A 57,671-nucleotide genomic window follows, 5' to 3' on the forward strand; every position below is an offset into this window, starting at 1 on the left:
AAACAGCCCAGTCAATAACGGAGTTAGCCAGCGCCTCACGAGCTACAATCTCAACAGGAATAAACTGTTTTTCCAGCTCTTTTTTCAGGTTTGCTGACCAGTTGCTGTTGGTCGCAAAGACATAGCGGCACTTGCACCAGCATGTATTTGATGCTGAAAGGAAGGAGTCCAGTTCCGCTTTTGGCACCACCGCATCTTTAGCATAGAATTTACACTGGATGGCGCTGTAGGTTACCTGACCGTGCTCGCCTGGAGCAGCATCGGTTGCCACAAGGTCAATACCTATATCATTGGCTTCATAATCGAACTCTGGATGAGCCTTGGTCCACTGAGCCCAGGTATGAACCTCGGTGAATAAATCCTTATAGGTTGGTTCATTGCGCAGGTAATCAAGAATCAGCTTCTCAAATCTTGTGCCTTTATCGCGCGGATCGGTAGATATTTTGTCTATCCATTCAAGCAGATCGTAGAAAGCCTGGATGTTATCCGGCTCCTGAGCCTCTTCTTTGTCCCTGGTCTCATTTATGCTCATCTACAGTTCCTCACTGGTATGTTTGCGGGCTTTTTACTGATTTATTTCAGCCAATTGAACAGGCAGTAAATTCGCTCTGAAAATGCCTGCTGTTCGGTCAGCTCATTCCTGATAACAGCAAGGCCCGTCATGTTGCCATGACGGGCCTGTGCTGGGTGCGCGGGCTTTGCCCGGCTTCGTGTTTGTGGCTGCGGCGCGGGCGCTGCAGCCGGGCCACGGCCTGTGGCCGTGGCCATGGTATTACTTGTCGCCGATGACGTAGGCCGGGCCGGTCAGGCGTACAAACTGAACTTCCTGGTAGCCGTCCTCGTTTTCCTTAGGCAGGTAATCGGTGAACTTGAGGTTGCTCTTGACCCAGCCGCGCTTGACCTCATCACGGTCGGCAGGATTGAGGCCGCAGTCATGATAGATGAAAACGTCATGAATATCATTGGCGCCCTTGAGCAGTACCGGGCCTTCCTCACCTGGCATAAAGACATACCAGCCCTCGGTAACCCACTTGGTCTTGTCTATACGGGCGTTAAAAGCAACGGAGCAGTCCTCCTGAGTGCCGTTCTTGATGTCAATACGGACATCAGCCATAGCCTGACCGGCCATCAGTAAAGTTGAGGAGAGTAATACAGCTGCAACAGTTTTCTTCAGTAAGTACATTGCTAAAACCTGCATATGAAAAGCATTCGACGAACATGTCCGCGCCGTCCTGCAGGGATAAAATCCAACCATCCTCAGGAGCGGCTCTGCCCGTGGAAACGGCCCCTGTCAGGCCCCGTTTCCTGCTGGAAATCTGATTCATCAGAAGCACTGAGCTGACGGGCTGTAAGGCAGCACACTCAGCCGGCCATGAAATTACGGACTGCAGGATGATCCTGCGACCTTATGTGGCCCGGGCTTCCGGTATAAGCGCATTTGACAGGCAATTAAGTGACATAAGGGCATATTTACCGCCCTGAGCATTACGAGCCTGCGGACTTTGCTGATTGTAGCATTACCCGGCCCAATTAACTCAACTTTTCTTGTCAAAGCACCTTATGGTGCCGCTGCAGTGCAGCATGGACCAGGGCCTCTGCGCCTGGCCAGGGTATGGCCGCCAGGCACGGGCCTGACGGCCGTGGCCGGCGTGGCCAGCTGTGGCAGGGCGGGGCAGGTCAGACCTTTTTGAGGTCAAGGCACTGCTGGTACATCTCATTGATGAGATCGGTGGTGATGTAGACGATGGCGCTGTCGCCCTCGCCCTCAAGCTCCAGCACAGGCTCGTCATAGACCTCAAAGGCATATTCGTTGAGGGCTTCGATGCAGTAGTTGCCCGAGAGCAGGCCGTGGCTTACACATATGCCGTTGAACTCGGAGAAGACCATGGCATCAGTGCCCTGAATGGCAATGGCTTCAATGACCTCTCTGGTTTTGGCATTGAGCATGGAGTTAATTGGGTGGGTTGATTCTGATACCACCTGGCCCTGCTCGCTGGTATGGGCCGCTGCGGCGCTGCGCTCACGGTCCTGAGCTTCGGCCACAGCGCCCTTCTGACCTGCTAAGTGCAGCTGCTGGTTCTGCTCAATGGCCTGGGCGCCCTGCAGGGCACCACTGACATAATTGCTGTTGTCAGGGCTCAGTCCGGCGGCAGCGGCGGCGCCCACAGCAGAGGCTGCTGCCGATGCGGCGGCAGAGGCTGCGGCCGGGGCGGTGCTGTCATAGCCGCCATAACGGGCGCTGTCAAACTGCTCCTGCTGCCTTGCCATTTCCTCATCACGAAGCTGGGTAATAACAGCCTGCACCTGCTCACTTTCGGCAAGCTTGGCTTTGACCTTCTCCATATCCAGAGTCAGAGGCTTTTGGCTCTGAGGAATGAAAACACTGCTGCGCCAGCTGTGGCTGCCCGGAGGATCCATATATGGCCTGCCGTCAGCACGACGCCTTTCTTCAGCAAGACGGCGGGTACGGGCCATATTGTCACGCATCCTCTTATTGCGGGCACTGTCGTACTCGCCATTTTCAAGCGCACGGGCAAAGGCTGCCAGATCACCCTTTGGAGCCGGGTCGTGTCTTGCAGATGCTGAAGATAAGATAACCGGCTCAAGGAACTGCAGGCGGCGCAGGATGGTGGTGTACTGAGCGCAGGCCAGGTCAACAACAAAGCCCTTGTCTATTTCAAAGCCAAAGGCCAGAGCCAGCATCTGACGCAGACGGGTAGTACCTCTGTTACCCAGCAGGGCTACAGGCAGGGAGTAGCTGGAATCAAAGACATCTTTGACCTTAAGCGGCCCCTCAAGACGGATAATACGGGCACAGCTGTCCAGATACTCACAGGCAAATGATACACAGTCGTTATAGCGCTGCAGATGGTGGCAGCTTACCACCTCATGGGCCAGCAGTGATACCAGACCCTGCTCATCAGAGACAGGCAGCAATGAGTTCATCAGCTCCAGTACCACGTAGGCGCAGTACAGGGAGAAAAGGAAGTCATCGTAGGCTGACTTCATGCTGGCATCCTGGTACAGCTGCGGAATACTGAGAATACGGATATGGCTGATGGAGCGGCGCAGCACATTAAATGAGGTGCCGGTGGTATTGGTCAGATAGTAAGGCACCACCTGCACACCTATTGAGGAGCTCAGCAGTGAGCTGACCTCAGGCATATGGCCAATGCTGATGCCCTTAGGGAAGCCTATGTGGTAGGCATCATTTACCTGCAGAGCAAAGCGGCGCAGAGCCTCAAGACGCTCAGGCCAGTCACGGTTTACCGCACAGTCAACAATAAAGCGGTTGTAGGCAATGCCCGGAATAAAGTATTCCCTGATGTAGTTGCTGGCAATGCGCTGTGGAATCAGACCAAGCTCACGGCTGATATCAACCTTGCCCTGAATGCGGTAGAAACGGCTGTGATCAGAGCACAGCACCTTTCTGAGCACAGGAACCACGTATTTGTCATAAAGATTGCCGGTGAACTCGTCGGCAAAGAGCGATCCTTTGCCAAAGACATAATCCCACTCAGGTGAAAGCAGATGATTGAGCTTTTCCTGATTGTCATCATTCTCAACCTCTCCTGTGTAGGCACCGGCAAGATCTACGGCACGACGGGTGGCACAGTACTCAAGGAAAAGGAAATTAAGCCTGGAAATGACACGGGCTGAAGAGCGGCGCAGCTCATCACTGTCCTTGCGGCCGGCACGACCACCATTGATGAGTAGCCCAAGGCGCTCAAGCAGATGCTCAAGCTCATACATGAGATCAGAAACTGCAATGCCCTCGGCGCTCAGACCGTCAGAGACATTGCGGGTAATCTGATCACTCATGGACTGCAGCACAGAGTGATTTGGTCTTATTACGTCCTCAAGCTCGGCAATGACCTCAGGCTGAGCCTTGCGCATGGCTGCGGCATCGCCAAAACGTATCCTGCCCCTGCCGCTGTCAACAGCCTGGTCAGCATGCAGCGCACGGGCCCTGTTCTTACGCGAGCTGGCTGCACCAGTGGTGCCGGCCTTGCTGCGGCCCCTGCCAGCTGATGCCTTTGCAGCCGCTGCACCAGCAGCGCCAGCTGCACCAGATGCAGCAGCTGCATCATCATGAACTTCTGAGCTGATACCGGTCCCGGAAAACAGAGCCAGAGGCTCCTCGGAAACATGGGTGTAATCGTCGCTTAAACCAAAACGGCGGGCATAATCCTGGTAAATGTCCTCGCGCTCAGCTTCCTCGTCAGCAAACTTCTGTTCGTCCTTCTTGCGTCTGATACGGCGGGTAGCTGAATACACAGGCACGGCGTCATCAAGGTCCATGCTCTCAACGCCCTTGCGCAGATCCGAGGCCCTCTTCTGTGCGGCATCCTCGTCGTCCTGGGCGGCATCAGCATAGGCTGCGGAGGCTGCGGCAGCCCCGGCAGCGGCAGGCGCAGCTGCGCCTGATGGCGCTGCAGCGGCAGCTCTGGCGGCGGTGCTGGTGCCGGTGCCGGCGCCCGGGTCGGAATATTTCTGGCCCAGGGCCTGAGCTACGGCAACGCCCAGATCCTGGAACTCGTCCTTGAAGATGTTGGAGCGGTAGTGGCGAATCTGGTTGCTTTCCATGCTGGTAGGCGAACGGGCGCCCTGCCACAGTATGCTCAGAGCCTCACGGAATGCGGCCAGCAGGTTACTGCCAATGCGCAAAAGCTCGCCTGGCTGCATCTGCTCAAGGTGATCAGTAAGGGCATCAATGGCATCGGTAAAGGCCTGAGTGCGACTGTCGCCCTGGGCACGCTTCATGACGTTGCAGGCAGTAATGCGGGCAACCTCAATGAACTCGGCAGGTGAGAACAGCTCATGGAAATAGAAGGCTGGCAGAGCATTGCCCAGCTGCTGCATGGCCTTGGTGATCATGAGGTCGCCACGGGAGTTGAGGGCTTTGACAGTGCGCAGATAAATATTGAGATTCTGGTCGCTCAGAACCAGACGGGCATCTTCATTGCCCGGACGGTGCGCCTCATGATAAAGAGCCGTGGCAATGGTACGGATCAGCACTACCTTGAAAAACGGTCTGTTCTTGATCGTATTGCGCATCAGGACCTTGAGGGCATAATCAGCACTGAGATCACAACGGTTGTCGGTGAACATGAGCAGGTTGAGTGCCAGCAGGGTATAGAACTCCTCAGGAATATCCACCAGACGTGATCCGTACTTGTTGATAATGCGTGAGAGGTAGATATTGATGGCATAAGGCTCATGACGGAACAGAGCGCAGTAAAAGAGCTCATTGTTGAAATGAGTTACCGGGTTTTGCAGATGGCGGTCAAAGTAGTAGAGGCTGTGATAGAAAAGGAAAGGCACAGGATTGCAGTTGTTAATGAGGAAATCATTAAGCACGGCAATCTCAAAAAAGCGCTCTACAGTCTGCTCGTCGCTCACGCCATTACTGTCAAGAATGGACGGAGCAGCTGAAGGAGCAAAGAAACGGCGCAGAATAAACTCAAAGCCCAGCACCTTGTTCAGGCGGGGCATCTGCTTGAGCGGGCTGTAAATGAACTGCTCGAGGTTGGAACCGTAGTCACTGTTGATGGACGGACGAACCCGGACCGGATCATTGGCTACCTGATCGGCATTTTCAGCCCATACCAGATAGTTGTGCACCATCAGATTGACGTAATCTGAGGTGTAAGGAACCACGTGGAAGGCCTCATCAGAAAGCACATTGGCAATAGGTACGGCACTTGGGTTGCGACGGGCCTTTTTAGGCGAGCGGCTGTCATCCTTGAACAGGGAAGGATCAACCTCAGCTGAGGTCGAGCGGCTGCGTCCAGGCTCATTGTTTCCGGCACTTACAGGACAGCTGACAGTCACAAGACTTTCATGGCTCTTGCCCTCACGCACCGAGGCGGCGGCAGCTTCGGCATTGCGTGCAACTGCCGGACTGCTTCTGCCGGCAGCGGCGGCTGCAGCATGAGCCTGCTCGGCATTAATGCAGGCACGGCGGGCCAGGGCATCAGGAGTTGCAAATGAGACAGTGTTAATCAGCTCATGAGTACTGGCATGACTTTCCCTGTACATGGCCTGGCGTAAGGCATTGTCGGCCGTCCTGGCCCAGGCAATGCGATCCTGATCACTTGGCCCATTGCTGACAAAACTCTCCTGAGAATATGGGCTGCCATCAACAAGGCCCGAGGCAGCTGCGCCCGCACCGGCGGCTGCGTCTGCACCGGCGGTGCTGACGCCAGCTGCGCTCTGTGCTCCGTCTGTACCAGCTGCGCCGTCTGCGCCCTCGACGCGGGTAAAGCCACCGGTGAGCTTAAAGGCAGTGATAGCGCTGTTTTTCATCTGCAGCGCAGTGGCGGCATCGTCCTGACGGCCATCGCAGACGTAGAGCACCAGACGGGTTGAGGCAAAATCAGGAATGGTCAGACGGGCCTGATGGTCTACCATCAGACGCGACTGCAGATCCTGCATCATGGAGGAGATATTGCTGTCATCACTGACATCAACAGAGGCCAGGCGACGGATAAAATCCTGGTTGTAGCCCGGGCGTGCCTGCAGCAGGATCTCACGGTTAAAAGAGGTGTTGTTAAGCTCAAAATCCCTGTCGCTTTCCTGAGAGGACCAGGTAATAAAGTCTTTGTACATGCCTTTGACACGGGCACGGCGCTGATTGAAGCTCAAAGAGCCCAGAGGACGCTGACTGACAGGGATATAGCTGCTTGGCTGTACCGAAGGAGCCGGGGCTGAGGTAGGAGTGGATCCGTAGGTAGCCGGGGTATAGACGGCATAGCGCTCACGCAGCAGACGGGCATAAGGGAAGTCCTCAGGTATGGATATTTCCACCTTGGAGGCACCGACAATGCGTGAGACCAGATTGATGATTTCGACTATCTGCTCTTCAGTCCACTCAGCTGGCTTAGGTGCAATGTACTTGGGATTGCTGAAATCGTAGAAGAAAGAGCCAAATTCGCAGACGAAAGAGAACAGCGATTTGATATAGCGCTCAGCATCACGCGGCAGCATCATCTCCATAATGGCCGAGTTGAGCACCATGCGCTGATTTGCATCCAGCGGGGCAGACTGAGCAGCACCCAGAAACTCAAAGACATGCAGCATGATATTGTAATTGGCCAGCTTGGTGCGGGCACGCATGATGATGTCCTTCTCATTGTTGGTCAGAGAAGTCTTTTTGAGATTGGCAATACGCTGCAGATCGTAAATATCCTGATCAAGATTGAGATCAGGACGGGGAGTAAGGTAAATGCTCTGATATATACTCAGATTACGCGGTACGGCCAGGGGCACCATGCTGATGCCGGCACGCAGCATAATGCTTACCACGCGGTACAGATACTCGGTGGAAACTATCATGCTCTTTTCATCATAGTCCCCAGGCATCAGGATAATCTTGAGGGCCGCACAGAGATCCTTGAACTTTACCGTGTAGATACCCTTGTTACGGGTAATGCCGGCAATGCGGTCAAGAGCACGGGCAAAATCGCCAGGCAGGGGCTCCTTGCGGTTAATGCGCTGAACAATGGTGTCCAGCTCATATTCTCTGTTATCGCCTTTTAGAGTACTCATGAAAACCTCATTCTGACCACTTGCAGTCTGCCCTGCTTCATAAATGCGCCCACCGGCACACCAGTAGAGCCTGCGCCCCAGCCACTGCCCCTACAGTGGCGCAGCTACGGGCCGTGCCCGTGTCACAGCGCCCTGTAAAGGGAGCATCTGGATACTGAACATTAGATTCTACCGAATGGACCTGATTAATATGAGTGCCATTACGAATTAAACTCAAAAAAGTGCACACTGTGCACAAAGTTGCAATACAGAACTCACAGTCAGACCTGAAGCTGTGCTATGATTAACGGTTCCGCCTGCCATGCCAGCAAACCATTGCCCCGTCAGCGGGCACCGCACCCCACCGCTGCTGCAGCGTTGGTGCAACGCCGCATCAGCCCGCGCCGCCCACCTGCCTCCACCACGGCACCTGTCTCCCGTCCCGCCCACGCGGCCGTTAATCGCCCCTGCCAGCCAGAAATCGCCCCGGCTCCCGTCCAGTCCACACGTCCGCCTGTCTCTTCCTGCCCGCCAGAACCACTCCCGGCATACAGCCTTACCCATCATCACAGCCCAGCTTAGAGCACTCCTTACCCTCAAGAAAGTTCTCAGGCCGCCTTAGCTGCTCACAGTTCAGCTGCGGAACAAGCCCAGGCAGCTGTTCGCACTGCGCCAGCTCCTTAAAACCTGCTGCCTGCAGGGCGGCTCTCAGATTAATTCTGGAGAGCAGCCATACTGTCCAGGTTGTTTGCTGTCCAGAAAGGCATAGCTGAGCAATTCAGTGCGCGCCGTACAGCTGCTCTCAAGCGCTCGAGGTGAAAGTTGAGACAGGGCAAGGTAAGCGGCTGCTGCTGCTCAACCCACGCCGTATCGCCACCATGACATTTCCGGGTTACCAGCACCTTGCGCGTAAAGCTGTCACTCACAGCCCAATTGAAGTGACATGATTTGACCAGAGGTCAGGCCATACTGTCATCATCAGCTACAGGCGTGCCTGCCTTATCAGTAGAACATCCCAGGCCACCACAAGCTCCATAACAGCAGCACGGTCATGCCTGACGCCCTGCCACCACACCAGCTGACACTGCTGCTCATCCCCATGCTCTCAGAGCCACAAATACCAGAGGACAAGCCGCCCCGTTCACATTCCCAGTACCAGCGCCGGCGCCGGCATCGGCGTACCCCACACGGCGAAACCCTCAACAGCACCACCATAATCACCATCATAGTCAGCCTCAAACCCGGCCCAGGCGGCCGGCTGAAACTCCACATGATGAGCCTGCCACGTCACGCCCCGCTCTTTGCAGTATGCTAACCATACCGTTTTGTACAGCAATTACTTGCTTAAGATAGTTATCCTCAAAGTCCCTTGCTTAACAGGCAAGGCAGGCTGCGGACCTGTGACCTTAGGCATCTGCAGCGCCGTGACCTGCGCTGCTCTCAATCCCCCAGCCGGAACAGTGCACATAAGGCGCAGCATCGCTGTTATATCCGAGCTCAGCGTCTGCGCCGCTCTGCCGGTAACTGCCCTGATGACTTCTTTCTGGTGCAGCTGCTTCAGGACCTGGCTGTGTGCTGCCGGCCCGCCCAATCAGCTGAATACAGGCCGGGTCAGGGGCTGAGCACACACTACGGCTGTTAAAAAGCATCATGACCACATGTCGGCCCCTACGGCCTCGCGTGACAGCTGCTCCAGTTCTTTTGCGTGCATTAGTAGTTTTACAAAGCATGTACAGCACAGCACCCTGCACGTATCAGCACCATGCTCGTATCAACAAACTGCCCATATCACCCCACCGCCCGTATCAGCAAAGTGAGTGGCAGGCTGCACACTGATGCTCTGACAGATATCAAAAATTGATTGACCCGTCATGGCATCAATACCACACAGGCCCATTGAGCTGGAGGGTTAAGTCAAATTAAATATCAGACAGGAGCCTAAGCTGCTTTGCGCATACGTAACGGCGTAAGACAGCAGAACTGGTACTGTCTTGACTGCTCATAGCGTTAAGCTCACTTCGGTCATAAGTCTGGACAGCCGGGCCCGTCATGCTGCCAGAAAAACAAATGCAGGTCTGTACGCCCTTTCCAGAATGGCTGTTGCCTTAAAACTGGAATTAACATACAGACCTGCAGTATTAGATGCGGCGGTCATCTGGCTCCATGGAAAGCTGCGAGCTCATGAGCACATGCTCATTGCGCAGGGCCCGTGCATGGCTCAGAGGCCGGGAGCTGTAAGTGGCCATGGACATGGCCTGAGACATAGCATGTCACCGGGCAGCAGCCCGGGCAAGGTCAGGGCTGGTATGCCCCGGGTGCAGGCCCGCTGGCAGTCAGAGATTGTCGTCAAAGTCGATGGCCGGGAAGAGCTCTTTTGGCTCGATAAAGGTTACGGTGGAGTAGACGTGGCAGCCATTCATAATGGTTACCAGGCGGTCGCCCACTTCGATGTCCTCAGGTTTGACGCTGTGGGCGCCGTCTTTGGTGGTAATGGACAGGCCACGCTCGAGCTGATACAGAGGGTTGAGGGCCTGCAGGCGGCTTATCAGACCGGCCAGCTGCTCGCGACTGGCGTTGAGCTCAACACTGACCTTTTCATCATAGAAAGAGCTCAGAGCGCGCTCAAAAGCATCAAGTTTGTCTTCGCGCTCATAGACTATGTCCTCTATAGAGGACAGTTTCTCAACGGCACGGTTAATACGCTCAGCAGCATTGGCGGTAAGACGGCTGGCAAAATATGACGGCAGATCAGAGGTAAACTGCGGGCCCAGCTCCAGCTGATACTCAGCCTGAACAAGGCGACGCTCGAGCAGCTCGGTGCGCCCCTGCAGAGCGCGCTGCATTTCTGGAATCCAGCGGGCATTGAGATCAATCTGATGGCGCTCAATGCGCTGCTCCATGCCTCTGATGAAGGTCTCCATAATCTGCTCACAACGCACAATACGGCTCATGAGGCGCTCCATAAGAGCTCCCATCAGGCGGTCCATGTCAGGCAGCAGACGATTTACCAGAGCATTGTTGCAGGCATTAATGCGCTCCTGAGGGTTACGGGCATCAATAATTCTGATGAAATGAGCAATCTGTTCATTGCGGCGCAGCACGTACTGAGGCACGGACTCAAGGGCCATCAGGGCTGAGTTGAGCCTGGTGTTATAGCGCTCCAGTCTTTCCTGAACACCGTGCTTTTCAAGCTCCATGCTCAGAAAGTCAATGCGCTCACGGTAGCGGCTAAAGGTATTGCCCAGATGGAGCTTCATCTCTCCTGCCAACATTCTGAGCATGGTGCGCCTGCTCTCAATACGTTCACTGAGATTGTTGCCATTAAGCAGGTGCAGGGAACGGGAGAAGGACGCCGTGCGATCATCAATCATGCGCAGGATGATATTGTCCATGCTCTCCATGGTTGAGTTTATCCACCTGCGGATATCCTCATAGAGTACAGGAGTAACTGTTTCAGCAGCTGCAGTTGGGGTACTTACGCGCAGGTCGGCAGAGCGATCACACAGAGGACGGTCTTCATCATGACCTACAGCTGAAATAATGGGCACTGGTGACAGTGCCACCATGCGCACTACTCTTTCATCAGAAAAGCACAGCAGATCCTCAAAAGAACCGCCACCACGGCCAATAATGATGACATCAATACCAAGACGGCGGGCATTGGTATAGGCCGTATGCAGTGCCATGAGTATGGACTCAGGAGCATCTGGTCCCTGTACCTTGGTATCAAAGAAGATAAGCTCCACCATAGGATTACGGCGCATGACATTGGTGGCGATGTCGTCCTTGACGCGGCCGTCTACCGAGGTGACCACGGCAACACGGGCCATGATTCGTGGCAGTGGGCGCTGATTGGCATAAACACCCTCACGCTCAAGACGCTGGTCCAGCTGGCGCAGCTGCTCCATTATCTGGCCGCGACCGGCAAGGGCCATTTCATCCACGATAATCTTCAGGGCACCGTTTTTTGGATAGACAGAGTTTTCACCAAAAATCAGTACCTGCTGACCAATGACCGGCTCAAAATTCAGGCGTGCCTTGCGATTGGCATACATCAGGCAGTCAACACATGCATTCTCATCCTTAATGGAGAAATACATATGATTGCGTACGCTCAGCTGTGAAATTTCACCCTTTACCAGAACAGATCCCAGACGCTTGAAGAAGTCATTGGTCCGGGACACGTAATCGCTGACAGTAAAGGCGCGACTTTCGATTTCCTGAATATTGTTCATCAATATTACGCGAGCAGCCTCTCAGCCAGACAGGCACAGCTGAAGAGAAATCGCGTCCTCCTGCAAATGTAAGTGGTGAAAACAAAACAACAGCCCCGCCCCAGGTCGGCAGTCCCCATAGCGGCAGTCCTCACAGGGCAGCCACCATGGCAGCAGTACCGGGTAGCGGCAATCCCTATGTGGAGGCAGCTGCCTGATGGCCGGCCCCAGCCAGCGGCAGGCTGACAATAATCAAGCGACATCTCTGCACCGGACAGCTGCCAGCACCGATGTCACTGAGATAATAACCTGAACAGATCAGATAATGCCATGCCTGACCGTTTATTGGAACACGGTGCGCAACATAATCGCAGCCCCGTCCTGCCCTCCCTGCATTATTGCAAGGCCAGGCCAGGTAAGCTGGACCAGGTAAGCCGGGCAGGGTCAGCCCCTGACAGGCGCAGCTCAAAAGCCATCCTGCAGTAGCAGTGCCTGCTCCCTGCAACGAGCCACAGCAGTCCCATTCATGCAATGACCTGGCACTTCCTGGCCATACCCCACAGTGGTGAGCACGACTGGCGAACATACCCTGGGCTTCACAGGGCGCTCTGGCGACAGTTTCCACGCGGGCAGGTTTTTGTTAAATTGCTGTTGACAGCTGATTTAATTTCTATATAATGAGCGTCACTTGAGTTGAGCACTCAACCCAAGATGCCTGATGGCGCGTTAGCAAAGCGGTTATGCAGCGGATTGCAAATTCGTCTAGTCCAGTTCGACTCTGGAACGCGCCTCCACTAAGAACCCTCGAGGTTCTTTTTTTTCGCCTGTACATTTTACTCCCACCTCAAACAGGCAACGCACCACCTCCCGGCACTTGCTACCCGGAACTTGCTACCTGGAACTTGCTGCCCCGCGCCTTTTATCAGGCTCCATTTCCCAAAGCGTCAGACTTTATTCCCTGCAAAATAAGCCAGTCCCGGCGACCACCTTTTCTCAAGCTTCTCAGCTCATCACAATTGCTTTCATTTTCGGCACTTACCCTACCCTGCCCCGCCCTGCATTCCACTTATTCCGGGCCCGGACCATACCCAGACATGATCCCTGGAAATATGCTCCATTATTCCCGGATCTGCCTGAGGGCACTTCCTTAGCGCTGTTCTGACCATACCCTGCCATCCTCTGGTCAGTCTCTGTACGGACCATGAATACAGCTTTGTCTTTGACCTGGCAGTTCCCAGTACGCGCCATATTTCCGGCAAGGGGTAGTAACTTTGAGACCTGCCATGGGACGCTCTACAATAAGCTGCCCACTGATGCCAGAACCAGGAAGATCTGATCTCATGACCAATGGCCTGAACTGGCACTTCTCACCAACAGCATTCATGGCATTAAAGGGCTAATACAGGGGCAAAAGAGCTCTCAAACGGCCCAGCTGCGGGAATTGTGAGCAAAAAGGTGTTGACACTCACAGATATATCCTTATAATGAGCGTCACTTCAGATGCACTGAGCATCACTGAGGCGCGTTAGCAAAGCGGTTATGCAGCGGATTGCAAATTCGTCTAGTCCAGTTCGACTCTGGAACGCGCCTCCACTTAAGAACCCTCGAGGTTCTTTTTTTTCGCCTGAAATCTGGCAAACAGGCCCAGCCAAGACCTCACCTCCTTTCTTTATGGCAGATATGCCACCTCGCCTCAGCTCACTAATGAGCACCAGACCAGTCATCAAACCAGTCACCAGCCAACAGGCTCATGCCTGTACCACTCTACTTCCCGTCAAAGTCACCAGCTGTCTACCTGTTCATTCATTTCTCTTTCCTGACTGATGGCGTAAAGGCAGGTCGATGTCGGTAACTGCATGTTCAGCCCCTGGTCTTCAGTAAGCACTGCAAGAGCCTTTGCTGCTCCCTGTCACGATGTCTGAGCCCATGCACAGGCACCAGTTCCATGCAGCTGCTACCAGCAAGGACATACCAGGCAATGGCGCTGTTCCTGTGCGCCACTGCACGGTACTGGCAGATAGCTGCCCGATGGTTTGCCTAACTGAATACTCATTGCATAACCCGCTACTCTGTCCCGAACGGGAGGGGCATTCAAGACTGTTAGTGAAGTCAACCGGACTGTCAGAGTGAGGTCAGGTCAAGTCGGCTCAGCTCAGCTCAGCTCAAATCAGCACATTAAATGTGATCTGTCACAAAAAAAATCCACGTGTACGGACGAGAATAGGTTGTACATGTGTCTATGGTATACTTGAATAACTATGATAAGCGTGATAGTGAGGCTTCAAGTATGTCTAAGAAAAACGATGATTGCAAAATAGTTTTAGTTGCTCAGCTTTGGCAGGGTGGCAAGATGGTTTCATCTGAAAAAGTTTCTTCCTTTCCTGCATATTCTGCTGAGCCAGAGTCTATGGACGATATATTGTACGCCCTCGACATGACAGAAACCATTGTAGCTGATGCCCGTGTACCCATGGCCAAATACACGTTCAACAAGCTTACCGCCGGTACGATGAGTTCCAAGTCTTTATATAGGCATCCATTGTTCCGAACTACAACCCAAAATTGACGCTCAGATCTGTACGTTTTAAAAATGCCGTTCTAAGTGAGCTCACCAACGCATCATTCAGGCATGTTCATGAGAACCTTATAAACTACGGTCGTTGCGTTTTAGGTGTTTCTACCCTGAAGGACCTGGCTGAAAGAACAGCTCAAGTAATTCATGAGTCTTATACCCATCAAAGAGACGAGATTCTCTCAGGTAATGGCTTTTGCCCAACAACTGGACTTCCGCTTGATTCTGACGAATGGACAGAGCGTTGCAGTCAAGCTCCGGCAGCCATGGACAAAAGAGATCTTGCCGGGAAAATCAAAGAGTTTAACGATTTAAATGGTCGTGCGGATGACCCTGGCAGTCTTATCCGCACAATTCGATTTGCTGAAACCATTGAGTCTTCAAAGGACTCAATTGTTCAGATTGATGCTGACGAAGTAATGACCAAAAAGCAGACTTTTGAGCGTGACAGAAGCAATGTTGTCAAGCCTTCCATATCCGCCAGGGGAAAGGTCATAGCCTCGCAGCGTAAGGTTAAGTCCCGTCACAACAAGAAGAGTCACTTCGACAGCATTGCTGTTTCCTCTTACAACAATGAGCAAAAGAACGTAAATACTACAGTTATTCGTGTCAAATGGGATGAAAACCTCCATGTGATAAAGGGTGAATCAGTTTCTGAGGCATTCAAGAGTCTGATTGCTCTCCTTCTGGAAAATGGTCTTATGACTACCAGAAGACTGGTTTTCTTTATTGATGGAGCATCGTCTCTAAAAAAGACTATTCCCTTATTTTCTCAATTTTATGTAACCTAAATTTTCCGTATGCTAAATAATTACCAAAATATATGGTTTTTGTTCTTGATATAAGGAGCTATAGGTTAATAACATACCAAAATCAGGTGATCGTCATAGGTTACATTGTAACCTATGGCCTTATTAGTGATTTGGTAGAAATTAAGCTTTTACCAACTAGTTTTCGCATGTTTTTGCCGATATTTGGTAATATTTTAACCTTTCCTTTTGTATTAGATCTTCTTAGGTTACATTTTTGGGAAAATAAGGTATTCAGACAATGTTCTCGTATGCCAGCTACCACATTGTTCTTGACTGGTATCACATAACTGTTTCCATTATGCAAATGCTCAGCATGGCTTTATCAGGCAAAATTGATCAGAAGCGAGGCTATCGCAGTGAGCTCACCAGACCTCTGTGGCACGGAGACGTTAGTGGAGCATTAAGCATTCTAAACTCTTTTGTAAAGAAAAATCTGGTACGCAACTCTACTGCTTTTGACAGGGTTAGCAAATATCTGCTCAAAAAGCAGGATGAGATCTCCTGTTATGCTCTGAGAAAGCACATGGGCCTGCCTAACAGCAGTAGCCAGGGGGAGAAGTTCAATGACATACTCGTTGCTTCAAGGCAGAAACATAATGGCATGAGCTGGTCTGTCGTAGGCAGTAACGATCTGTAAAGAATCACGGCTGCCAAGGTAAACAACAAGCTGTTGATGTTCCTTCAATCACCTGAAAAGGTGACCTGGTTCAATGTATCGAATGTCTCCAATGAGGACAGGAGCTCAGTGGCTTAAATGTTTCGCTTCGTGACATGAATATTATGCATTATGGTATTAAGGTCTAACTTACACGCACCGCTATATGTGGTCGATATAGTCAAGCTTTAATCAAGAATCCACGGTGATGAGCTATGTCTCTCGTCCGTACACGTGGAAAAAAATTGTACCTTTTGGTACTGTTTTGAGCTCCAAAAATGCCTTATCTGCTGTGAAACAGCCAAAATGACGGTCAATGGCAGTTTTTTGCCTGTTTCAGGATCCAACTTAGCTTGCCTGTAACACTGATAAATATGTGATCTATGGTTACCTTGATACAATCAGTGAACGACGATCCTTATTGCAGCATTTAGCCGCACCATTTATGATCGCCTTGATATCGCTCAGCGTAAATATGTTTACATGACCGATATATATCAGCTTTGTTAATTAGACTGCAAAAGACAGAGACCGGGTCTTTTGACAGCTTTGCTATGTTTATCCTGAGTATTCCAGGATATTTCATGGAAATTCTGGTACTTTTTGAGATTTGGATACCAGTTATGAACAATAACAAAGAAAAATGTGTCACAGCTCACAGTTAGACGACTCAATATAATGCACAATTAAACGCAGTTAAGGCATCGCGCCCTGTACAATCTGTGTTAGTTACGGGGCGCTTTCTAAAAACTTAGCCTTTTCTGCCAGATACCCAATCTGGGATCCAAGTTTGACTGGCCAATGCGTATCACATGCTTAAACTCACTGCTCCAAAGCTAGGACACCCCCCATGCAGCAATGTGGACTGCATCTCAGGGAGTCAGCTGCAGAGAGGTTATTCATCAAAGCCCCATCCAGGTAATGAGTTAGCAACTTGAGGCTTTTTATTCAGTACCAGCCTGAGCATCTGATGAAAGCAACACCTGACCAGGCACGACCTGTAAAGACCATTACAGGTAGTAGCAGCCCCTTAGTCTGATCTTCGTTTATACAGAATTCCTGGACAGATACAGTACATAAAGCTACTGTCCGTCCTGTCCCACACACTATCTGCCCAGTTTTCCTGACTTTTTATTATCTTGCCTGGCTGATCAGTCAGCTCTGCTTTTCTGCGCTTTTCATTACCAGAAATCCTTTACATAACAATTTACAGAGCATTACTGACAGAAAATATACACCGACTTCCCAACATACAAACGAACAACAAAATCGATAAATTCACTTCAAAGCCACGGCTCACCCCGTGGCTTTTTTAATCTTTGGCAGTCACAACCTTATTCAGGCTGAGCTGCTACTGCAGGCATAAAACTGTCTTTTGATTAGGTCATTTTTGTCCCAGCTCCCAGCGTCAATCCTGATCTTAGCCTGTATCAGCCCTTAACCTTACCGTATACACAGCATACTGCCAGTACTACGCGATGGTACTGCCTAATGACTGTCATGCCTTTCGCCGCCCCGCCACTCGCTGCCCTCTGTCTATCGCCGCCCTTTGCCCTTCACGGTCATCCGCACTTCGCTGTCCTATGCCATGTGCTGCTCTCTGCCATTAGCTGTCCTGCCTTTCGCTGCCCTCCGCCCTTCACTGCCATCCGCGCTTCGCTGTCCTGTCATTCGCTGTCCTCTGCCTTTCAAAGCATCACTGCACTGCCTTCAAACCTTCTGCCATAAAGAGCTCTGTTCGTCGCTTTGCATAAGCTTCGCTCAACAAATGTTCAATGTAGAGTGAAATTATTTCCATTTTTGCTACTTAACCCCCGACTGTCCGCTGCAGCATCTATAAAGTGACCAGGATTTTGTCTGCATCACTGGTCATTTTTTAACCCAGCTTACTAATTGAATGCGATATACATGGCGTTTTTGTCTGATTTTGTCACCGATAAAATATTTTCGCTTCAACCAGTTTTCTTTTGATTTTCACTTTTGTATACTACACATCGTTCGTTAGTTATAGGTAACATTGGTAAGCATATTACATCATTAGTTATTTACAACTAACCTGTCTTTAAACGTCCTGTAAATGCTGCATTTATTGCATTTACTCTCAGATAATGCGGTATGTACAAGACAATAATTCAGTTCAGACTGATATCTTTACTGCCTGGTAATTTTTTAGCCACCTTCTCCATTTCGCTCAACTTTTGTTTAGTCACAGCCCAATAAGTGGTGAGTAAACCAGTCGCCTGATGCAGTGTGAGGCACGACGACTGTCACTGCGAAAATGCCTGTGATGTGAGCCTGGGGAGCCTCAGTTCAGGCAGTCAAAGAGCACACAGATTAGTGCATGCATCCCATAGCGTATGCGCTCATGCATGCACTCATAATGCAAGTCAGTCTGAACAAATATGTTTATCCCATGCTGCAGCCACCTGCCCATCCAGGGCTGCCGCGTACATGGACAGCAGAGCCTGTCCATGTATCTTTTAAGCTCTGTGCAGCTGGCGCTGCTGCTGGCACATACACGAGCAATAACACGGGTAATTGCATGCGCTTTACAGTAAGCCGGACCATAACACCTCATCGGCGAAGACATGCTCCCGTCATTACATAATGGCTATTGGCTGCTGCTCAATATACATCTGTCACCGTCCTGATAAATACGGTACAAAGTATTTTGCAGCGTATATTTTCAGCCATTCAATGACTGTAAGTCATAGACAGACACATGGCAAAACATGCTTAATTAATAAGATGAGCTCAATTATAACCATGGGCTGACTGATGATTCAGTACAGAAAGGTCACTGTATCTTACGAAGCATGCTTAGGCACCAGAATTATTATTAATGGACTGGCCATAACAGTCAGTCCTCAAAGCTGTCGGTCATGCTGCAGCAAGCCATACATTGATTACTGATGCTCAGGACCTGACAGGCCATCATACCGTCTTATGTATGGCTAAATAGCATTAATGGCACCATGGACCTCAGATAAGAGCCGGCGGATAACTGCGTGTGTGATGTGATTAAAACTGTTATCCATGATTTGCGGCCCTGCAGGGCCAGCTGAAAGTCAAACAGCCCTCGATAATTTATGCCCTGACCTGTGTCCTGATACGAACAGCAGACAATGACTATGGCAATTTTGCCATGCGCAGCAAGCAGGCCGAGCTGTTTGTGTCCCATGGCTGCGTATCATGATTACGCTCCATGACTGCGTTTCATGATTGCGTCATGCGTTTACTCCATGACAGACCTTAATCATGTGTAGCTGTTTTATCTGGTTACAGGCTGCTCATGGCTGTCAGGATCATGCATCCCACAGTACTCAGCTGGCGTTTGTGCTTCAGAGGCGTTTATTTGCTTTGTGTGTTGCGTAAGGCAGGCAATAGAAGTGCATGGGCCGGAGAGAGCTGGCCCGCACCGGTATTGGGGCTGGGCTTGATTGAATATCAGCAAAACTCAAATGTGGCTTTGCCAGGAGTGATTTTAAAATGCAGGCTTTCTGGAATAACAACAGGCTGACCGTAATCCTGGCTGTATCGCTTATTCTGCTGGGTACCGCCTCGCTCTTTACCGGAGTGATTAATATCAGCCTGAATGATGTCCTTAGCCTCAACGAGAACTTTGAGCTGCTGCTTATATCCCGTCTGCCGCGCCTGATGGCAATTCTTATGGCTGGCTCCGGCCTTGCTGTTGCCGGTCTTATCATGCAGAACCTCTGTGCCAACAAGTTTGTATCGCCGTCAACAGCAGCAACCATTCAGTCAGCTCAGCTGGGAATTCTCATTGCCATGCTCTTCATGCCAGCATCAACTCTGGTAGAGCGCGCCATGTTTGCCTTTGCTTTTGCCATGCTTGGAACATGGATCTTCATATCTTTTGTACAGCGTGTTCAGCTCAAAGACATGATACTGATTCCTCTGGTGGGCATCATGTTTGGCAATATCATTTCCGGTGTTACCTCATTTCTGGCATTTCAATACGACATGAACCAGGCACTGGCCTCTTTTCTGGTAGGCCATTTCTCCACTGTTATTCGTGGTCACTATGAAATTGTCTATCTGGTTCTGCCGGTGATGCTGCTGGCCTGTTTCTTTGCCCGCTACTTCAATATCGTGGGCATGGGCCGCAACTTTTCCAAAAACCTGGGCGTCAACTACAGCCTCTTTTTATTCACTGGCCTGTCCCTGGCCGCCATGATCACCGCTTCAGTTGTAGTGGTAGTAGGCACCATCTCCTACATTGGTCTGATTGTTCCCAATCTTGTGACCATGTATAAGGGAGACAATCTGCGCAACACCATTGTTGATACTGCCCTTGCCGGAGCACTCTTTGTCCTGGTATGTGACCTGACAGGACGTGTGATCATTGCTCCTTATGAGCTGCCTGGTGAACTCATCTCAGGCTGCCTTGGCTCCATAATCTTCATTGGCCTGATTTTGTACCGTGTTAACGGATCACGCGGACCATCATCCCGCTGGCAGCGTGTGCGCTCCCTTTTTGGAACTGCCCAGCAGTCATCCTCATGCGGCTCCTGTTCAGTCCCAATCGGCGCCATGCCGGGCGGCAGCGCCCGAGCCACTGCATCGGACAATCAGGTCTCACAATGCAATGGTCGCCATGAAAGCGCCACCTCATGCCGCTCTTAGCAGAGCACCTGAGCAAGGGCACAGGCCTGAAAGTTCGAAACAATCATTCCTGCAGCTTCCGGCATTTGCAAAAGAGATAGAGCAAATCACGAAAAGTAAGGCCGGTTAAACGAAAAAGCCGGGCATGCCTGCCCACTCGTGTGAATCACATGAGCCTGACAGCGTCCATCAGAGTAATGCAGACAGCATAAGGTCTCACGCACAGTAACAGTACTGAGCGCCCCTGCATGGCTTGCCCGGCCAATTGCATAAGCCGCAAAAGAACAGAGCTTTCATTGCCTGCAGCAAGGCTTTGGGCCAGACGGTACGTCATGGCACTGCTGCAACATGGCACGCCATGGCGATGCTGCAAGTCAGTCGTGCCATGGTCAATGCGACATTAGTTTTCACAGTTAATTGCAATCCAGGAGAGCATTCATGTCTGAGTTCCTGTCAGCTTCGGGCAATGCCCAGGGCGATGCCCAGAGGGATCCCCAGTGCAGGGCCCATGGCCCTGCCAGGAGAGGTCCCCATGGCGCCGCCTCCAAGACCGTTGGCTCCTCTGGCTGCAGTGCTGATGAGCTGGTTGCAGCGGCCCGTGAGCGTTCGCTTAAAGTGCGTCTGGTGCTGCTTACTGTTGTGGTTCTGTCAGCATGCTGCGCCTATCTTTTTACCTCCATTAATATGAAGTTTTTTGAGTATGCCATGTCCATTCGCATACCAAAACTTACTGCCATGGTGCTGGCCGCCATTTGCATTGGTGGAGCCTCACTGATTTTCCAGAGCCTGATTAACAACTACATTGTTACTCCGTGCCTGCTGGGCATGAATGCCCTTTATCTGGTGCTTCATACCCTGATGGTCTTTCTCTTTGGCATGGGCTCTTTTGTCATTACCAGTAAGAATCTGGCCTTTGCAGCTGACCTGATCCTGATGGGCTCAGTAGCCGTGGTTCTGTATAACTGGCTCTTTGTAAAAACCCGCTACAACGTGCTGTACGTGCTGCTCATTGGCACGGTAATGACCACTTTCTTTACCTCGATTCAGACCACTATGGTGCGCTCCATGGACCCTAATGACTATGACGCACTGCTCGTAACACTGGTAGCTTCTTTTACCAGTGTCAACGCAGATGTCCTGCTCATGTCAGGCGTACTTATGGTGGTGCTGACAGCCATTTTCTATCGCAGGCTGAAACTGCTCAATGTCATTACCCTTGGCCGCTCCAATGCTATCTCACTGGGAGTCGATTACGAAGGCACGCTGCGCTGGCTGCTGCTTTATGTAACCCTGATGATTGCCATTGCAACAGCTCTGGTAGGTCCTGTTTCCTTTATGGGGCTGATTACAACCAATTTGGCCCGTCAGATGTTCCCTACTTTCAGACATAACATTCTGATTACCGGAACCATACTGGTTAGCCTGGCCATTTTAATTGCCGGTCAGGCTCTGATTGAGCGCGTCTTTGTCTACAGCATTCCAGTATCAGTATTTATCACCACCGGCGGCGGCATCTACTTCCTCTACCTGGTACTGCGCGCCACGCGACGCAGCATCTAAGGCCGTAGACAACAGCTGCAGCTGAAGCTCCTGCGCTTAACCTCCGCAGCTGAAGCTCCTGCACTTAACAGCTGCAGCTGTAGCTCCTGCGCTTAACTTCCGCAGCTGTAGCTTCTGCGCTTAACCTCCGCTGCTGAAGCTCCTGCACTTAACAGCTGCAGCTGAGTATGACTGCCACAACGGCATCTGAAACTGCGCAGCAGGTGTTGCGTACCAGTTCTCTACAAAACTGTTTATTTACTGCCAGGGAGCAGCCATGCTTGAGATTAAGGGACTTTCCAAGAGTTATGACGGCAATAAGGTTGTCACAGATGTGAATCTTACTCTGCCCGAAAAGAGCGTCATCTCACTTATTGGCCCCAATGGTGCGGGCAAGTCTACCGTTCTTAACATGATTGCCCGCCTGTCGAGCATTGACTCAGGTGAGGTGATGTTCAAAGGACGTGATGTCCGCAAGTGGCAGCGCTCTGAGCTGGCCCGTTTCATGGCCATTCTCACTCAGCACAACAATATCCAGTCAAAACTTACAGTCAGGGAGCTCATTTCCTTTGGCCGCTTCCCATGGTCACAGGGTCGACTTACAGCCGATGATGAAAAGCTGGTTGATCAGGCTATGGATTTTATGGAGCTCAACGAATTTGCCGGACGATTTCTTGATGAACTTTCAGGCGGTCAGCGCCAGCGCGCCCTGATTGCCATGGTGCTGGCTCAGGATACTGAATACGTGCTGCTTGATGAGCCTACCAATAATCTTGATATCTACCATGCCACCCGCCTGATGGCCACAGTACGCCGTCTGTGCGATGAGCTGGGCAAGACGGTGATTATGGTTCTCCATGAGCTCAACTATGCCTCCTTTTACTCAGACTATATCTGCGCCTTCAAAAACGGCTCTCTGGCCGGTTTTGGCAAGGTTGATGACATCATGCAGCCCGACTTTTTAAAAGAGGTCTATGCCGTGGACTTTACTGTCACCAGGCTCAAAGACAAACCTCTGGCCCTGTACTTTTAGAGCAAAGAGCCGCCTCATGCGGCAACTGTACGTGATATCCCGGCCGCACAGACCTGCCGGGATGTTTCCCAGCTCACTCCTTTTCATGAACAAAGGCCCGGCAGCGCCGCCGCCCGCTCTAATGCAGACGCAGTCGCAGCCTCAGCTGCAGCCGCTGCCACAGCATGACCTCATGTCCTCTGGCTGCCACGTTCATGAAAAGTAACTGTGCACCCCTTGATAACCGGGTTTCTTCATCATAAGTAACGGCCTGACATAGCTTGCTCACTCCTGGGTTCAGACTGGGAATCAGGCCGTAATCCTTATGCATCCCCATGCAGCCGATTACTGTGGTCCTGGCAATGCCCACCTGCCAGGTTCTCAATTTCACCGCTGGGGCAAGTATTGTCGCCTGCATGATCCGCCATGAAGCTGCGGCTGTGTTACTGCCATGGCAGTGTCAGAGGCAATGACCATGTCCGTAATGCTGGCCTTATCGGCGACGCTGGAAGTGCTGGCGAGGCTGGACTTATCAGTGACACCGGCAGCGTCGGTAGATGATTGCCAAATTACTTTAGTTGCATTTTTTACTTTGTTTTGTTTTGTTGAAATCTTTTGGAGATAGTTATGCCTGCAAGGCACCTGCTCTTTTCCCCACTCAAGAAGGCCGTTATGGCCTCAGCTGCTGCTTTAATGTTCACCGGATCTGTTTCCAGTGCATGGGCAGATGATACCGTAAGCGTATTTACCTACAAGGGTGACCGCTCCGAAAGCACTGTTGAAGTGCCGGTCAATCCTGAGCGCGTAGCTGTTATCGACTATGCGGTCCTGGATATTATTGACCGCCTGGAGGCTGATGATGCCGTAAAAGGCATGCCGCTTAAGGGCACTATCCCTGAGTACATAAAGCACTTCCAGGGTCACAAAGGTATGGTTAATACCGGTACCGTCAAGGAAGTAGACTTTGAAGCTCTGATGGCTCTGGAGCCTGAAGTAATATTCATCGGTGGCCGCCTTGCTGCTCAGTATGACAAGCTCTCCGAGATTGCCCCTGTAGTATTCCTCTCTGTTGATTACACCCGCCCTCTGCTTGAGAGTGTGGAGCGCAATGCCAGCACTGTTGCAGCCATTTTCTCCAAAGATGGTCAGGCAGATGAAATCATAAACGGTTTTAAAGAGCGTGTTGAAAACATTAAAAAGCAGGTCAATGGCAAGACCGCCGTTGTCGGTCTGGTCAATGCCACCCAGTTCAAGACTCTGGGTGATACCGGCCGCTGCTCCTTTATTGGCCGTGACCTCGGCTTTAACAATCTTGCCAAAGACATAGAAGCTACGCACGGCAATGAGGCCTCATTTGAGCTGCTTCTCAAGCTCAATCCTGAATATGTCTTCATCCTCGACCGTGACAGCGCTATTGGTCGCCCTGGCGCCAAACTGGCCCGTGATGTCATGAACAATGAAATCACTGCCAAAACCAGAGCCGCTCAGGAAGATCATATCTACTACCTGAACTCTACTGTCTGGTACCTTGCTGAAGGCGGACTTACTGCCACTGACCTTATGATCAGGGACATGGAGCAGGCTCTGAACATCAACAGGTAGTACGCAAGCGTAATCCCCTGACATAATGCCAGTAAGACTTAAGCCGCAACAGGCCAGACATGCGGACTCTCCAGTCTTCCTGCATCAGTGATGCTTTACTGACTGTTTTAGGAAGAGTTAATGGTTGCCTTGCGTACGGGTCAGGTTTATCACCTGCATTTTGCCCATATGATGCTTTTCACGCACTCCCTGAGCTGACCTGTAAGCCTGTATACCTTATTTGCCTGACTGGCTAAACATGCCTTTGGTCACTGAACTGAAGCAGAAACAGCGCCAGCTGTCTGCTCAGTTCATGACTGATGGACAGGGCTCTGTAAGCCCATTTTTTTTGCCTTTACAGTTGTCTGTGACTAACCTTAATCCCCCTGAGCTAACTTAAGTCCTGCAGGCAGTCACAGCAGCATCCCCTGTTCTGCTGTTAGCAGACTCATATGATCGTCCCTGCAGCTGCACCTCATACGGCACAGTGCCCCCCGAACTGAGCTGTTTATGCCCAGCTCTCCCCGTATTACTGTCTTTGCGGCGAGGCTGTTGCCGGTGCAGACCTGTATATACGCATTATTGACCACAAGTTCCGGCCGACTGCAGAACATGCAGACTCAATGCATGCCATGAAGCCAGCCGGACCATAAAAGCTTGCCCCACACAGCGCCCTGAGCCTGTCTATCCCCAGGTTATGGGCACTTGAAGCAGCCCATGCGCTGCTGCTGTGGTCGCAGCAGCTGTAGTTGCGCAGCAGCTCATGCTGCGGCCGCATCAGCTGGAGCTCATGGGTGGTGGCAAGACATTATGCCGGTTCATATGAGTCAGGTGCTTATCCCTGCACCATTGCAGTCCCGACATCGGCACTGTTAGCGTCCGTAGCGGGCTGTGCTTAACAGCAGTTTTAAATTTCGAGAAATACTGTGGCCCAGCACAAAATTAAACTATCCTCCCTGTCACGAGCTCTGCTGTTGCTCTCTGCCGGTGTAATTGCCGCTCCTTCCATGGCAGTTGCAGCTGCAGCAGATGATGACGCCGCCCTGCAGGCTGCTCTTAATGCCACCTATGACGATGAAGCTGCCGGCAGCAGCGCTGGCGATGAGGACATGATTAAGGCCGCCATGGCATCAGCCCCTGCTGCCGGTGCAGGTGCCGGTGCCAGTGATGCCGGCACTGGCGGCGGTGATGACACTGTTTATGACCTCGGCCGTACCGTTGTTTCTGCTTCTGGCTTTGCTCAGGACTTGCGTGAGGCCCCAGCCTCCATGTCCATTGTGACCGGTGATGAGGTACGCTCCATTGCTGCCCGCGATATTGGTGACATGGTTGCAGGTCTGCCTGGTATCGAAATTTCCAAGTCCAAAACTGGTAACTCCAATGTCATGATTCGTGGCTTTGGCTCTGACTACACTGCTTTTCTCATTGACGGCAAGCGTCAGAACTCCTCCTCAGCCTTTATCAAAAACGGTTTTGACCCTAACTTTGGCTATACCCCACCAGCTTCCATGATTGAGCGCATTGAGGTTATCCGAGGTCCGGCCTCCACACTCTATGGCTCTGATGCCGTAGGTGGCGTGGTCAACATTATTACCAAATCACACCCTGAGAACCTCAGCGGTTCCGTTGGTTTTGAGTCCTTAATGCAGGAACATCCAGGCTTTGGTAATGCTGCCGGTCTTAATGGCAATGTCAACATTCCTCTTGTCAATGACCGTCTGTCCATGCAGCTGCGTGGCCGCTACTACGAAAAGGATCACACCAGCCTCAAAACTCCTGAGGACAAGTACTTAAGTCACTCAGCTAATGACTTTGATCTGTACAACTACGGCGCACGTATTGTCTACAGCCCGGTCAAGGGTCATGACCTGTCTGTCGATGGCGAGCAGTACTACATGAAGGCCGGAGCCATGTCGACCTCATCAAAAGGCATTGCTGTACTCAACAGGTACCGCAAGGATCAGATTACCCTCAACTATGATGGCAAGTACGATTTTGGTGATGTAAACAGCTATCTGCAGTACTACAACCACACCCGTGATGATGTGGGTTATGACTTCTTCAGCCGCTCCCTGATTTTTGAGAGCAAGGCAGTTACTCCTTTTGCTTTTAGCAACGGCCAGGCTCTCAACCTGACCTCAGGCTTTCAGTTCTGGCGTGATGAGTTCCGCGACGACAGCAATGCCTCAGCAACCAGCCCTTACAAAGATGATATTACCGGTCATACCCTTGACCACAATACCTTTGCTCTCTACATGGAAGGTGAGTACTTCCTCAGTGACGACTGGATTGCCACCCTGGGTGCCCGCTACAACTACTCTGATATTTTCGGCTCGCACATCACCCCACGTGGATATCTGGTCTATAAGGCCACCCGCAATCTGACCTTTAAGGGCGGTATTGCAGCCGGTTACAAGACCCCTAATGTCAAGCAGCTGGTTGACGGCGTCTATCAGCAGGACAACTTTGGTGCCCACCCTATGTACGGCAGCCCTGACCTTAAGCCTGAGACCTCAGTAAATTATGAGCTCTCTGTCATGTACGAACTGCCAAAGATCGGCTCCCTTACTCTGACCGGCTTCTTAACCGACTTTAATGACAAGCTGGCCAGCTATGACTATGCCATTGGTGAGTCCATGCCAAATGGCGTTATTTGTAACCCTTACGATCAGTCGGTAAGCAACTCCCGCTGCACCCTGTCAGCCAACCGTGGCAAGACCCGCTCAAAAGGTATTGAAGTGCTCTTCAGCACAGCCCGCTTCTATGACCTGCGTCTTGAGGGTTCCTATACCTGGACAAATCACGAGTACCGTGATGGTGACAGTGCCGGTAAGGCCGTCAACGCCATTCCAGCTCATGCCGCCATGGCCAGACTGTCATGGGATAAGGAGAACTACGGTCTGTTCCTCAAGGGTACAGGCAAGTTCCGCACTCCTTACATTTCAACCCGTTCCGGCGCCAGCTTCGATTATTACAAGAACTACGTAATATTCGATATGGGCGGCTACTACAAGTTCAGCCCTGAGGCCCGCCTCAATGTCACCCTCAACAACCTGCTGGACTTTGATGCCTACGACGAGTTTGACGTAGTTAAGAGCTCAAAAGGCACCAACAGCTATAACACCTACTACCGTGACTACATCGAAGGCCGTAGCGTCTACGTCAACTTCACCTACGACTTCTAACAAGGACCCTGTGCCTGGCAAAGCATGGCACTGCCATGCCTGTGGCACCGGGCTGACAGCCTGAAGCCAGCAAAGCGCCTGTTGGCGGATGACAAAGTCTGCAAGCTCTTAGTGCCGAGGATAAAGCCTGCAAGCACTTAGTGGCCCAGGATGAAGCCTGAAGCCAGCAAAACGCCTGTTGGCCCAGGATGAAGTCTGCAAGCACTTTAGTGGCAGCAGCTGCAGATTACAGAGCACTGCAGCTGCTGCCCTGTTATGAGAAACAACTATGGAACTCCTGAAAGAAACCATCGATATTGCCATCATTGTCATTCTGGGACTGATGGCTTTTCTGGCCCTGCTCTTTACCATTGAGCGCCTGATCTTTTTACGCCGTGCAGCAAAGAACCTTGATGCGTGGGCCACTCAGGACGAATTTGATACCGCTCTGACCAACAATCTGACCACAATCTATATCGTTTACTCCAATGCTCCCTATGTAGGCCTGCTCGGCACCGTGGTGGGCATTATGATTACCTTCTACGACATGGGCCGCTCAGCCTCCATCGACGCAAGCCAGATTATGACCGGCCTGTCTCTGGCCCTTTATGCCACTGCCCTTGGTCTGGTTGTGGCGATTCCCTCTCTGATTGCCTATAACGCTCTCAACCGCCGCATTGCCGTTGTCAGCTCCCAGTTCAAGGTCCACCTGCAGAGCAGCCAGTCCTCCCCGGGCGCCTCACCGGGCACTGCCGGCGCAGCTGCACCAGCTGCAGCCGCTGCAGGAGCAGCCTCTGCCCGTAACGCGGCCTGAGGGAGAGCGGCATGAACAAGCTTCCAGAACGATCGGGCCTGAATATCGTGCCCTTTATCGACATCATGCTGGTGCTCTTGTGCATTGTGTTGTCGATTTCGTCATTTATTGCTCAGGGCAAAATCGAAGTACGCCTGCCTTCATCAAGCTCCACCAGCAAGATTGAGCAGCCCAAATCAATAATGCTTGAGGTTGATGCCCAGGGAGTAATGTACCTTGAGGGCAAGGAGCACGACCTTAAATCACTGGCTGCAGCCATAGGTCAGCTGCCACGGAACGAGCACATCCAGCTGCGCCTCGATGAAAAGAGCCAGTTTGCTGTATTTATTTCCATCATCGATCTGCTCAAAGAGCACCAGCATGAGAACTTCTCCATTGCCACCCTCAAAAAAGGCTGATCACCAGCCCCTGTCTGACACCAGCGCCACTGATGCCTCCGGCCACAGCTCAAATGCCGGGGGCCAACCTCATCTGCAAAGCATTATCAGGCCCGTAAACAACGCAGAGCTGTCCAGCCATGCAAGCCACGCTGGTCACCACATCCGGGCTGATCAAAGTGCCGGAACAGGCCATACGGTCACATACAGCAATGATTTGAGCTGCTTTAACAACAACCTTGCCTGCCCTCATTGCGGTCAGGGACAGTGTCGCTGCCCAACCAGACTGGCTGGCAACTGCCCGGCAGTTGCTGTGCGCCGTGACCACTACAATGGTCGAGCCTTTATGTGGGCCAGCAGTATTTACCTGGCAATAGCCGCTGTCACCGTTTTTGCCCTTACCAGCCGTGCTGAGGAAAAGCCTCTTGAGCTGGGCGGATCCACTGCCGTGATTGCCCTTGACCAGTTTGGAGACCATGCTCAGGCCAATATCCCGAACATGGCACCACCAGCACCGCAGCAACCAGAGCCGGAACCAGAACCTTTTAAGGATCCTGAGCCAGAGAAAAAGCCAGAGCCAGAGGTCAAAAAGCTCACCGAAGAGCCGCATGCAGCACCGCCAGTTAAAAAGGAACGTGAGCGCAAGGTCAGGCCTGAACACAAAGTAAAACCGGAGCCTAAAGAGCGCCCTCAAGAAAAGAGGGAGCATCCGCAGCGCAAAGAGCGTGAGCATAAAGCCGAGCGTCGTGACCACAGCGCTGCCCATCCTCACCAGGCATCAGGCGGACGTAGAGGCGGATCCCCTCAGGCCGGAAAGGTAATGGTGTTTGGCCGTGACAATCACCCGGTTCTATTAAAGATTAAGCAGGCTATCGACAGCAATCTGCTCTATCCGCGCCGTGCCCGCATGATGCGTGAAGAAGGAGCAGCCATTGTACAGTTTACCTGGACAAGTTCCGGCCAGCTGGAGCGTCTGCGACTGTTGCGTTCCACAGGCTCGCGTGAGCTTGATGAGGCTGCCGTGCAGACCATTATCCGTGCCAGCGCATCTTTCCCAAAGGTCAGCCACAACTTTACCCTGCGCCTGCCAATTCTCTTCCGCCTGACCGATTGACCACCAGCCAGCCCGTATGCTGACTGGATGGCAGTCAGCCGGCAGTCAGGCTGGCACTCATGCGCTGCAGTGTGCTTATACACCATTCAACATCAAAATTAATGTCCGTTCAGCTGCATCAGGCTGTACGGACATTTTTGTCTCCAGCCCTGCTTTCCCATAGCAATTAACCCATACGCTTTACAAAATATAATACATCACATTGCGCCAAAGACCCATCATTTCACTTTCTAAAGCGACAACGTTTGTGAAATTCATTGCAATTAAGATCTTTCATTACAAAATGTTATATCAAGTATTTATAACCTTTTAGATTTATAAAGCTTTTTGCTTGCAGTTGCAGGAATATCAGGTCAGTGCTCGCGATGTAATCTATCCTCCAGCATAAGTCCCATGACAAACACGCCTCATAGCTGCAGCAGAGCTGTAAGTGCCTGACCTTGCCATGATAATGCCCCGATTTAAGCAGCTATGCACATCAATGTGAGCTTTTCAACAGAGTTTTGTTAAGAATATGTTCACAATTGTTAAGAAAATGGTCGCTTACGCTTTTATGCCTGTCACTACTTGCTGCACACAAATGGCCTGTATATGCGCTTTTCTCACAATAATTTCAGTCTCACGTAATGTTAACCCTGACTTAACATGGATTTAACATTCAACCCCCACAATAACACCACTAAAAGCAACTAGATATGTTAATCATAGACATTGTCTGTTGTTAGTGATGTATTGTTTTAGGTCTTGTCCCTTTCCCTGGGACAAGTAATTCCTCAAAACTCCAGTTTCCGAGCGGCCCGGCAGCAAGGCGTAAGACCAGGGGCTTCTCACAAAAATCAACAACCAAATCAGGCCGGGGCATGCACAGCACAGCATCCCTTGCCACCAAAAAAGCCCATACTCAGGTAAGTAGGGGCTTTTTTTTTCACTTAAAATCCCCTCCCACCTAATTCTTACCTGAACAATCACCGGTCAAATGATTTGGTCCAGGACAGCCCTGTAAAAGCGAAAAAGGCCATAGATCACATGTTCTATGGCCTTTTTGCGTACACCATGGTCCCCTGGAGTGGCTTTGATATGTACCCTGTAAGATATGGGCTGCCTGGGGCTCCTTTGCAGGGCCCCTTTGCTGGTTTAGCTTTGCCGGGCACCTTTGCCGGGCTCCTTTGCTGGTTTAGCTTTGCCGGGCACATTTGGCTGGGGCTCCATGGTGCCAGGGGTATCCGGGGCCTGCCTGATGCAGGTATGCCTCCTCGCCATCAGATCAGTCAGAGCATTGATTTTGGCAGTGGTACGCCCAGCTTCTTAAGCAGCTTTGCCTGACTGGCTGGTACAGGATTACAAACGATACCGGCAGAGTACTGATCGACAACAATGCTGTCCAGACTGTCAAGAAAATCTCTGGTTGAGCGAAGCATATCACTGTATTTCACATCAACTCTGGCTCTGACATCAGCAATGTCATTGCTCATTGCAGATCTGAGGATAGCGGCAAGATACTGCAAGAAGATCCGGCCCTGCAGCTCACTGTCAGTCTCAAGCTCTGTTGTACAGCCTTCAGTGTGCTGCTTTACGTCCTGAATTGAGGTATCAACCTGTGGACAGGACTCGTAAAGTGCAAGCACCATGGCACTGCTAAGGCTCAGGTCATTGGTAATCAGCACCCGGAAGCCATCATACCTTGTACCCTCCTCCATCCTTGATGATAAATACACAGGGGCTGTATCAGGCATACCCTCAACATACTTGCTCACGTCATAATCTGAGTACTTTTTGAGCAGACCCTTCTGGCGCTCTGTAAGCCTCTTTCCTCTCGTCACCGCACGGGTGAGTTCAATAAGCTCGTGATTCAGGTTCTTCACCGCATGGTGTTGAACTTCGCTGTCAAAGAACACGTGGTATCTGAGCACCTCACTGGCATGGCCGGATGCCTCCTTACCCTCTGCCCCAGCAGGTGCAGTGGCTGGTGGCACTGCTGATGCCGGTGCTGGTGCAGGTGCAGGCGCCGCATCACAGCTGTATGCCCTGGTATAAACTGCGTAGTGCATGGATTGAGAATCAAGCTCGATAAAAGTGCTGTTACCGCATATATTATCTTTAACAGCCTTGCTGATAACCTCCTGTACTGCTGCTCCTTCTCCTTTGTTGCAGTTGACTACAAAAGTATGACCACTACGCAAAAGCTCACCGACAGCTTCATCAGAAGGACGACCTCGGTCCACAACAATGCAGGTTTTGCCTGAGGATACATTGCAGGTCTCAAGCTTCTTCATAATGCTTTGTAAAGCACAATATTCACTGTCCTGACCGTCATAAAGCACGTAGAAAAAAGGAAATCCGCGCTTATCAGCATCACATACGAACTGTACATAAGGCTGATCCTTGAAAGAACCATCCTTGCTGCTGTCCATTTCGCCAAACATGCCTTCATTGTTCTTGCGCTTAAATGAACATCCATCAACTGCTGCAATTATTCCTGAGTTCAAAACTCTCCCTGATTTCCCCTTGAAATATTCCTCGAGGAAGTTCTGGTGGAAGCAGTCAATGAATGCCTTATCAACATGATTGATGTATTTGAGAAAGCTGCTGCGTCTTCCTGAAACACAATCGGCTACAGCGTGGTCGGAGCAGAAATTTGGCAGGCCCTCACAAGTGCTCTCACCTGAAACAATCATGTTGTAGACCACAGTCTCAATGTGATTAGCACCATGCAATGCATCTTTTGTCCTGACTTTACATATCTGCTCAAAGGCCTTTACCAGAGCTGCTCTTACACCTGTTTTAAATGACAGGTGATCAAGATAGAGCACTGATCCGGCCATCTTTGTACATATTTGGCTGCCATCAGTATCAGTAAGGGTCTTGTTGTTCAGAACTTTGCGCTTTGCTTCAAACGAAGATTCAAAACCGTCTGATGGATAAGTACCGACTGGTGCACCGTCTGCGCTCCTGGTCACCCTGCCGCTGTCATCAAGCTCATAGCCGTGATGCCCTATAAGTGCGGATATCTGCTCTCGATCTGACTTATTGTCTGCAGTCTGACCGGAAATCCTGGTACAGGTCAATGTTCCATCCGGGTTGCGGACAACAATGTAGTCTCTGAGCTCAGGATGACTGTCGAGGAACTCCTCATAGAAGTAGATAACTCCGCTATCCCCGCCGCCAATAATCTTGCCTACAGTTTTGCGGTTAATCGTGCGTGAGCGTCCTTTCCTGATGACGTTTCCGTCAGCATCTTTGACGGCTGGCTCCCATATTCCAGTGTAGGTAAAAACATAGGTGTAGTCCTTGTTCTTGTGGAGCTTAAGTGGGGGCATGGCTACAGGAGAGACTGTCATATAAAATCCTTGACTGATAATTAACTTATCGTTATTTCAATGAATTATCGTTCAATGAATAAGTACTGTTTCAGACTAATTTTACTGTAAAGCAGTGCAATTTGGCCAAAGAAACTGCGACTGGTCAAGCTGACAGTGACAGGACTCGTAAATCCATGCCTGCAGACCACTCCCCCAGAACAATCGACACACTCCAGCCCCCACTGCCTCATCGGATAAGCCTCATAATCAAGCCTGCAACCAGTGACTTCAGCTGTCCTTAAGCTGTTATTAAAGCACAACGCGCTCTGGTTACCTGATTACAGGTACGCCCTGTCTGCACAGCCATCAAGGCAGCGGCCCGAGCTCTCCTGTACCCTTACCGCCTCAACAGAACTGCGTTCCTCCGTCTGCGATCAAAACCACAGCCCCATTAAGTCAAAAGGCACCATCCGATAAGGGATGATGCCTTTTAATCCATATGACCTGCGAAGCTGATGCCCTGCAGGTGAAACTGTTAGTCCTTCTTGCTGCGACGGGCAGTGGTCTTTACCCTGGCGGTACCAGATTCAGCCCTGGCCTTTGCTGCTGCCTTAGGAGCAGCCTTACGGGCTGGCTTTGCCTTGGCCTTAGCCTCTGGCTTATCCTCCGCTGCAGCTGCGGTTGCTTGTGCTGCCTTAGACTTAGACGCTGCAGTCTTGCGGGCTGGCTTTGCCTTGGCCTTCGCCTCTGGCTTGTCCTCGGCTGCGGCATCTGCTGCTGTTGCAGCCCTGGCCTTTGCTGCCGCCTTAGGAGCAGCCTTACGGGCTGGCTTTGCCTTGGCCTTAGCCTCTGGCTTGTCCTCGGCTGCGGCATCTGCTGCTGTTGCAGCCCTGGCCTTTGCTGCCGCCTTAGGAGCAGTCTTGCGGGCTGGCTTGGCCTCTGGCTTTGCCTTAGCCTCTGGCTTTGCCTTGGCCTCAGGCTTATCACCGGCTGCGGAAGCTGTTGCTTCTGCTGCCCTGGCTCTGGTGATGGCCTTGCGACGGGCGCGTGGCTTTGCCGGGACGGCTGCATCATTGCCTGGGAGGGCGGCTGCATCGTCGCCGGAGAGGGCAGCGTTGGCTGCGGCGTTGGCGACGGCCTCGGCAGCGGCGGCGTCAGCAGCATCAGCTACAGGGTCAGCCTCAAGGGAGACATCATGGCCAGGCTGCTCCAGAGCGGCCTGACTGCCCCTGTTCTCGCCAGCCATCATCTCCTCATAATTGAGGTACTGACCCTTTGGATCTCCATCGTCTATGTTGCATAACTCAACCAGCGAGCAGTCGCCAAAGTCGTTTTTAACCACCATGGACACTCTTGAAGTGATGTAGGAGGCGGCAAAGGTACGAGGCTGGCGCAGTACGGCTGCCAGCGGGTTGCGAACGCGGGCAAGCTTCTTACGGGTCTCGGTGACTACCTGAGGCAGCTGTCCTGATGAAGAGGCAACTCCGATTTCAAGCACAATAGCTGAATGATTGTCATAAATAGTCAGATTGTTGTGCTCATTGACATTAATGCCACTGTTATACGGATCAGCCATCAGCGCAAAGAGATTGAGGCTGGAGAGCATGCGCTCATGCTCGCCAAACTGACGTTCAATTGGGCGTATGCTCATAAAGAATGGTGCCGGAGCACTCTCATCAAGCTTCTTCTTCATCAGGCCAGGATGACTGCTTTCCATACGCTTGATAAGGTCGGTAACAGCCTCCAGAATCTCAAGCTCCAGCTCGCTGTCACCATTCTCATGAGCCAGAAGCATAATGCGACGCATGGTGATTGCCTTGCCCACTGAGTCAGGTACAGAAAGTGCGGACTTAAAGAGCTTACGCAGCGCTGTACTTTCCCTGGTGGCTGTGCCATCCGGGCTGACAGACTGGCTGCCAGCACGGCTGCCCGACGCGTTGTCAGATGCTGCGCCGTACTGCAGGCCGGCAGCATCTTCCTGGGCTGAGGAGACACTTCTGACTGGTCGTCCTCTTGCGCTGGTAATACCTTTGCCGGCCGCTTTTCTGGCCCGCTCTCCAGCCCTTGAGGTCACGCCTTCCTGTACCTTGCCAAGGGCCGCGTTCAGACGTGCACTCATGTCGCTGTTCTGGCCTTTCATGAGCTGCTGCATGGTATAGACGCCAAAAGCAGTCACGTTTATCAGACGCTGCTCAGAAGACATGGCCATAATTGATGAAATGATGCTGCGGGCCTCATGAGTACTTCTGGTGCGGGAAATGTACTGAATCTGATCAATCAGTACCGAGGTCAGATCGTTATAATCTGCCCAGCCCGGACCGCCTTTGACCTCATTGCCCTTAGCGTCAATACGGGCAATGGCCTCATCGGCCACCTTTACCGCATTAGTAAGACCTTTTTCATAGGCCAGCTGACTGAGTCGGGCCAGCTCATCGCGCTTTTCACGACAGTCAGGTGCCACAATGACCAGCTTTAACTGATTGAGTATGTTCACATAACTGCGGTAATCAATGATCACAGACGGATCTTTAACATCGCGACTCCTGTTGATCATTGATACTATGCTTTCCACGCGCACAGCATGACCTTCATTGTCAGCAGCCGGTATTGTAAGTCCTGCAGGACGGGCTGCCGGGCCCTCAGCAAGCAGATTCTGACTTTCAGTGAGCTTGCGGGTAAGGCTGTGCTTCCACAATGAACGGGCATCGCTCTCTGAAAGCTTCTGCAGGTTCATAATGGTACGAGCTGACGGCTTTTTGATGAATTTGACTGCAAGATTGCCAAAGTCATCAATTTTGCAGCAGTCCTGGTCGTTCTGCTCGTTTTCCTCAGTATCATCGGAGGACACCAGATTCTGAGCAGAGCCGATTTTGAGGCTGCTGTCAGCCGGAGTAATGTTTACCTCATTGCCTTTGCTGCCACCGGCGCGCTGAGCGCTCTGTGATGAGTCAAGTTCAGCACTTTCAGCACTGCTGAGCACCTTGTCAGAGTTTTCATCATCTACCATGGCGCTGCCAGTCTCGGCAGGATCACGAGGAATACGTATTACCTGAGCGCCACCTGATTCAGCCCCCATTTGTGCATCTACAGCATTCATGAAGGCATCAGCTGACTTCATACCCTCCTCAAGCAGCTGCTCCAGGGTCTTTTCCTCATTGGCGCTCTTTTCCAGCTCGGAGCGCTCATGCTCACTGCGACCACGCAGCTTCTGACGAATACGCTCACGCAACTTGCTGATACGGCGGCTGCGCTCGCTCTGATCCTCAGGATCACTGCCCTGAGCATCTGCACCGTCTGGATCGCTGATATCGCTGACACCGTTATCACCAGTACGGTCAATAACATCCATGCCGCTGGAGAGGGCGGCATCACGTACCATCTCATCTATTTCGAAGTCAATATCGTCCGTCAGTTCATCCGGAGATTTATCATCCCCGTAATCACCGTATCCGGAACCTGCGGCTCTGGTGGAGGTCGCACCGGTCCTGCTCCTGCCTGAAGCTCCTGATGAAGCTGATCTGCCAGGTCTGTTTCTGGAAGAGCCAGCTTTCTCACCACTGTGCTCGCCGTCATATCCATATTCACCGCCGATGTCATCGGCAGCTGACTCTTCGATAACAGCTACAACAGCCTCCTGCTCATCACTGCCTGCCCCGGCACGACGCTTTGCTGCACGGGCAGCAAGCAGGCGTCGAATATCCTTAATATCAGGACGGGATCGTGGGGCGGCAGCATTGCCCTGAGCCGCATCTGATGGGGATACGTCAGAAGATGCAGACGCGCCAGCTGATGCGAATGCATCAGCTGATGCGGATAAGTCTGCGGTTGTGTCATCGTCCTGCTCACTGGCATTGCCTGGCAGGTGCTGATCCTTTTGGGCACTTACGGCTACACCTGAAGAATCAGATGGCGCAGCATGATGAACCGGGGTGGATGCAGCATCATCATGGTCAGCTGGCTCGTGCTTCTGCGACTGCTGAGCTGAACCCTGTTCATCAAGATCGTAATCTGCCAGAGGATCAATAAAGAGATCGTTGTTTGTGAGCGCTGCATTACGTGCAGCGAGGATTTCGGCTGTCTCTTTGGTGGCAAGGGCAGTGAATTTATCGAGATCGATATCACTGTCAAGATCCTCAAGGCCATTTAATCTGGCACGTCTGAGCATCTCGTCGCGCATCAGCGGGTAGCCGGTACCTGTTGCCATGGTGCCGGACTTTTCATGATGCATCTGCATCCACAGCATCAATGCCGCAGCCAGAGTGCCTGGGGTAAGTTCCTCCCTGAGGACACTGGCATCAAAGGAGCTGACCACCTCATGGAAGAGCTGCAGCATGCCTTTATGGTCGTATGGGAAGAAAGTGTCGTCAGCCAGAGGATCAACACGGGTGATATTGCCATTTCCATTGAAGAAATGGTTCACAATCAGGGTCTTAAAGCCATGGTAGACCTCAAAGGACGGCATACAGGTGTATGTGTCTTTGATATGGTAGCGTGCTGAGGTCAGGTAGCCCATGAAAAAGAGCATGGCAGGCAGAGGAATACCCCTGCCGCCCTGAGCCAGAGCTTCATTGTCATTAGCACGGCGCAGCTGAGCTGTGCTTTCGTAGTCGTTGGCCAGTCCTGACTCCTGATCACGGTTGTCATCGAGCATCATGGACGGCTCATCAGAGACAGTAGCAGTGCTGGCTGCCGAGACCGGCTGATCCTTAACAAAGGCACCGTCATCGGCAAAGGTAACATTGGCCAGAGACTCGCCAATACTTAAGGCCATGTCTCTGGTGCTCTCTTCCATGCTTTCGGCATCATCATCAGATGCAAAGTTTTTGTAGCGCTCAGGGAAGAACTCTTTGACAAAACGACGGAAGGTGGCTGGCTTGAGCACACGCTGCATAATGGCCAGCAGACGATCCATGTCCACATCAGGATGAGCGCTGAGCAGGGCCTGAATCTTCCTGTGCATGTCATCGGCCACCTCATCATCATTATCATCCGCAGGAACTGTGTTCAGTCCCTCATCATTAATGAGTACAGGCATGATGCAGCCTTCGATTAACAGACGAATGCCACCCTTGAAGATGCGCTCAAGCTGCACGAAGAGCTGCTCATCAGTAAGACGGCAGGCCTTGCACAGGGCTGAGAAATTGATAGTTGAGTGCTCAAACCAGTACAGACGGAAGCCGTTTTCCGGCTTTCTCAGGAAGTTGATTACCGAAACAGGGTTGAGAACTGTACAGATGTGATCAAAGGAGTAATTGCCGTAGTAGTACTTGAGGCGACGGATCATGCTCTCATAATCAAATGGAGGTGGTGATCCGGCGGCAATGAACTCATTGTTCATGGCCGTTACGGCGCGATCAATGAAAGGACGGAACTGCTCTGAGCGCAGATCCTCCTCGGTGACACCCAGAAGTCCAGAGCTTTCCTTGCCATAGCAGAAAGAGCGTGACAGAGGCAGGTACTTCATCAGTGGCGGGTATTCCTCAGTGGCCTCACGATAGTCCATGGCGGCTGTTCCGGTCACGAGAATGTGGCGGAAGATCTTGCGGTTGCGGCCCAGCAGGTTGAGGAATGCGCCAATGAAGCGGGTACGGTAGTTGTACAGACGTGGCTCATCAAGTGCCGCCATCAGAGGGGCATCGAAGTTTTCAATGATGAGCACGCGGGAGTTCTGACGGCAGCGGGTCAGCAGCTGATTGATATTTACAAAAGAGGCTCTTTCGGTGCAGCGGCTGAGCATGGCACCGAAGTTTTCCATATCGCCCTGACTGGTGCTGCCAGCAGAGCCGCCTGGCAGGTGGTCAGCCATAATCGCACCGGATGGACCACGGTCTTCGCGGGTAATCTGTTCATAGAGCAGGCTGTAAAGTGATGAGCCGAAAATATAGAGATCATCGCCATCCTCACCGGCCTCAGAGCCGTCAGGATTGTTCTCTGCATCAGCAGAGCCGGCCCCCGGAACAGACGAGTTGAGAATGCGGCGCTCTGCAGACATCTGGCTGGAGCTGTCGGCGTCACTGCCTGTGTCAGCTGAAGAGTCCATAAGGCCCTCGGCCTGAGCATCCTCACCTGAATACATGAAAGGAGGCTGCAGATTGTCAGGGTCGTCACTTACAGGACGGAAATCGTCATTGGCATGAGCTGACAGCTGAGAGGCGGCATAGCCCTCATTAACAGCCTTGTCATGCAGAGACTGGCTGAAACTTTCATGGACCAGTACGGAGCGCTCAGGTACAGCACGGGCAATACGGGCAAAATCAAGGCGCACTACCCTGCAGTACGGTTCAGTCCAGCTGTCACAGGCAGCTGCGCCCTTCAGGCGCTCAAAGTCGTGGGTAAACAGAGCCTCAAGAGTGTCGCAGAAAATGCGCTTGCCAAAGCCACGAGGACGCATCAGGTAATCGCAGCGGCTTACTCCTGAGCAGTACAGATTCTTAATCTGCATGGTTCTGTCGATATACAGACCCTCAGCAATAAGCTGCTCCAGAGTCTGCAGCTGCTCCTTACCGGGACGCTCTGCTCCACGTGAGGCATCATCTTTGAGTAAATCTGTATATTGCATAAGAACCTGAACCTTAATCCATGGTTAATTTAACTGCTTCACCATTAAGTGAACCTGTCAGCGCCCATCCATAAGCACGCTGAGCCCCGGTTTTCACAGCCTGGCATGGCCTGGCCAGCCATCCTGTTCCGTCCTGTCAGCCGCGTCCTGCATGGACACGCCGTCAGGCCTGTTCCGGTCTTTCCGTCCGGTCTTTCCGTCCGGACGTCCCGTTCGGACGTATCGTCTGGGCTGTCCCGCCTGGACTGTCCCGTGCTGTCTGACCAGTACAGTCAGCCCTGTCAGGTCCGGCATTGCCGGTCCTTGCGACATGGCTTTCACAGCCAGGCCTGACCACCAGCTTTCCTGTCCTGATGCAACAGGAAATCTGCGCTCAGCATGTCCTTATGGCAATGCTGATGACGAGTATCTTCGGGGGCCAGAGGCCTCATTGGGCCGTGATTGCGCACCCGGCTGGTATAGATGGTAAACACGGGAATCAACATAGCAACTGTTTCCCACTGTGTCAATGAGCTGTAATCAAGGTGATAAACACAGCTCAAAGGCGCAGCCGCAGGCCGCTTGCGGCCTGGTACGCACCTGAGCATTTATCGCGGTGCACGCAGCCTGGCCGGGGTACTTGCCATGCTTGCGCAAAAAGCAAGGGCGCATCCCGGTATGTCCGGCATGCGCCCTGATTATTATGCTGTTTTGGGTAACTGTCCCCATTCCTTAACACTGAGGTTTCTACAGAAATGGCAAAAACGCTGTCAGCATAGCAGCTGCCTTACTGCAGGCACTGGTCCCAGGTCACTGTCGGCATAGCGGCTGCCTTACTGCAGGCACTGGTCCCAGGTAACTGTCTGGCCGACATCTGCAGACAGGGTCGCAGTTGCCAGGCTTTAACATGACCGCAGAATTAGAGCTTGAAGCGGCTCATCTTACTGTTAAGAGTGTCGATATCGTCGGCAGTCTGCTTCATTACAGCCATGGTGGACTCGGCTGCTTCAGCAAAGTTCTGAGCATCAGTGGTCAGGTTCTGAATGTGAGATGAGATCTCGGATGAGGCTGTGGTCTGCTCCTCAACGGATGCTGCGATCTGATTGATCTGGGCATTTACGTTGTCGACGTGCTTGAGAATGTCATTGAAGACATTTTCAAGGCCTGAGGTCTCTTCAGCAATATTGCCCATGTCATTAACTGAGCGCTCCATGGAGGCTGATGCATTGTTGGCATCACGCTCAATCAGGCTGACCATGTCATTAATCTCACTGATGGATGATGAGGTGCGACTGGCCAGAGCACGTACTTCGTCAGCTACCACTGCAAAGCCACGACCTGCCTCACCGGCACGGGCAGCCTCAATGGCAGCGTTAAGAGCCAGCAGGTTGGTCTGGGCCGCAATCTCGTCAATAGTGCCCACAATTGAGTTAATGGAGCGGGTCTGCTTAATCATGGCCTCAATCTGCTCACTGTCAGAGCGGGTCTGTTCAGACTGGCGGTAGATGCTGGCAATGGATTCCTTGGCGTGACCAATACCTGTCTGGGTGATATTGCTTGAAGCCCTGGACAGACCTGCGGCAGCCTCACAGTTTTGAGCAATTTCCTGGCTGGTAGATACCATCTGATTGGCAGCAGCAGCTACGGTAACGGTACGGTTTTCAGCTTCGCGGGCATTGTTGTAGACACTGGTCATGCGGTCGATCATTTCATGCATGCTCTTCTTTGCGAAGGTGCTGGCACTGATCATGTCCTGAATGATTTCAAACAGGATACCGCGCATGGTCTCAAGAGACTGCCCCAGGCGGCCGAACTCATCGTGATACTTAAGATCAATCTTTTTGCCCAGTTCACCTTTTTCAATGCGGGTAATAACTTCATCAAGAGCGGTCAGGGCACCTCGGGCATAGGCTGCTGTCAGGCTGGCTACAATCATGGAGGCAATGATAACGCCTACAGACAGGATACCTACCCAGATAACAGGCTCAACGCTGGCAGCCTCTTTTGACTTGCCCAGTACGTCGGTAATCTGATAGGAACGAACTACGTTAAGGTCGCCTACCAGAGCCATGAACAGAGGAGTTACCTCTTCGGCAAATATGTGACCGGCGCTTGGAATGTCGTTTTTGACAACAAGAGGGTGAATCTTGTTTTCAAAAACATCACGAAGACGGCCGGCATTGTCTCTGATGCGGTTGATTTCATTAGGGAAGCGACCGGTTTCCAGATTGGATGCGAGGTCAAGGAATTTGTTCAGGGCCTTTCTGGCATCATCGTGTAAGGAGGTTCCGGTCTTACCTGAATCGATGAACTTGTTAACGTTGTTCATCATATCCACAGCGGCGGTGAGGGTTCCGTCAACGCGGGCATAACGCTCGGCCAGAGACCACTGCATGTAGTCGGCAAGCTCACGGCTCTTGTTCATCTGAGACAGGGACGTACCGGCAATGATGATGCTCATGACGATAACAACACCGAAGCTCAGGAAGAGCTTGGCGCGCAGTCCCAGCTGATAATACCATGTGACCATTTTCAACTCCTGATGAGTTCACCACGGCAAAGCGACTGCGCCTGCATAGCGCGCAGCCTCAGTCATTACTGTCTTGTCCCCATGTCACAGGTCAGCAGTTCACAAATCCGCAGGACCTTAATCAAGGGCTCCCCTGAACAGCTTAATTGCTGCCTGAGAGCATTTAACAGACAGGCATGCACCTCAGATGCTTAACAACAGACAACGGCATCGGGACAGAGCCGGGCAGGAGCATGGCCGTAACCGGGCATAGCATGATGCGCGCGAGGATGCTGCAGAGCAGATCACACGCTTACGTGCCCTGGCCATATGATTCCTGTAATCTGTCAATCAGCACTGAAATGACCTGGTGAGTTTATGTTTTTGTTTTGTCGTTTGCTGGCCGAACGCTCATGGCGCCGGACAAAAAGCAAAAGATCTGTACGATCCTCTCTAACCAGCTACGTCACTACAATCGGTTTGCCGCAAGTCTGAGCAGTACATCTGATGAACGCTGAGGCCAGATGGCCTTTGACCCTGTACAGCAGATAGAGACAAACAAGAATTCACAGCTGCAGCGCGGCTCCTGAGAAAGCACAGCAAAGAGCCCACGCCTGCAAATTTCTTTTCCTGCTCTGGCGCAGCACAGCCTGCAAGCATGCCCGACAGGGCGTATGCAGGCTCTACAAGATGCATGTCATGTCCTGAAAGCCGTATGCAGGCTGTCTGAGGTGCATGTCATGTCCTGAAAGCCGTATGCAGGCTCTGCGAGGTGCATGTCATGTACTGCAGGCTGCATGTCATGGCCAGCAAGAGAGCCTGTGCCGCTCATCTGACAGGGCACAGAAATTTACCCTCACACAGCATGATGCTGTTTTGACTGCCATGCTGCTTACGTGCAGTTTTAAACGTTTACATGACCTGGGATTGTCCTGTAACCCATGTTTACTTCTATGGTAGAGACAAGGGTCATTCCTGAGTGCTGTCTGAAGCTCAGAACATGAGGATCTGTGCCATGCAGTAACAGCTGTAAAGCTGATATATACCTGAGGCAGGAAAGAAATTTCATTCGGTCACAACTGCCTGAGCTGAATGTAACCGGGGTCATATTCTAATGTTAAAAAAGCCATAATTGAACAAAGGGCTTGCAGTTTTTTTCCATAAAATCTACCGTGCCTGGCATATTTTTCCAGCCATGCCCTAATGCCCGGGGCACACGGTGTCTTATGCTGTATCTTGTTCAAGGCTGCCAGGGCCGGTCATTACAGGACTTTAATGCTCCAGAACCTGGCCGAAAACATCATTTTATGTACAGCCAGCAAATTACGCATCAATCTGACACATAGAAGAATTATTACACATTAATTTCACTTTTTAAGCCTGCATGAATGCTCGGTAATTGTGCATATTCTACCCCTTATTAAAAGCCCGTCCTCCGCCCCTCAATGCGCGCGCCCGCCTGTCCATCCCGTTCTCCAGCCTGCCCTTCAGCATACCAATAACACTCGTCCTCACTGCGCTTTACGCCCTCCCTGAAGCTGCACCATAGCGGAGCTCATCCAGTGCTGTCTGTACAGTCTCATCAAGCAGGCCCCTGCCAGCCTGGTCTCTGCCTCCGTGGTCTCTGCCTGCCTGGTCTCTGCCTGCCTGGTCCCTGCCTCCGTGGTCCCTGCCTGGTCTCTGCCTCCGTGGTCCCTGCCTGGTCTCTGCCTGCCTGGTCCCTGCCTGGTCTCTGCCTGCGTGGTCTCAGCCTGCGTGGTCTCTGCCTGCGTGGACTGTGCAAGCCTGGTTTCAGCGTGCGGGCTGGCTGATGGCTGAAGGCCGGTTGCAGGTTTTTGTTGCCTGTTGCCGGTCAGCCGCCTGAATCTGGGAAAGCCTGCGTATGGGGCTATGGCGACGGGGCCGGAATCTGGCTCAGGCGATGGCTGTCGTCGTTGCGGGCAGTGTGAATGTGAGGTGCGGCCGGGCGGGGCGTTGCGAGGCGGCTGTGTTGTGAGGCTTATGTGCTGAGGAGCTGATGTATTGAATTTCTGGCCAGGGGGCGGCGAAAAATATGGCCTTGTTCACACTTTTGAAAATTGGGCAGGGTTAAAGCGGGGATCCGGGGACTTTTTATGATTTTAGTCATATTGAATCCAGGTATTAGGGGTGACAATAGCCTCGTAGATTGCAGTGACCGCAAGACGGTCCTTATTCAGTGACTGATGCCTGCCAGACTCCGCCCGGCAACGGGGCGGAGGGCCAGCTCCGACTGAGGTTTTATTGTCTGACCTTGTCTACGGGGTTTAGTCAGATCTAACCACTGTAACTTGTACTTTTTCGGTGCTCTCAGGGTTAACTGGTATATCACCGGGCCTTGTGCACCATGCCGGACATCCGGCTGCCACGGACTTTCAGTGCATAAGTGCTGGAGCTGTGGCGATGCTTTATATCCGGCAGGCATGCAGGACACTTTCAGGAGTTTAGTTAATATGAGATTAAAGACCCTTCTTAAGACTGCCGCAGTAATTTGCGCTTCAGCCTTCATCGCCACCGGCTGTGGCTCTGACAAGAAGACCTGGACTGTAACCTGTCCGTGGGCACCATCTGGTGTAGCCGCCATGGCCAGCCAGAAGGCCGCTTCCCTGTCCACCACCTACTCCAAGGACACCATTCTGGTTGCCGAGGCTGTCAAGGGTGACACAGCAACCATCAACACATGGGTAATGGACAAGAAGGGCGGTGATCCTGCTCTGACCTTTATCAACGAAGGTCTGCTTGCCATCAGCCCTATCATCGATGCCAAGAAGGTACGTTTCTCAGAGGACGACTTCGTAGTAATTCAGAACCTCTACTCTGCTGTTTTCGTACTGTCCGCCCAGAGCAATCTGAACATCAAGACCATTGATGACCTCAAGAAGTACGTAGAGGAAGGCGGCAAGGTTAACATCGCTGTTAACGGCGCTACTTCCACCGAGGCTTTCCTTGCTACCGCTCTGTTCTCCGATATGGGCAGCAAGGACTTCAAAGTAACTCCATACACCTCTGCTGCTGAAGCTGCTCAGGCTGTTGCCAAGGGCGAGACCAACTTTGCCATCTCTCACCAGACTCAGATTCTCGAAACCGCTCAGCAGGGCAAGGTTGACGTTATCGCCGCCTTCTCCGACAAGACTCTTGAGCACGGTCCATTTGCCGGTGTTCAGGGTGTAGGCGAGCACGGCTATCCATTCATCACCAATGCCTGCGTAGTAGCTGCCCGTGCCGGCACCTCCGAGGCTGATGTCAAGAAGCTGCGTGACCTGTACGACGCCATCTTAAAGGATGAGTCTTTTGTAAAGTGGGTTCAGGAGACCATGTTAATCGAAATCCGTCCTATGACCGATGCTGATTTCAAGGCCCACCTCGAGCAGACCCGCGAGCTGGTTAACACCTACAAGGACAAGGTTCTGGGCTAACAGGTCCGCTCTGGCCTGAATGTCCAGCCCCCAGGACATCCAGTCAACATGGACAAAGGGTCCACATGGACAACGGGTCAACATGGACAAAGGGTCCACATGGACAACGGGTCAACATGGACAAAGGGTCCAACTGGACAACGGGTCCACATGGACGTCCGGCCCGACTGGACAGTGGGGCCGCCTGAACAATGGGGGCCGCCAGAGGGAGACAGTCCCCGGCGTGATGACCTGACCTCAGCTGGTGTCAGACCAGAGCCAGACCTTTCTTCAGATGAATATTTTCGCAGGCACAGTCTTAAGTTGAAAAACTTCGTGCTGTGCCTTTTTTTGTGCCCAAAATTTGAGTTTTTTCCCCGAAAAATGCCCTTAAAGAGCACTTTTCCCCCTGAAAGACTCAGGGCCGGAACTGCAAAAGCAGTCCAGGAGCTGTCATGAACTTTATACTTGCCCCGCTTGATGCCCTGCGTGCCGCAACCAGGGCCCGCTTCGAGGATAAGACTTTTTCCTATCCCTCCAACATTACGGCAGGCGTGATCTGTGCTGTTCTGGCCATCATCATGCTCATTGCCATTCCGGGTCAGATTGAGGTTTCCGAAAAGGATACCGTAAATGGCCGCGTCTTCCCTGAGCTGCTCATGTATCTGATGCTGATCTGCTCAGCTGTGCTGATTATCAAGGATGTTATCCGCATCATTACCCATCAGCCACTGGAGATGAAGACCATCAACATCTACGTTGAGATCAAGGCCGCAGTCATTATCTGCATTCTTATTGCTACCTATCTCATCAGCAAATACACCGAACTGTTTGTCGCTGGCAGCATTTTCTGCGTACTGGCTTTCCTGCTGTTCTTCAACTGCCGCAAGCCTCTTTACTATGCCATTACTCTGAGCATTGCAGTTCTTATCTGGGTGGCCTTCAAATTCGGCCTTGGCGTTAACTTCTAGCATCAGGGTGACAGTATGTTGGAATATATTATCCCCGCCAGTTCGCTGCTCTTTACCCTGCAGAACATAATCTGGATAAACCTGGGTGTTTTCATCGGAGCAGTATTTGCCTGTATTCCAGGCCTGAGCGTTATTCTCTGCGTTATTCTATTTTTACCCCTTACCTATCAGCTTACCGCCATTCCCGGCATGATGTTCCTGCTGGGCATATACTGCGCCGGTTCATACGGCGGTTCGGTCAGCGCCATTCTGATCAACACTCCGGGTACTCCTCATGCTGCAGCAACCATGCTTGACGGTCACCCTCTGTCACAGAAAGGCCGCTCACGTGTAGCTCTCAAGATTGCTCTTTACGCCTCCACCATTGGAGGTACCATATCAGCTTTTATGCTGCTCTTCCTGGGCCCTCAGGTAGCAAAAGTAGCCGCTCAGCTGGGCACAGCCGAATACTTCATGGTCTGCGTTTTCGGTCTGACCATCATCGCAGGTGTGTCCGGCAAGAGCATTATCAAGGGTATTATTTCAGCCTGTATCGGTCTTACCATTTCCTGTATCGGCTCTGACCCAATGACAGGCTATGACCGTCTGACCTTCAACGTTGACCGCCTCTATCTGGGCCTTGACCTTGCTATCTGTCTTATCGGTCTGTTCGCTCTGATTGAAATCATTGCCAAGGCTGACGGTGCCGTACAGCAGCTCAGGATTGAAGACAGAAAGAAGCTCGATGACGGTGTCATTACAAAAGATGAAAAGAAGCGTATTGTCCGTCCTATTCTTATGTCTTCCTTCATTGGCTGTATGGTTGGTATCATACCAGGCACCGGCGCTGCAGAGGCCTCATGGTTCTCCTACAACCAGGCCAAAAACATGTCCAGGCGTAAGGAAGAGTTCGGTAAGGGCAGCGTAGAAGGCATAGCCGCTGCTGAATCAGCCAACAACGCCGTAACCGGTGCTACCCTGATTCCTCTGCTAACCCTTGGTATTCCAGGTGACGGAACCGTGGCCATCATGCTTTCAGCTCTGATGATCAACGGCTTAAATCCTGGCCTGTCGCTGTTCACAACTGATGGCGACATCATGTACGCCATCATGCTGGGTCTGATTCTGGTTAACATCTTCATGTTAATTCAGGGTCGCTATCTGACCCGCGTATTTGCCAGGGTAGTAGCTGTTCCTCAGGAGATTCTGACCCCAGTCATTGTCATCTTCTGTTATGCTGGCGCCTACTCCATCAACAAGAATTACTTTGACGTATCCATCGCTCTGTACTTCGGTATAGCTGCATGGCTCCTGCGCAAGATTGACCTGCCAGCCATCCCTATTCTGCTGGGTCTGGTACTGGGAGATATGACTGAAACCAACTTCCGTCGTGCCCTGATGCTCTCTGATGGCGATCCGTCAATCTTCTTCAGCAGCGTTTACTGCTGGATCTTCATTGTCCTGATTGTTCTGGCCCTGGGTGCCATCATCAAGGGCAAGCTAAAGGAAGAAAAGATGCTGCGCGAACAGCGCCGCCAGCAGGAGGCTGAAGCCGCTGCCGCCATGACCTCAGATCAGGCCAGTGCAGCTGACAGCGACTCTGCAAAGTAACAGACTTACCAGTACCGACCTGCATGCAGCAGCAAGACTGCGCAAGGCGCCACCTGGCGCCGCAAAGCGCCGGCAGGCGCATAGCCTGCGCAAAGGCGCATAGCCTGGTCAACGGCCTGCATGACAGGGACGGGTCCCACCGATTAAACACACACAGTGCGCTCAGCAAGCGTTTTGGCCCTGAGCGCCCTCTTTAGTGTCTTACTGATTTTACTGAGCTCCGGCCAGCCCGGCCTGCAAAACACAAAGCCCCTGACCTCAGGCTCAGATACCGTATGGCATCAAATCCGGTGCTTTTGCCCATGCCCGTGCTCTCATAACCATGCATTGCATGGCAGGGCAGCCCCTGCAGGACAGTCCCTGCAGGGCCGTGGCATTGCAAGGCCTGGCCTGTTGCCCTGCGGTCCTGACTCATCTTGTGATGGAAGGAAGTTCTATGTCCGAGTTAAACAAGTCCCGCCGCCCTAATATCATTTTCTACTTCACCGACCAGCAGCGCGCTGACACCTGCGGATGTTTCGGTCAGCCCCTGAACATCACCCCTGTTCTGGACGAACTGTCTCAGGAAGGCGTCAAGTTCAACAAGGCTTTCTCTCCTCAGCCTGTATGCGGTCCATGCCGCGCTCTGTTCCAGACTGGCAAGTACGCTACCGAAACCAACTGCTTCCGTAACAACAAGATGCTGCCAAAGGATGTAAAGACCCTTGCCAACTACATAGAAGAGGCCGGCTATGAGACTGCCTATATTGGCAAGTGGCACCTTGCCTCTGAAGGTGAGCTTGAGGCAAAGCCTGTTATTGACCACACCGTAACTGCTGTCCCTCAGGAATACCGTGGCGGTTATACCGGTTTCTGGCGTGCCGCTGACGTGCTGGAGTTTACCTCTCACGGTTATGACGGCTTCGTTTTTGACGAGAACAACAACCGTATCGACTTCAAGGGCTACCGTCCTGACTGCATCACTGACATGGCTCTGGACTTCTTCAAGGTTCGTGACAAGTCAAAGCCTTTCTTCATGACCATTTCCCATATTGAGCCTCACCACCAGAATGACCATGCTCACTATGAGGGTCCTGAGGGTTCAAAGGAGAAGTACAGCAACTTCACCCTGCCTCATGACCTTGCAGTTCTGGGCGGTAATGCTGCTGAGGAATATCCTGACTACCTGGGTCAGGTAGCCAGCCTTGATGAAAACCTGGGACGTCTGGTCAAAAAGCTTAAGGAAGAGGGCATTTATGATGACACCGTCATCATCTTCGGCTCTGACCATGGCTCCCACTTCAAGACCCGCAATACCGACAGCCACTTAAACGGCATTGACGATTACAAGCGTACCTGCCATGACGCAGCCCTGCGCGTACCTCTGGTAATTGCCGGCGGTCCATTCAAGGGCGGCATCAGCTTTGACGAGGTTGTTTCCACCGACTCCCTGCCAAAGACCATTCTGGCTCTGGCCGGTGTTGATGTAGGCGACAGGATGATTGGTGAGAATCTCATCGATGTTGTTGCCCATAAGGATCCTCAGCGCAGGCAGGAAGCTTTTGCCCAGATTTCCGAGAGCCGTATCGGCCGCTGCCTGCGTACCGACAAGTACACCTACTCCGTATACGCTCCAGGCGTGAACGGCGGCGAAAAGGGTTCAGCCGATCTGTACAGAGATGACTTCCTGTACGACCTCGACAAGGATCCATTCCAGCTGACCAATGTGGTAGCTGACCCGGCCTATAAGGAAATCAAGCTGCAGCTGCGCGAGAGGCTGCTCAGCTGGATTGAAAAGGCCGAGCACTGCCGTCCGGTTATCGAAGACTGATTAACTCCTCCACTGAAGTGACCGGCGCCGTTTTACAAAGCTCGCGGCCCGGTCACTAATAGCAATCTACTCAAACAGCCCGTGCTCCTTCTGGTGCATGGGCTGTTTTTTCTCATACTGCCCCGCCCCCCGTCCGGCCATTAACCAGGGAGCGACCCAGGCCAGTGCCGGCCCCTGTCCCAGGTTAAGTCCCATGGAGCGCCCCTGGCCATTGCCGGCCCCAGGCCCAGGTTAAGGCCCAGGCAGGCCAGCCAGGCCGGGCACACAGTGCTGGCCAGGGCGGCGCTGCTATGGCCAATGCCGGTGGCCTGCCTTACAATTTAAGTACATGGCTGCAGCTTTGGCGCATCATCAGGCGCAGCTGCGGCCCTGGCGCTGTCTGCAGCATGGCCCGGGGTCAGGCCGCAGGCAGACCGTTATTTTGTGCATGAGAACCTTTTATGCAATATCTTCAGCTGCTGGTAAAGCCAGCTTCATCCCTGTGTGACCTTAAGTGCACTTACTGTTTCTACCATGATCTGGCCGGTCATCAGACTACCAGGCCTCAGATTATGAGCACTGAGACCTTTGAGCTCATTATGAAGAGGGCCGCAGAGTATTTTGCTGATGCCAGTCAGGCTGAGCCTGCTTATCTGGACATACTCTTTCAGGGCGGCGAGCCCACCATGGCCGGCCTTGAGTTCTTTGAAAATGCCGTAAAGCTGCAAAAGTGGTATTTTGCTCAACTGCCTCAGGTGCAGATTACGCGCTTCATCCAGACCAATGCCTCACGTATACCTGAAAAGCTCATGGACTTTCTGGTGGCCAATGACTTTAACTTCGGTGTATCGCTCGATGGCCCCCAGGCTCTGCACGATGCCATGCGCGTCTACAGCAATGGCCGAGGCTCCTTTGACCGCGTCATGGACGGCATAAAGGGCCTGAAAGCCCGTAATGCCCGCATGAACGTGCTGTGCGTGCTAACCGATCTCAATGCCCTGAACATCAAGGAGGTCTATGCCTTCTTCCGCTCCCTTGGCTTTGAGCACCATCAGTACATTGCCTGCCTTGACCCTTTCGACAACAGCTACATGCCCGCCCCTGCCAGGGCAGCTGCAGCTGCCGCCTTCGGCCCGGCTGGCGCTGCCTCTGCCGGCAGCGGCTGCTGCGACAGCGGCCGCTCAGCCGGCCATGATGGCGGCGGTGAGCAGCGTCAGTTTTTAAGTGAGGAGGCCTATGGGCGCTTCCTTATCGACATATTCGATGTATGGTATGACGAGCTGGTAAATAAGCAGACCTATGTGTCCGTACGCCATATTGAGAACTACATCTGCCTGATTCTGGGCATGGACATCAATGCCTGCAATATGAACGGTGTCTGCCACGTGCAGAATGTGGTGGAGAGCTCAGGTGAGGTCTATCCTTGTGACTTCTTTGCCCATGATGACTGGTCTCTGGGCAACCTCAAGGACAAAGGCTTTGCTCAGATGATGCACAGCGATACCGGCCGTAACTTTGTCAAAAGCTCCCTGCCGCTGCCTGAGGACTGCCGTACCTGCCCATATCTGAGACTGTGCCGCAATGGCTGTCTGCGCGAGCGCGTCAAGGGCAAGAACCGCCACTGCAAGGCATTCAAAACTTTCTTTGATGCCCGCATGCCTGAGCTGACCCGAGCCGCCGGCATTATGAAGAACATGCGCTGACAGCCCATGTAAGCCCATAAACCAAAGCCCCGCAGTCACACGACGGCGGGGCTTTGTTTATGTGGGCGGCAAGACTGATGAGCAGCTGGGCTGGCCGCAGAGCGCTGGCTGCTTGCTGGCTGCCAGCAGCTGCCGGCGCAAGGGCCAGGTGCGGCTACTGGCGGCCGGCCGGGAGCTTGCCTTCTTTTTTGAGCTCACGGGCGATACGAATGGCTGTTTCGGTTTCGCAGCCGGCAAATTCGGCAACCTCACGGTAGGACCACGGGTATTCAGGATAGGTCTCGTACAGATAGGTCATGGCATCATGAACGCGCTTGATGCTCTTTTCATAGGAGATATGAGCAAGGCGGCTTTCAGCATTGGCAAGCTCAGCAGAGATATCTGACAGCAGACGCTTCATGAGCTCTGGATTGTCGCTCATAAACTTCCTGGAGTCGGGACATATCTTGATAAGGGTAGCCGGAATGAGCACGCGGGCACTGCAGTGATAGGTCTGACCTGGGGAAAACCAGGTGCGGTAGCCAAAGAACTGATGGCTGTCGTAAAGACGAATCAGGCTCTCCTTGCCATTGTCCACCATGTGATACAGTCCGATCAGCCCCGATTCAATATAGTAAAAGGAGCTGGAGGTATCGCCCTGGCAGTACAGATAGCTGCCCTTGGGCAGAGATTCAACCACGGCTGTTTCACAGCTTTTGAGAGTTGAAACTGGGTACGGCTCTTGACGCATCTTCTTTCCTTCAAAACAACACACTATACGTACATCATACAGACAGCTCCGGTTGCAGTCCGGCGCCGACATCAGCCCGGCACCTGCAAGGCTGCCGCAGCTTCGCAGCAGCGGCACTGGCTGTGGCACTGGCTGTGCCAGCGGCACTGCTACTGACACTGCCAGCGGCAGTGCCGCTGCCACTGTATGTCTGGCCCCTGTACGGTCTGAAAAGTCCTGAATTAACAATTACCACCACATTCAGGTCTGGCCGCGACACAGGAGCTCACGGTCATTACAACAGATCCCGGGGTTCATACGGCCGGCCGTCACGTTCTCTCAGCAAGGCTGACCGGGACGGTGAGGGCGGCATGTACCTAATGTAATTTAACTGTGGCCTGTGGGCACACAAACTAATGCAGATTTATAGACCTGCATCGCAAAATCAGATTTTTACCGTATCTGGTACGACAGGCATGGCCGTCCTGCAGCTGAGCAGCGCCAGACGCATGACTCGTGCGGCGCGCACGGTGCTGCCAGCAGCGACCTGAGATCGTGCGTGATGCGGGTTTATCTTTTCTGTTCTTGAGGTGCCGGTGCTACAGCATACGCTAAAAGTCCTGACAGGAAAACACTCCCTGTCAAAGCATGCGATATTGCCGGTATAAGCATGAGGAGTGCTGGCCTGTAGTCAGGGGTTATTACCCGGGCCAGCCGTGATCAACGGACATTGACTTATGGGGGTAGAGGCAACGCCCGGCATGGGGCGCCATTGCGGCCGTCACTGGCAAAGCCAGTGCTGGGCGGGCGCCGTTGCGGCCGGCGCGGGCAAAGCCAGTGCCGGGCATGCGTCCGGCGCGGGTGTGCGCCATTGGGGCCGGCACGGGGATGAGCGCGTGCGGCCAGGATAAATCATGGGGATTTTGGGGACTGGTGCAGTATGGGGTCATCAGATAAGTTCGATGATAAAGGTGTAGACACCAATGGCCAGCAGGATCAGGCCAAGGAGGATGTTGGCCACCCTGGGTGAGAGCAGGCGGGAAATTCTGATAGAGAAGAAAGAGGTGACAAAGGAAGCAGCTACTACGGTCATGACTACTGTAAGGTTGATGTAACCGAGCTGCCACATGCCTTCGGCATTGAAATCAATTGGCTTGGTGATGTAGCCGTACATGCTGCCCAGACCGCCAATGACCATCATGTAATTGGTATAAACAGGAACCTGCTTTTTGCTCACGAAATTGAGCTGGTTGATAAGCGGAGCCATGATGGAGCCGCCGCCAATGCCGGTAAATCCGGCAATGGAACCGCCTACGGTACAGAAAGCAACGCCACGGGCATTTTCCTTTACTGAAGGCTGAGCACAGTCAGGCTCAGGACCGCCACGCTTTAAAAATGTCTTTAAGGACAGAGCCAGCATGGTGAGCACGAAAAAGCCCACTATGTAATGACGTGGTACGTAAAAGGAAAGCTCAAATCCCAGCTGCACGCCCACAATCATGCCCAGGGACCATAAAATCAGGCTGCGGTAACTGAGAGGAATATGCAGACGGACGAAATTGACGAGATTGATACAGGCCGTACCTATGACAATGGACAGCGAGGTGGCTGCCACCATCTGGATAGGAAACTGAGGAAAGAGAGTTAGAAAGATAGGCACCATGAGCACGCCGCCGCCAATGCCGAAGATAGCGGACATCATATTGGTGATAACGCCGCAGGCCACAAGGGTCAGGATAAGTGAAACGTCCATATTTTGAGCCTCTGCTTTCCAGTTCTTAAGTGCCTATTGTGGCACTGTAGACTGTGCAGGGCTTATGACTTTCATCATAGCAAGGTCGCCCGGCGGCACGGCGCGCTCGCCGCAGGGAGCTTTTTTGTAAGCCAGGTCACATTCTCAGCCGCGCTGTCGCCTGGCTGGCAGGCCTGGCGTATCGGCCGGCCTTGCGGCTGCGTGGCCGGGCGCAAAAAGCATTTAGGGCAGTTGTCAGGACCTTTTTGAGTCCTGATAACTGCCCTGAATGACGCGCCCTGCATGGCCGTGCATGGCCGTGCGTGGCGCTCTGACCTGGCTGACAGGCTGCCTGACATGGCTGCCTGGCGGTCTGACCCGCCTGCGGCGCTGCATGGCAGCGGCCCGGTAGGTCAGAGGTATTCGCCAGGTGCCGCTGGTGGCGGCTCGGTGCGGGAAATACTTCCTGCCGGGGTATTGCTCCCTGAGGCCGGAGCCTCCCGGTCGGCAACTGAGCTTCTGGAGGCATCAGGCGGCTCGATGTCGTGAACCTCGCATAAGTTGTCCACCTGACCGCTCTGCATACCGGTTTCATGGATGATATTGTCCTGCACATGCTTTCTGATGTACTCAGGTACATCAGATTGCGGGGAAATAATGACATTACCCTGGCCTGAGGTATCGCCATGGCCATGACCGATACGTGAGACGGCCAGCATGGTTATATCATCACTCTGGAAGTACTCACCACGGTAAAGCACAATCTCATCATCAAGAGCTGTAACCAGCCCCTCAGGGCTGCCATTACCTGCGATGCGGGCCACATCCAGAATGCGGTCAACACCAAAGAAGCCGCCCTCGGCATTCTGTGCTTCACTGACACCATCGGTATAGAGCAGCAGCAGGTCATATTTGCCCAGGACAAAGCTGTACTGGGTGTACTCAATATCAGGCATAGGGCCTACAGCCGGACCGCTGATCTCTGCCATCTCCTCAACACTGGTGACCTTAAGACGGCCAAAGTATGAGGAACTTGCTGATACACCGGCAGATGAGAGCACAGGAGAGGCGCTCAGAGATCCCTGAGGGGCAAGGTCGCTGGTGGCTGACGGAACGCTGGTGCCGCCAGCTGGCGCAGCATTGGCTGATGAAGCCGTCATGCGCATGATGCGATCTTGCATGCTTTGGTGGGCGCCATCGCTTATGTAACCATCAATGAGCTCACGTCTGATAACCACTGGAGGACAGTGACCGGCATTACAGGCTACTACCTCACCTGTCTTTTCATTGAGTACGCAGATAAACATGGTGACGAACATCATGTTAGGGTTGCGCTCACCAAGGCGGCCGTTAAGTACGGTCATGGCATCATTTGGCGACATGCCAAGACACATGCAGGTACGGGCCAGGGTCACGGTAGTACTCATGAACAGAGCAGCCGGCACCCCCTTGTCGGACACATCACCAATGGCGTACATGATGTGCTCCTGATCCAGACGGTAAATATCGTAAAGATCACCACCTACTTCCTTGGCTGGATAAAGCAGCGCGGCATTGGACAGACGCTCAGACTGAGGCAGCTCAAAGTTGCCCGGGAGCATGCCCATCTGAATGTCCTTGGCGGCATTGAGCTCACCTTCCATTCTGTTCTTCTGGCTGTTGGCAGCCATCAGCAGATTGATGTTGCGGTTAAGCGACAGCCCCATGCGGTTAAATGCCTGACCAAGGTCAGCAATTTCGTCCTTGCCGTCTACTTCAATATTGGCCGTAATCTCCTGAATGGCATTAAAGTCGGAGATATTGGTCGAGGACATGATACGGGCCTGACGGGCCAGACCGATAATACGGCTGGCAATGGAATTACTCAGTACGGCCGACACAATCAGACTGATAATCAGAATAATGGTACCGATGAGCACCAGAGCCATGGCATTGGACAGAGCAGGATCAACAATCATGTCCAGGGACACAACATTGAGTATGTACCATCCCAGTGGACGGAAATACAGGGTATTGACCAGATAGGTCTCACCGTTCACATCCAGCATGAAGCTGCTGTTTTCCTCAAAGCGCTCATCGTAGGCAGCACCGTGCTGTGCCTTGTACTCAAGCTGCTTGAGACGCTGCTCATTGCAGTACTCCATCAGCACTTCAGGAGCCATATTAAACAGAGGTGAAGCACTTGAGGAGCTGAGCACCTTGCCATCGGCATTGAGAATCATGGCCTCACCATGCATATAATTGGTAAGACCGTCCATATGATCCTGGATACGGTTGAGAATTATTCCTTCAACATCATGATACTGATCAAGCATGCCGTCTACGCTCTGAACAATAGCATAGGTGAACGGGCTGTTTGATTCAGTCTTAAAGAGGTAAGAAAGGTAGTTGCGCCCCACACCGTCGCCGTACATGCTTCTTTCGAGTACAGGCAGTGATCGTGGGGTGCCCTGATGCTTTTTGGAATAGAAAGTACTCAGAACATCAGACTTACCAGCATCGGCAAATACGCCCTCAGCCTCAAGGTCCTCACGCACTCTGTTGATTTCCTCAACGGTGCTCTTGCCTGTATAGGTAGCCTTGCTGTAGCCATCTGAGACATTCATGGCACTGACAGGCTCAAGGCTTCTCAGCCTCTCCTTTTCACGCTGATTATCTTGCAGACGACGGTTGGCTGCCTCCAGAATACGCAGACCGGCACTGTACTCATCATCAGTTACACCACCACCATCATCAACAGCAGCTCCGGCACTGGCTCCTGCAGGCCTTGTATCTACAGTGTCATGGTCCCGGTTTGCAACGGTCAGAGCAGAACCGCCTCCGGAAGCAGCGACACCGCTTGCGACCCCGCTTGCGGCGCCAGCGCTGTCTCTGCCGGCACTGTCGTCTCCGGCGCCCACAAGGCTGCCAGAGGCTGAACCGTCTGCTGATGCACTGGCATCACTGGATGCATCGCTGTAATGCTTGTCCTTGATCGGGCTGGAGCAGCACTGGTAGGACTCATGATCGTCACCAGGGGACTGCTGCCTGAGAAGGCTGGAAATCTGGCTGCTGCTTGTCTGAACCGGACGGTGAGGATTGTAGATGCCGTCGTTGAGGAAAGCTCTGTCCTCAGGAGGGGCAATGTCGTAGCCAGACTTATGGCGACGCACCCATGCAGTGCTCAGGGCAATGTTATCTGCCAGATTAGCTACGGTAGAGAACTCGCGGTTAAAGATGGAAATATAGACACCGGCACTGTACTGATTGGTCCTGGTCAGCATGGTTGGCAGGAGAGCACGGTTACTGACCGATACACCACTGGCTATGTATTCATTGGCCGGAGGGAGCAGTACATCCAGGTCGTAAGTAACAATGATGTCAGAGCCTACCTGGTTGTAGCTGTCCTTTTCAAAGGTGAGAAAGCGC

General features: G+C 52.4%; 26 protein-coding genes and 2 tRNA genes (1 of these 28 running past the window's edge). 18 read left to right on the forward strand and 10 right to left on the reverse strand.

Features of this window, described 5'->3' with window-relative positions:
• The 4 genes from MXE41_RS08515 to xseA form a co-directional block, all read right to left on the reverse strand.
• A partial coding sequence (locus tag MXE41_RS08515; protein ID WP_247100191.1) for a restriction endonuclease occupies window positions 1-532 on the reverse strand: 532 nt, incomplete at its 3' end.
• Between the two features lie 240 nt (window positions 533-772).
• Window positions 773-1,183, reverse strand: coding sequence for a hypothetical protein (locus MXE41_RS08520; protein WP_246978781.1), 411 nt, complete (start codon window positions 1,181-1,183; stop codon window positions 773-775).
• 494 nt (window positions 1,184-1,677) lie between these two features.
• Window positions 1,678-7,551 carry a hypothetical protein gene (locus MXE41_RS08525; protein ID WP_247100192.1) on the reverse strand — a complete coding sequence of 1,958 codons (5,874 nt, stop codon included), beginning with the start codon at window positions 7,549-7,551 and terminating at the stop codon, window positions 1,678-1,680.
• 2,312 nt (window positions 7,552-9,863) lie between these two features.
• The gene (gene xseA, locus MXE41_RS08530) at window positions 9,864-11,765 is read right to left on the reverse strand and encodes an exodeoxyribonuclease VII large subunit (protein WP_247100193.1); all 1,902 of its coding nucleotides are present in this window, start codon (window positions 11,763-11,765) and stop codon (window positions 9,864-9,866) included.
• A gap of 699 nt (window positions 11,766-12,464) precedes the next feature.
• Between xseA and MXE41_RS08535 the strand changes: the two genes are divergently transcribed.
• The 13 genes from MXE41_RS08535 to MXE41_RS08595 all read left to right on the forward strand — a co-directional run bounded on the left by MXE41_RS08535 (window position 12,465) and on the right by MXE41_RS08595 (window position 30,010).
• Window positions 12,465-12,538 (forward strand) — tRNA-Cys (locus MXE41_RS08535).
• A 725-nt stretch (window positions 12,539-13,263) separates the two neighbouring features.
• Window positions 13,264-13,337 (forward strand) — tRNA-Cys (locus MXE41_RS08540).
• A gap of 694 nt (window positions 13,338-14,031) precedes the next feature.
• Window positions 14,032-14,310: a hypothetical protein gene (locus tag MXE41_RS08545; protein WP_247100194.1), complete on the forward strand. Its 279-nt coding sequence runs from the start codon at window positions 14,032-14,034 to the stop codon at window positions 14,308-14,310.
• Entirely contained in the window at window positions 14,307-15,107 is an 801-nt protein-coding gene (locus MXE41_RS08550; protein ID WP_247100195.1) for a hypothetical protein, read from the forward strand. Before MXE41_RS08545 ends, MXE41_RS08550 begins: the two co-directional genes overlap by 4 nt.
• 259 nt (window positions 15,108-15,366) lie before the next feature.
• A complete protein-coding gene (locus tag MXE41_RS08555; protein WP_247100196.1) occupies window positions 15,367-15,765 on the forward strand; it encodes a hypothetical protein in 399 nt (132 codons plus the stop codon).
• 3,507 nt (window positions 15,766-19,272) lie between these two features.
• Complete coding sequence (locus tag MXE41_RS08560; protein ID WP_247100197.1) at window positions 19,273-20,430, forward strand: iron chelate uptake ABC transporter family permease subunit; 1,158 nt, start codon at window positions 19,273-19,275, stop codon at window positions 20,428-20,430.
• Window positions 20,431-20,847: 417 nt separating this feature from the next.
• On the forward strand, window positions 20,848-21,969 hold the full coding sequence (locus MXE41_RS08565) for an iron chelate uptake ABC transporter family permease subunit (RefSeq protein WP_247100198.1): 1,122 nt from the start codon (window positions 20,848-20,850) through the stop codon (window positions 21,967-21,969).
• Between the two features lie 256 nt (window positions 21,970-22,225).
• Window positions 22,226-22,981: an ATP-binding cassette domain-containing protein gene (locus MXE41_RS08570; RefSeq protein ID WP_247100199.1), complete on the forward strand. Its 756-nt coding sequence runs from the start codon at window positions 22,226-22,228 to the stop codon at window positions 22,979-22,981.
• A gap of 606 nt (window positions 22,982-23,587) precedes the next feature.
• Window positions 23,588-24,562, forward strand: coding sequence for an ABC transporter substrate-binding protein (locus tag MXE41_RS08575; protein ID WP_247100200.1), 975 nt, complete (start codon window positions 23,588-23,590; stop codon window positions 24,560-24,562).
• Between the two features lie 905 nt (window positions 24,563-25,467).
• Window positions 25,468-27,726 carry a TonB-dependent receptor gene (locus tag MXE41_RS08580; RefSeq protein ID WP_247100201.1) on the forward strand — a complete coding sequence of 753 codons (2,259 nt, stop codon included), beginning with the start codon at window positions 25,468-25,470 and terminating at the stop codon, window positions 27,724-27,726.
• Between the two features lie 268 nt (window positions 27,727-27,994).
• Window positions 27,995-28,519 carry a TonB-system energizer ExbB gene (gene exbB, locus MXE41_RS08585; protein WP_247100202.1) on the forward strand — a complete coding sequence of 175 codons (525 nt, stop codon included), beginning with the start codon at window positions 27,995-27,997 and terminating at the stop codon, window positions 28,517-28,519.
• An 11-nt stretch (window positions 28,520-28,530) separates the two neighbouring features.
• Entirely contained in the window at window positions 28,531-28,917 is a 387-nt protein-coding gene (exbD, locus tag MXE41_RS08590; protein WP_247100203.1) for a TonB system transport protein ExbD, read from the forward strand.
• A 196-nt stretch (window positions 28,918-29,113) separates the two neighbouring features.
• Window positions 29,114-30,010 (forward strand): energy transducer TonB, encoded by an 897-nt coding sequence (locus tag MXE41_RS08595; RefSeq protein ID WP_247100204.1) that lies wholly within the window; start codon window positions 29,114-29,116, stop codon window positions 30,008-30,010.
• A 1,268-nt stretch (window positions 30,011-31,278) separates the two neighbouring features.
• Here the strand turns inward: MXE41_RS08595 and MXE41_RS08600 are convergent.
• The 3 genes from MXE41_RS08600 to MXE41_RS08610 all read right to left on the reverse strand — a co-directional run bounded on the left by MXE41_RS08600 (window position 31,279) and on the right by MXE41_RS08610 (window position 42,377).
• Window positions 31,279-33,348, reverse strand: a complete 2,070-nt coding sequence (locus tag MXE41_RS08600; protein WP_247100205.1) for a hypothetical protein — start codon at window positions 33,346-33,348, stop codon at window positions 31,279-31,281.
• A 496-nt stretch (window positions 33,349-33,844) separates the two neighbouring features.
• Window positions 33,845-39,868 (reverse strand): AAA family ATPase, encoded by a 6,024-nt coding sequence (locus MXE41_RS08605; protein WP_247100206.1) that lies wholly within the window; start codon window positions 39,866-39,868, stop codon window positions 33,845-33,847.
• Window positions 39,869-40,766: 898 nt separating this feature from the next.
• A complete protein-coding gene (locus tag MXE41_RS08610; RefSeq protein ID WP_246976579.1) occupies window positions 40,767-42,377 on the reverse strand; it encodes a methyl-accepting chemotaxis protein in 1,611 nt (536 codons plus the stop codon).
• Between the two features lie 2,450 nt (window positions 42,378-44,827).
• On the opposite strand from MXE41_RS08610, the gene MXE41_RS08615 reads away from it, so the two are divergent.
• From MXE41_RS08615 to MXE41_RS08635, 5 genes are all read left to right on the forward strand, one after another.
• Window positions 44,828-45,790 carry a tripartite tricarboxylate transporter substrate-binding protein gene (locus tag MXE41_RS08615; protein WP_246976577.1) on the forward strand — a complete coding sequence of 321 codons (963 nt, stop codon included), beginning with the start codon at window positions 44,828-44,830 and terminating at the stop codon, window positions 45,788-45,790.
• Between the two features lie 434 nt (window positions 45,791-46,224).
• A complete protein-coding gene (locus MXE41_RS08620) occupies window positions 46,225-46,740 on the forward strand; it encodes a tripartite tricarboxylate transporter TctB family protein (protein ID WP_247100207.1) in 516 nt (171 codons plus the stop codon).
• A gap of 15 nt (window positions 46,741-46,755) precedes the next feature.
• On the forward strand, window positions 46,756-48,330 hold the full coding sequence (locus MXE41_RS08625; RefSeq protein WP_247100208.1) for a tripartite tricarboxylate transporter permease: 1,575 nt from the start codon (window positions 46,756-46,758) through the stop codon (window positions 48,328-48,330).
• A gap of 436 nt (window positions 48,331-48,766) precedes the next feature.
• Window positions 48,767-50,140 (forward strand): sulfatase-like hydrolase/transferase, encoded by a 1,374-nt coding sequence (locus MXE41_RS08630; RefSeq protein ID WP_247100209.1) that lies wholly within the window; start codon window positions 48,767-48,769, stop codon window positions 50,138-50,140.
• Window positions 50,141-50,580: 440 nt separating this feature from the next.
• Complete coding sequence (locus MXE41_RS08635; protein WP_247100210.1) at window positions 50,581-51,822, forward strand: SPASM domain-containing protein; 1,242 nt, start codon at window positions 50,581-50,583, stop codon at window positions 51,820-51,822.
• A gap of 154 nt (window positions 51,823-51,976) precedes the next feature.
• Here the strand turns inward: MXE41_RS08635 and MXE41_RS08640 are convergent, their stop codons facing one another.
• The 3 genes from MXE41_RS08640 to MXE41_RS08650 form a co-directional block, all read right to left on the reverse strand.
• The gene (locus MXE41_RS08640; protein ID WP_247100211.1) at window positions 51,977-52,552 is read right to left on the reverse strand and encodes a Crp/Fnr family transcriptional regulator; all 576 of its coding nucleotides are present in this window, start codon (window positions 52,550-52,552) and stop codon (window positions 51,977-51,979) included.
• Window positions 52,553-53,480: 928 nt separating this feature from the next.
• Window positions 53,481-54,284 (reverse strand): sulfite exporter TauE/SafE family protein, encoded by an 804-nt coding sequence (locus MXE41_RS08645; RefSeq protein WP_247100212.1) that lies wholly within the window; start codon window positions 54,282-54,284, stop codon window positions 53,481-53,483.
• Between the two features lie 392 nt (window positions 54,285-54,676).
• On the reverse strand, window positions 54,677-57,671 hold the 3' portion of the coding sequence (locus tag MXE41_RS08650) for a SpoIIE family protein phosphatase (protein ID WP_247100213.1). The gene runs 377 nt beyond the window's last position; 2,995 of the gene's 3,372 nt are visible here — the last part of the coding sequence; its start codon lies beyond the right edge, outside the window; the stop codon is at window positions 54,677-54,679.

It is taken from the genome of Anaerobiospirillum sp. NML120449 (genome assembly GCF_023051105.1).
Lineage (GTDB): Bacteria > Pseudomonadota > Gammaproteobacteria > Enterobacterales > Succinivibrionaceae > Anaerobiospirillum.

Excerpts from the sequence above, each read along its gene's own strand:
- MXE41_RS08565 (WP_247100198.1), top strand. The coding sequence starts at position 20,848 with ATGTCTGAGTTCCTGTCAGCTTCGGGCAATGCCCAGGGCGATGCCCAG.
- MXE41_RS08645 (WP_247100212.1), bottom strand. The coding sequence starts at position 54,284 with ATGGACGTTTCACTTATCCTGACCCTTGTGGCCTGCGGCGTTATCACC.
- MXE41_RS08610 (WP_246976579.1), bottom strand. The coding sequence starts at position 42,377 with ATGGTCACATGGTATTATCAGCTGGGACTGCGCGCCAAGCTCTTCCTG.
- exbD (WP_247100203.1), top strand. The coding sequence starts at position 28,531 with ATGAACAAGCTTCCAGAACGATCGGGCCTGAATATCGTGCCCTTTATC.
- MXE41_RS08560 (WP_247100197.1), top strand. The coding sequence starts at position 19,273 with ATGCAGGCTTTCTGGAATAACAACAGGCTGACCGTAATCCTGGCTGTA.
- MXE41_RS08635 (WP_247100210.1), top strand. The coding sequence starts at position 50,581 with ATGCAATATCTTCAGCTGCTGGTAAAGCCAGCTTCATCCCTGTGTGAC.
- xseA (WP_247100193.1), bottom strand. The coding sequence starts at position 11,765 with ATGAACAATATTCAGGAAATCGAAAGTCGCGCCTTTACTGTCAGCGAT.
- MXE41_RS08625 (WP_247100208.1), top strand. The coding sequence starts at position 46,756 with ATGTTGGAATATATTATCCCCGCCAGTTCGCTGCTCTTTACCCTGCAG.
- MXE41_RS08545 (WP_247100194.1), top strand. The coding sequence starts at position 14,032 with ATGTCTAAGAAAAACGATGATTGCAAAATAGTTTTAGTTGCTCAGCTT.
- exbB (WP_247100202.1), top strand. The coding sequence starts at position 27,995 with ATGGAACTCCTGAAAGAAACCATCGATATTGCCATCATTGTCATTCTG.
- MXE41_RS08525 (WP_247100192.1), bottom strand. The coding sequence starts at position 7,551 with ATGAGTACTCTAAAAGGCGATAACAGAGAATATGAGCTGGACACCATT.
- MXE41_RS08570 (WP_247100199.1), top strand. The coding sequence starts at position 22,226 with ATGCTTGAGATTAAGGGACTTTCCAAGAGTTATGACGGCAATAAGGTT.
- MXE41_RS08575 (WP_247100200.1), top strand. The coding sequence starts at position 23,588 with ATGCCTGCAAGGCACCTGCTCTTTTCCCCACTCAAGAAGGCCGTTATG.
- MXE41_RS08600 (WP_247100205.1), bottom strand. The coding sequence starts at position 33,348 with ATGACAGTCTCTCCTGTAGCCATGCCCCCACTTAAGCTCCACAAGAAC.
- MXE41_RS08520 (WP_246978781.1), bottom strand. The coding sequence starts at position 1,183 with ATGTACTTACTGAAGAAAACTGTTGCAGCTGTATTACTCTCCTCAACT.
- MXE41_RS08555 (WP_247100196.1), top strand. The coding sequence starts at position 15,367 with ATGTTCTCGTATGCCAGCTACCACATTGTTCTTGACTGGTATCACATA.
- MXE41_RS08640 (WP_247100211.1), bottom strand. The coding sequence starts at position 52,552 with ATGCGTCAAGAGCCGTACCCAGTTTCAACTCTCAAAAGCTGTGAAACA.
- MXE41_RS08630 (WP_247100209.1), top strand. The coding sequence starts at position 48,767 with ATGTCCGAGTTAAACAAGTCCCGCCGCCCTAATATCATTTTCTACTTC.
- MXE41_RS08605 (WP_247100206.1), bottom strand. The coding sequence starts at position 39,868 with ATGCAATATACAGATTTACTCAAAGATGATGCCTCACGTGGAGCAGAG.
- MXE41_RS08615 (WP_246976577.1), top strand. The coding sequence starts at position 44,828 with ATGAGATTAAAGACCCTTCTTAAGACTGCCGCAGTAATTTGCGCTTCA.
- MXE41_RS08620 (WP_247100207.1), top strand. The coding sequence starts at position 46,225 with ATGAACTTTATACTTGCCCCGCTTGATGCCCTGCGTGCCGCAACCAGG.